This is a genomic window from Klebsiella sp. 141198, assembly GCF_050600785.1.
Taxonomy (GTDB): Bacteria; Pseudomonadota; Gammaproteobacteria; order Enterobacterales; family Enterobacteriaceae; genus Klebsiella; species Klebsiella aerogenes.
Genome location: NZ_JAQIRM010000003.1, coordinates 113,087 through 169,778, shown reverse-complemented (window position 1 = coordinate 169,778; position 56,692 = coordinate 113,087). Strand labels below are relative to the sequence as shown.

Annotated in this window: 56 protein-coding genes, 1 other RNA gene and 1 pseudogene (1 of these 58 only partly in view); 37 read left to right on the top strand and 21 right to left on the bottom strand. The window is 56.3% G+C overall.

What is annotated here, in order from left to right; all coding sequences use genetic code 11:
* Positions 1–995, top strand: partial view of an alpha-glucosidase gene (ygjK, locus tag PGR10_RS10750; RefSeq protein ID WP_430923453.1) — the 3' end only. 1,357 nt of this gene lie to the left of the window's left edge; 995 of the gene's 2,352 nt are visible here — the last part of the coding sequence; the start codon falls outside the window, past its left edge; the stop codon is at positions 993–995.
* A gap of 40 nt (positions 996–1,035) precedes the next feature.
* On the opposite strand, the gene lsrG is transcribed toward ygjK, so the two are convergent.
* From lsrG to lsrA, 6 genes are read right to left on the bottom strand one after another with little or no spacing between them, the layout of a single operon-like run.
* The gene (gene lsrG / locus PGR10_RS10745; protein ID WP_015369591.1) at positions 1,036–1,332 is read right to left on the bottom strand and encodes a (4S)-4-hydroxy-5-phosphonooxypentane-2,3-dione isomerase; all 297 of its coding nucleotides are present in this window, start codon (positions 1,330–1,332) and stop codon (positions 1,036–1,038) included.
* On the bottom strand, positions 1,329–2,216 hold the full coding sequence (gene lsrF / locus PGR10_RS10740; RefSeq protein WP_002917724.1) for a 3-hydroxy-5-phosphonooxypentane-2,4-dione thiolase: 888 nt from the start codon (positions 2,214–2,216) through the stop codon (positions 1,329–1,331). The genes lsrG and lsrF overlap by 4 nt, the downstream gene beginning before the upstream one ends.
* Before the next feature lie 11 nt (positions 2,217–2,227).
* Positions 2,228–3,229 carry an autoinducer 2 ABC transporter substrate-binding protein LsrB gene (lsrB, locus tag PGR10_RS10735; RefSeq protein WP_113373114.1) on the bottom strand — a complete coding sequence of 334 codons (1,002 nt, stop codon included), beginning with the start codon at positions 3,227–3,229 and terminating at the stop codon, positions 2,228–2,230.
* A gap of 1 nt (position 3,230) precedes the next feature.
* Positions 3,231–4,229 (bottom strand): autoinducer 2 ABC transporter permease LsrD, encoded by a 999-nt coding sequence (lsrD, locus tag PGR10_RS10730; RefSeq protein ID WP_430923452.1) that lies wholly within the window; start codon positions 4,227–4,229, stop codon positions 3,231–3,233.
* Positions 4,230–5,264 (bottom strand): autoinducer 2 ABC transporter permease LsrC, encoded by a 1,035-nt coding sequence (lsrC, locus tag PGR10_RS10725; protein WP_430923450.1) that lies wholly within the window; start codon positions 5,262–5,264, stop codon positions 4,230–4,232.
* On the bottom strand, positions 5,261–6,748 hold the full coding sequence (lsrA, locus tag PGR10_RS10720) for an autoinducer 2 ABC transporter ATP-binding protein LsrA (protein ID WP_348854083.1): 1,488 nt from the start codon (positions 6,746–6,748) through the stop codon (positions 5,261–5,263). Before lsrA ends, lsrC begins: the two co-directional genes overlap by 4 nt.
* Positions 6,749–6,966: 218 nt before the next feature.
* On the opposite strand from lsrA, the gene lsrR reads away from it, so the two are divergent.
* The 3 genes from lsrR (at position 6,967) to PGR10_RS10705 (ending at position 11,777) form a co-directional block, all read left to right on the top strand.
* Positions 6,967–7,938, top strand: coding sequence for a transcriptional regulator LsrR (lsrR, locus tag PGR10_RS10715; RefSeq protein ID WP_100680615.1), 972 nt, complete (start codon positions 6,967–6,969; stop codon positions 7,936–7,938).
* A gap of 37 nt (positions 7,939–7,975) precedes the next feature.
* Positions 7,976–9,574: an autoinducer-2 kinase gene (gene lsrK, locus PGR10_RS10710; protein WP_213316656.1), complete on the top strand. Its 1,599-nt coding sequence runs from the start codon at positions 7,976–7,978 to the stop codon at positions 9,572–9,574.
* Positions 9,575–9,755: 181 nt separating this feature from the next.
* On the top strand, positions 9,756–11,777 hold the full coding sequence (locus PGR10_RS10705; protein ID WP_430923449.1) for an FAD-dependent oxidoreductase: 2,022 nt from the start codon (positions 9,756–9,758) through the stop codon (positions 11,775–11,777).
* Between the two features lie 108 nt (positions 11,778–11,885).
* Here PGR10_RS10705 and rlmG read toward each other — a convergent pair whose 3' ends face one another.
* Positions 11,886–13,016: a 23S rRNA (guanine(1835)-N(2))-methyltransferase RlmG gene (gene rlmG, locus PGR10_RS10700; protein ID WP_430923448.1), complete on the bottom strand. Its 1,131-nt coding sequence runs from the start codon at positions 13,014–13,016 to the stop codon at positions 11,886–11,888.
* Between the two features lie 70 nt (positions 13,017–13,086).
* Between rlmG and PGR10_RS10695 the strand changes: the two genes are divergently transcribed.
* The 5 genes from PGR10_RS10695 (at position 13,087) to sstT (ending at position 18,361) form a co-directional block, all read left to right on the top strand.
* Positions 13,087–13,578 carry a M48 family metallopeptidase gene (locus PGR10_RS10695; RefSeq protein WP_087859885.1) on the top strand — a complete coding sequence of 164 codons (492 nt, stop codon included), beginning with the start codon at positions 13,087–13,089 and terminating at the stop codon, positions 13,576–13,578.
* Positions 13,579–13,687: 109 nt separating this feature from the next.
* Positions 13,688–14,401 carry a SanA/YdcF family protein gene (locus tag PGR10_RS10690; protein WP_375372111.1) on the top strand — a complete coding sequence of 238 codons (714 nt, stop codon included), beginning with the start codon at positions 13,688–13,690 and terminating at the stop codon, positions 14,399–14,401.
* A 93-nt stretch (positions 14,402–14,494) separates the two neighbouring features.
* On the top strand, positions 14,495–15,484 hold the full coding sequence (locus PGR10_RS10685; RefSeq protein ID WP_047064859.1) for a Gfo/Idh/MocA family protein: 990 nt from the start codon (positions 14,495–14,497) through the stop codon (positions 15,482–15,484).
* Between the two features lie 393 nt (positions 15,485–15,877).
* Positions 15,878–16,846: a TerC family protein gene (locus tag PGR10_RS10680; RefSeq protein ID WP_430923447.1), complete on the top strand. Its 969-nt coding sequence runs from the start codon at positions 15,878–15,880 to the stop codon at positions 16,844–16,846.
* Between the two features lie 267 nt (positions 16,847–17,113).
* Entirely contained in the window at positions 17,114–18,361 is a 1,248-nt protein-coding gene (gene sstT / locus PGR10_RS10675) for a serine/threonine transporter SstT (RefSeq protein WP_087859887.1), read from the top strand.
* A gap of 153 nt (positions 18,362–18,514) precedes the next feature.
* Here sstT and PGR10_RS10670 read toward each other — a convergent pair whose 3' ends face one another.
* The gene (locus PGR10_RS10670) at positions 18,515–20,002 is read right to left on the bottom strand and encodes a UxaA family hydrolase (protein ID WP_087859888.1); all 1,488 of its coding nucleotides are present in this window, start codon (positions 20,000–20,002) and stop codon (positions 18,515–18,517) included.
* Positions 20,003–20,020: 18 nt separating this feature from the next.
* Positions 20,021–21,433 (bottom strand): glucuronate isomerase, encoded by a 1,413-nt coding sequence (gene uxaC, locus PGR10_RS10665; protein ID WP_430923446.1) that lies wholly within the window; start codon positions 21,431–21,433, stop codon positions 20,021–20,023.
* Between the two features lie 468 nt (positions 21,434–21,901).
* On the opposite strand from uxaC, the gene PGR10_RS10660 reads away from it, so the two are divergent.
* The 8 genes from PGR10_RS10660 to PGR10_RS10625 all read left to right on the top strand — a co-directional run bounded on the left by PGR10_RS10660 (position 21,902) and on the right by PGR10_RS10625 (position 27,025).
* A complete protein-coding gene (locus tag PGR10_RS10660) occupies positions 21,902–23,203 on the top strand; it encodes an MFS transporter (RefSeq protein ID WP_015369578.1) in 1,302 nt (433 codons plus the stop codon).
* Positions 23,204–23,331: 128 nt separating this feature from the next.
* The gene (gene exuR / locus PGR10_RS10655; RefSeq protein ID WP_015369577.1) at positions 23,332–24,108 is read left to right on the top strand and encodes a transcriptional regulator ExuR; all 777 of its coding nucleotides are present in this window, start codon (positions 23,332–23,334) and stop codon (positions 24,106–24,108) included.
* A 326-nt stretch (positions 24,109–24,434) separates the two neighbouring features.
* Positions 24,435–25,097, top strand: coding sequence for a DedA family general envelope maintenance protein YqjA (gene yqjA, locus PGR10_RS10650; protein WP_015369576.1), 663 nt, complete (start codon positions 24,435–24,437; stop codon positions 25,095–25,097).
* 8 nt (positions 25,098–25,105) lie between these two features.
* Positions 25,106–25,483, top strand: a complete 378-nt coding sequence (gene mzrA / locus PGR10_RS10645) for an EnvZ/OmpR regulon moderator MzrA (protein WP_162750128.1) — start codon at positions 25,106–25,108, stop codon at positions 25,481–25,483.
* Between the two features lie 148 nt (positions 25,484–25,631).
* The gene (locus PGR10_RS10640) at positions 25,632–26,000 is read left to right on the top strand and encodes a DUF1090 domain-containing protein (RefSeq protein WP_047044796.1); all 369 of its coding nucleotides are present in this window, start codon (positions 25,632–25,634) and stop codon (positions 25,998–26,000) included.
* Positions 26,001–26,025: 25 nt separating this feature from the next.
* A complete protein-coding gene (locus PGR10_RS10635; protein ID WP_015369573.1) occupies positions 26,026–26,331 on the top strand; it encodes a DUF883 family protein in 306 nt (101 codons plus the stop codon).
* A 2-nt stretch (positions 26,332–26,333) separates the two neighbouring features.
* Positions 26,334–26,732: a phage holin family protein gene (locus tag PGR10_RS10630; RefSeq protein ID WP_015369572.1), complete on the top strand. Its 399-nt coding sequence runs from the start codon at positions 26,334–26,336 to the stop codon at positions 26,730–26,732.
* Positions 26,729–27,025 (top strand): YqjK-like family protein, encoded by a 297-nt coding sequence (locus tag PGR10_RS10625; RefSeq protein WP_015703570.1) that lies wholly within the window; start codon positions 26,729–26,731, stop codon positions 27,023–27,025. The genes PGR10_RS10630 and PGR10_RS10625 overlap by 4 nt, the downstream gene beginning before the upstream one ends.
* A gap of 8 nt (positions 27,026–27,033) precedes the next feature.
* On the opposite strand, the gene PGR10_RS10620 is transcribed toward PGR10_RS10625, so the two are convergent.
* A complete protein-coding gene (locus tag PGR10_RS10620; RefSeq protein WP_430923445.1) occupies positions 27,034–27,981 on the bottom strand; it encodes an Rpn family recombination-promoting nuclease/putative transposase in 948 nt (315 codons plus the stop codon).
* 276 nt (positions 27,982–28,257) lie between these two features.
* On the opposite strand from PGR10_RS10620, the gene PGR10_RS10615 reads away from it, so the two are divergent.
* The 3 genes from PGR10_RS10615 (at position 28,258) to PGR10_RS10605 (ending at position 30,205) form a co-directional block, all read left to right on the top strand.
* Positions 28,258–28,650 carry a DoxX family protein gene (locus tag PGR10_RS10615; protein WP_015703571.1) on the top strand — a complete coding sequence of 131 codons (393 nt, stop codon included), beginning with the start codon at positions 28,258–28,260 and terminating at the stop codon, positions 28,648–28,650.
* A gap of 74 nt (positions 28,651–28,724) precedes the next feature.
* Positions 28,725–29,711 carry a glutathione S-transferase family protein gene (locus PGR10_RS10610; RefSeq protein WP_087859894.1) on the top strand — a complete coding sequence of 329 codons (987 nt, stop codon included), beginning with the start codon at positions 28,725–28,727 and terminating at the stop codon, positions 29,709–29,711.
* A gap of 125 nt (positions 29,712–29,836) precedes the next feature.
* On the top strand, positions 29,837–30,205 hold the full coding sequence (locus PGR10_RS10605) for a DUF805 domain-containing protein (RefSeq protein WP_087859895.1): 369 nt from the start codon (positions 29,837–29,839) through the stop codon (positions 30,203–30,205).
* A 38-nt stretch (positions 30,206–30,243) separates the two neighbouring features.
* On the opposite strand, the gene PGR10_RS10600 is transcribed toward PGR10_RS10605, so the two are convergent.
* Positions 30,244–31,140: a LysR family transcriptional regulator gene (locus tag PGR10_RS10600; protein ID WP_045377888.1), complete on the bottom strand. Its 897-nt coding sequence runs from the start codon at positions 31,138–31,140 to the stop codon at positions 30,244–30,246.
* 104 nt (positions 31,141–31,244) lie between these two features.
* Between PGR10_RS10600 and PGR10_RS10595 the strand changes: the two genes are divergently transcribed.
* Positions 31,245–31,946 carry a pirin family protein gene (locus tag PGR10_RS10595; protein ID WP_430915044.1) on the top strand — a complete coding sequence of 234 codons (702 nt, stop codon included), beginning with the start codon at positions 31,245–31,247 and terminating at the stop codon, positions 31,944–31,946.
* 22 nt (positions 31,947–31,968) lie between these two features.
* Complete coding sequence (locus PGR10_RS10590) at positions 31,969–32,130, top strand: hypothetical protein (RefSeq protein ID WP_087859897.1); 162 nt, start codon at positions 31,969–31,971, stop codon at positions 32,128–32,130.
* Between the two features lie 32 nt (positions 32,131–32,162).
* Here the strand turns inward: PGR10_RS10590 and PGR10_RS10585 are convergent, their stop codons facing one another.
* The 5 genes and pseudogenes from PGR10_RS10585 to garL all read right to left on the bottom strand — a co-directional run bounded on the left by PGR10_RS10585 (position 32,163) and on the right by garL (position 36,218).
* Positions 32,163–32,573: a Spy/CpxP family protein refolding chaperone gene (locus PGR10_RS10585; RefSeq protein ID WP_087859898.1), complete on the bottom strand. Its 411-nt coding sequence runs from the start codon at positions 32,571–32,573 to the stop codon at positions 32,163–32,165.
* 149 nt (positions 32,574–32,722) lie between these two features.
* Entirely contained in the window at positions 32,723–33,583 is an 861-nt protein-coding gene (locus PGR10_RS10580) for a mechanosensitive ion channel domain-containing protein (RefSeq protein ID WP_087859948.1), read from the bottom strand.
* Positions 33,584–33,940: 357 nt separating this feature from the next.
* Positions 33,941–34,321: RNase P RNA component class A (gene rnpB / locus PGR10_RS10575), an RNA gene on the bottom strand.
* 211 nt (positions 34,322–34,532) lie between these two features.
* Positions 34,533–35,423: a 2-hydroxy-3-oxopropionate reductase gene (gene garR, locus PGR10_RS10570; RefSeq protein ID WP_045394913.1), complete on the bottom strand. Its 891-nt coding sequence runs from the start codon at positions 35,421–35,423 to the stop codon at positions 34,533–34,535.
* A pseudogene (garL, locus tag PGR10_RS10565) lies at positions 35,323–36,218 on the bottom strand (2-dehydro-3-deoxyglucarate aldolase). The gene garR and the pseudogene garL overlap by 101 nt, the downstream one beginning before the upstream one ends.
* Before the next feature lie 503 nt (positions 36,219–36,721).
* Between garL and garD the strand changes: the two are divergent.
* The gene (gene garD, locus PGR10_RS10560; protein WP_113373125.1) at positions 36,722–38,293 is read left to right on the top strand and encodes a galactarate dehydratase; all 1,572 of its coding nucleotides are present in this window, start codon (positions 36,722–36,724) and stop codon (positions 38,291–38,293) included.
* 50 nt (positions 38,294–38,343) lie between these two features.
* Here garD and PGR10_RS10555 read toward each other — a convergent pair whose 3' ends face one another.
* Positions 38,344–39,294: a sugar kinase gene (locus tag PGR10_RS10555; protein WP_087859903.1), complete on the bottom strand. Its 951-nt coding sequence runs from the start codon at positions 39,292–39,294 to the stop codon at positions 38,344–38,346.
* Positions 39,294–40,097, bottom strand: a complete 804-nt coding sequence (locus PGR10_RS10550; protein WP_162750129.1) for a DeoR/GlpR family DNA-binding transcription regulator — start codon at positions 40,095–40,097, stop codon at positions 39,294–39,296. The genes PGR10_RS10555 and PGR10_RS10550 overlap by 1 nt, the downstream gene beginning before the upstream one ends.
* 350 nt (positions 40,098–40,447) lie before the next feature.
* Between PGR10_RS10550 and PGR10_RS10545 the strand changes: the two genes are divergently transcribed.
* The 10 genes from PGR10_RS10545 to PGR10_RS10500 all read left to right on the top strand — a co-directional run bounded on the left by PGR10_RS10545 (position 40,448) and on the right by PGR10_RS10500 (position 50,091).
* Positions 40,448–41,302, top strand: a complete 855-nt coding sequence (locus PGR10_RS10545) for a tagatose bisphosphate family class II aldolase (protein ID WP_430923444.1) — start codon at positions 40,448–40,450, stop codon at positions 41,300–41,302.
* A gap of 24 nt (positions 41,303–41,326) precedes the next feature.
* Positions 41,327–42,241 (top strand): 1-phosphofructokinase, encoded by a 915-nt coding sequence (gene pfkB, locus PGR10_RS10540; protein ID WP_316424671.1) that lies wholly within the window; start codon positions 41,327–41,329, stop codon positions 42,239–42,241.
* A 10-nt stretch (positions 42,242–42,251) separates the two neighbouring features.
* Entirely contained in the window at positions 42,252–43,664 is a 1,413-nt protein-coding gene (locus tag PGR10_RS10535; RefSeq protein ID WP_087859907.1) for a PTS fructose transporter subunit IIC, read from the top strand.
* Positions 43,665–43,674: 10 nt separating this feature from the next.
* Entirely contained in the window at positions 43,675–44,490 is an 816-nt protein-coding gene (locus PGR10_RS10530) for an HPr family phosphocarrier protein (protein ID WP_430923443.1), read from the top strand.
* A 176-nt stretch (positions 44,491–44,666) separates the two neighbouring features.
* Entirely contained in the window at positions 44,667–45,938 is a 1,272-nt protein-coding gene (gatZ, locus tag PGR10_RS10525; protein ID WP_213316667.1) for a tagatose-bisphosphate aldolase subunit GatZ, read from the top strand.
* A gap of 14 nt (positions 45,939–45,952) precedes the next feature.
* Positions 45,953–46,420 carry a PTS galactitol transporter subunit IIA gene (gene gatA / locus PGR10_RS10520; protein ID WP_087859910.1) on the top strand — a complete coding sequence of 156 codons (468 nt, stop codon included), beginning with the start codon at positions 45,953–45,955 and terminating at the stop codon, positions 46,418–46,420.
* 26 nt (positions 46,421–46,446) lie between these two features.
* Entirely contained in the window at positions 46,447–46,731 is a 285-nt protein-coding gene (gene gatB, locus PGR10_RS10515) for a PTS galactitol transporter subunit IIB (protein WP_020077852.1), read from the top strand.
* Positions 46,732–46,736: 5 nt separating this feature from the next.
* Positions 46,737–48,119, top strand: coding sequence for a galactitol-specific PTS transporter subunit IIC (locus PGR10_RS10510; protein ID WP_087859911.1), 1,383 nt, complete (start codon positions 46,737–46,739; stop codon positions 48,117–48,119).
* 44 nt (positions 48,120–48,163) lie between these two features.
* Positions 48,164–49,207 (top strand): galactitol-1-phosphate 5-dehydrogenase, encoded by a 1,044-nt coding sequence (gene gatD / locus PGR10_RS10505; protein ID WP_213793676.1) that lies wholly within the window; start codon positions 48,164–48,166, stop codon positions 49,205–49,207.
* A gap of 110 nt (positions 49,208–49,317) precedes the next feature.
* Positions 49,318–50,091 carry a DeoR/GlpR family DNA-binding transcription regulator gene (locus tag PGR10_RS10500; protein ID WP_087859913.1) on the top strand — a complete coding sequence of 258 codons (774 nt, stop codon included), beginning with the start codon at positions 49,318–49,320 and terminating at the stop codon, positions 50,089–50,091.
* A gap of 127 nt (positions 50,092–50,218) precedes the next feature.
* On the opposite strand, the gene rsmI is transcribed toward PGR10_RS10500, so the two are convergent.
* The gene (gene rsmI, locus PGR10_RS10495; RefSeq protein ID WP_047044743.1) at positions 50,219–51,082 is read right to left on the bottom strand and encodes a 16S rRNA (cytidine(1402)-2'-O)-methyltransferase; all 864 of its coding nucleotides are present in this window, start codon (positions 51,080–51,082) and stop codon (positions 50,219–50,221) included.
* A 63-nt stretch (positions 51,083–51,145) separates the two neighbouring features.
* Between rsmI and PGR10_RS10490 the strand changes: the two genes are divergently transcribed.
* From PGR10_RS10490 to dolP, 4 genes are read left to right on the top strand one after another with little or no spacing between them, the layout of a single operon-like run.
* Positions 51,146–53,251, top strand: coding sequence for a penicillin-binding protein activator (locus PGR10_RS10490; RefSeq protein WP_430923442.1), 2,106 nt, complete (start codon positions 51,146–51,148; stop codon positions 53,249–53,251).
* Complete coding sequence (locus PGR10_RS10485; RefSeq protein ID WP_430923441.1) at positions 53,209–53,595, top strand: YraN family protein; 387 nt, start codon at positions 53,209–53,211, stop codon at positions 53,593–53,595. Before PGR10_RS10490 ends, PGR10_RS10485 begins: the two co-directional genes overlap by 43 nt.
* A gap of 25 nt (positions 53,596–53,620) precedes the next feature.
* A complete protein-coding gene (diaA, locus tag PGR10_RS10480) occupies positions 53,621–54,211 on the top strand; it encodes a DnaA initiator-associating protein DiaA (RefSeq protein ID WP_015369544.1) in 591 nt (196 codons plus the stop codon).
* A gap of 9 nt (positions 54,212–54,220) precedes the next feature.
* Complete coding sequence (gene dolP / locus PGR10_RS10475; RefSeq protein ID WP_045394929.1) at positions 54,221–54,796, top strand: division/outer membrane stress-associated lipid-binding lipoprotein; 576 nt, start codon at positions 54,221–54,223, stop codon at positions 54,794–54,796.
* A gap of 129 nt (positions 54,797–54,925) precedes the next feature.
* Here the strand turns inward: dolP and PGR10_RS10470 are convergent, their stop codons facing one another.
* Both PGR10_RS10470 and PGR10_RS10465 read right to left on the bottom strand, forming a co-directional pair.
* Positions 54,926–55,969, bottom strand: coding sequence for a permease (locus tag PGR10_RS10470; RefSeq protein ID WP_113373131.1), 1,044 nt, complete (start codon positions 55,967–55,969; stop codon positions 54,926–54,928).
* A gap of 72 nt (positions 55,970–56,041) precedes the next feature.
* On the bottom strand, positions 56,042–56,689 hold the full coding sequence (locus PGR10_RS10465; protein WP_411325561.1) for an NAD(P)H-binding protein: 648 nt from the start codon (positions 56,687–56,689) through the stop codon (positions 56,042–56,044).
* Positions 56,690–56,692: the final 3 nt, after the last annotated feature.

The window sequence follows — 56,692 nt, the reverse complement described above, 5'->3', positions numbered from 1 at the left end:
GCGACCATAACGGTAACGGCGTGCCGGAATATGGCGCGACCCGCGATAAGGCGCACAACACCGCCGACGGCGCCATGCTGTTCACGGTGAAAAAAGGGCAAACCGAGCAGACGCTTTCCGGCCTTAGCGCCTACGAACAGGTGACGGCCAAAGGCGATTACGACAGCCTCGAAATTCCGGCGCAGGTAGCGGCGTCGTGGGAGTCCGGGCGTGACGATGCGGCGGTATTTGGTTTTATCGATAAAGAACAGCTGGATAAATACGTCGCCAACGGCGGCAAACGCAGCGACTGGACGGTGAAATTCGCCGAAAACCGCGACCGCGACGGCAACCTGCTGGGGTATTCGCTGCTTCAGGAGTCGGTCGATCAGGCCAGCTATATGTACAGCGATAACCACTATCTGGCGCAGATGGCGACCATTCTTGGCAAAGCGGAAGAGGCAAAGCGCTATCAGGCGCTGGCGGCGAAGCTGGCGGATTATATCAATACCTGCATGTTCGACCCGCAGACTCGTTTCTATTACGACATTCGTATCGAAGAACAACCGCTGGCCAACGGCTGCGCCGGTAAACCGATCGTCGAGCGCGGCAAAGGGCCGGAAGGCTGGTCGCCGCTGTTTAACGGCGCGGCGACGCAGCAACATGCTGACGATGTGGTTTCGGTGATGCTCGACCCGAAAGAGTTCAACACCTTTGTGCCGCTGGGTACCGCCGCGCTGACCAACCCGGCCTTTGGCGCCGATATTTACTGGCGCGGACGGGTGTGGGTGGATCAGTTCTGGTTCGGCCTGAAGGGAATGGAGCGCTACGGTCATCGCGATGAGGCGCTGAAGCTGGCGGACGCCTTCTTCCAGCACGCCAAAGGCTTAACCGCCGATGGCCCGATTCAGGAGAACTACAATCCGCTGACCGGCGCCCAGCAGGGGGCGCCTAACTTCTCATGGAGCGCGGCGCATTTATATATGTTGTATAACGAGTTTTTCCGTAAGCAGTAATTCCCCTCACCCTAACCCTCTCCCACAGGGAGAGGGAACCTCACATCTGCGGTAACAGGCCGATAAAGCTGCGCTTCTGCCGCGGCTGCGACATCATCTCCTCCAGCTTTTCGACGCAGGCTAAATAGTGCGGCGTCTTCTTATGCGCCAGCACCGCCTCATCGTCTTTATAGGCTTCGTAGATAAAAAAGCGAGTTTTCACCTCTGGATCCTGCAGGACATCAAAGCGCAGGTTGCCCGGTTCCCGCAGCGCGCCTTCGTGGTTGGCGCGAAACACCTCGAGAAATTCATCCACCCGCTCGGGTTTAATATTGATCTCCACCAGCGTCACGTTCATTTCAGCTCTCCCTGTTTCTCTTCCTGCCAGAACTGATACGCTTCGCGGGCGTTCAGATTCTCATGCACCACCTTTTTCACCGCCTTCAGCATCGCGCGCGGGGCGCTGGACTGGAAGATATTGCGCCCCATATCCACCCCGGACGCCCCCTGGTCGATCGCCCGCCAGCACATCTCCAGCGCTTCATGCTCCGGCAGTTTTTTACCGCCGGCGATAACGATCGGCACCGGACAGCTGGCGGTCACTTTTTCAAAGCCTTCCTCAACGAAATAGGTCTTCACAAACTGCGCCCCCATTTCGGCGGCAATCCGGCTGGCCAGCGAGAAGTAGCGCGCGTCGCGGGTCATCTCTTTGCCGACGCCGGTAACCGCCAGAACCGGCATACCGTAGCGATTACCGGCATCCACCAGTTTGATGATGTTATTGATCGACTGATGTTCGTATTCGCTGCCGATATAGACCTGCGCCGCCACCGCGCAAACGTTGAGACGCAGCGCGTCTTCCATCGCCACCGCCACGCATTCGTTGGAGAGTTCGCTCAAAATCGAATTACCGCCGGAGGCGCGCAGCACCACCGGCTTATTGGTGGCCGCCGGTACCTGGCTGCGCAATACGCCGCGGGTGCACATCAGCACGTCGGTGTCGGCAAACAGCGGCGCAATCGACAGGTCGATACGCTCAAGCCCGGTCGTTGGCCCCTGGAAGTAGCCGTGATCGAAGGCCAGCATCACCGTGCGATTGCTGTGCGGATTAAAGATGCGCGCCAGCCGCGACTGCATGCCCCAATCTAGCGAGCCGCAGCCTTTCAGGGTATACAGCGTGTTCTGCTGCGGGCGGTCGATACCGAAGTCCTTACCCTCTTTGATGTCGTCTAAATCAGCCATCTCATCCTCCGTCAGAAGTCGTAATTGTTGATGTTCTCTTTGCTGAACACCACGCGTTCCGGCAGCAGCACGATACCGTTGCCCTTCGCCTCATACTGGTAACCCTGTACGCTGTTCGGCTCGACCTTAAGCGGGCCGATATCTTTCACCTCAACGCTGTCGCCTACGTTAAGATCGCCCTTTTTCAGCAATCGATCGGCGACGTTAACCGCAATTTTGCCCTGCTGAACCACATCCCACAGGCCGAACGCTTTCACCGTGCCGCGCTCAACGTACGGGCGCATCACGTTCGGTGTACTAAAGCCGACGATCGCCACGCCCTGACGCTTGAGGTTCTCCGCCGCCTGCGCCGCCGCCGGCAGCGCATTGGCATCCGGCGCGATAATGGCGTCGAGATCCGGATAGGCTTTTAAGATCCCCTCGGCGGTTTGCAGCGATTTGGTGGCATCGTTATAGCCGAACTGGGTGGTGACGATTTGCCACTGCGGATGCTCTTTTTCGATTTTGGCTTTGGCTTCCTTCACCCACTGGTTCTGGTCGGTCACCGTCGGGCTGGAGTAGAAAAACGCGACTTTGGCGGCAGGTTTGCTGACCTGCTTTTCCGCCATCTCGACCAGCAGGCCGCCGAGCTGCTGCGGCGTGCCCTGATTGATATAGATGCTGCGGCACTCGGGTTTGGTATCGGAATCCCAGGTCAGGACCTTGACCCCGCGCTGCATCGCCCGCTTCAACGCCGGGCAAAGACCGTCCGGCGAGACGGCGGAAACGATAATGGCGTTGTAGCCCTGGTTGACGAAGTTGTTGATTAGCTGCACCTGGCCGGAGACGCTGGGTTCGGTCGGGCCGTCATAGGTGACATCCACGCCCAGCGCTTTCCCCGCCTCTTTCGCACCGTTGCCGCCGCTGGTAAAGAAGCCAACGCCGACCAGCTTAGGAATAAAGGCGATGCGGTCCGCCGCCTGGGCGGTGACTACGCTCATCGCCAACGCCAGCACGATCAGTTTTAATTTCATTTTATGCTCCGATTGTTTTATGCGAGAAAAGACGCCGCCAGGTCGCGCGCACCCATTCACGGTGCAGGCTCAGCGAGCGCCCCATCACCACCACAACCAACAGCGCCCCTGACAGCGCGCTCGACACCTGGTTGGGGATGCCGACCATCTGTAAACCCTGTTGCAGATACCCCACCAGCAACGCCGCCAGCGCGGTACCCAGTATCGATCCCGAACCGCCGTATATATTGGCCCCGCCGAGCACCGCCGCGGTCAGCGCCGGCATCAGCAGGTCGCGACCTAAATCCGAACGCGCCGAACCGAAATAGGAAACCATCACCAGCGCCGCGACCGCCGAGGCGACGCCAACCAGGCCATACAGCACGTACGGGATCCCGTTCACCGACAGCGCGGCATAGCGCGCGGCGCGCGAATTTTGCCCGAGTAAAAAGAGATGGCGGCCAAAGCGACCGCGATGGGCCAGCAGCCAGAAGAAAAAGGTGATAATCGCGAACAGCACCAGCGGCAGCGGCAGTCCGGCGAGGGTTAAATTGGCGAAGGCGGTGAAGCTATCGGGAAAACCGCCAATCCCCTCGTAACCGGTCGCGCCGGCCATGCCGGAAAGCAGCAGCGCGCCGCCGCCGTACAGATACAGCGTCCCGAGGGTGATCACCAGCGGGCTGATGCCGGTGTAGTGAATCAGCGCGGCGTTGAATAACCCGCACAGCAGCCCCAATAGCAACGTCAGCGATACCGCCAGCCACAGCGGCCAGCCCGCCTGGGTCATCACCCCGAGGGCGATGGCGCACAGGCCGATGGTCGAGCCCAGCGAAATATCGATCCCGCCGCTGATGATCACCAGCGTCAGCGGCAGCGCGACGATGCCGATGCAGATAAAGTCGCTGGTGCTAAAGAGCAGCATATTGAGATCCAGCATGCGCGGATTCAACGCGCCGAATAGCAGGATTTCCGCGATCAGTAACGCCAGCAGCGCGCTTTCCCAGTTAAGCTTCAGCTTCATTTAAGCCACCTCTTTGCTTTTGCGTTCGGGAAAGCGGGCAATCTGTTTGCCCCCTTTGTTACCGGGCTGGAAACGGCTGTACTTTAGCGCCCGTTGATGGCGGGCCAGCGCCTGGCGCAGGCGGCCATCAAGCACCAGCACGCCGAGCAGCACCAGGCCGGCGATAAAGTCATTCCACCAGGCGGGAAGGCGGAACAGCACCAGCACGGTGTCGATTTGGGTGAGGAAAAAGGCGCCGAGAAACGCGCCAATCAACGTACCGGTGCCGCCGAGCAGCGAGATCCCGCCCAGTACGCAGGCGGCGATGGCTTTCATCTCCAGCCCGCTGCCGGTCTGATTAGGCACAAAACCAATTTGCGCGGCGAAGACGATCCCAGCGCAGGCCGCCAGCATGCCGTTGAGGGTAAAGGCCAGCATCCGCGTACGGTTGACCGCCACGCCCAGCTGACGCGCGGCGGCGAGATTATCGCCAACGGCGTAAAAATCACGACCAAAGGCGGTGCGCGACAGCAGCCAGCCGCCCGCCAGCAGCAGCGCCAGCACCAGCCAGCCCAGCGGCGACACGCCAATAAACGCGGGCTCCGAGAGCGATTTCAGGCTGTCGGGCAAGCCCTCGATCCATTTCCCGCCGGTCCACAGCAACATCACTCCGCGATACAACCCCAGCGTACCGAGCGTCGCGACGATCGCCGGAATGCGCAGCCCCACGACCAGCAGGCCGTTAAAAGCCCCGGCCAGCGCGCCAATCGTCAGCGCGAAGGCGATAGCCGTCGCCAGCCCGTAACCGTTGTTCAGCGCCACGCCGACGGCGATGGCGCACAGCCCAACGGTCGAACCTACCGACACGTCAATATTGCGTGTCAGCATCACCAGCGTCGCGCCCAATGCCAGCAAGCAAAGGATCTGCGAGCTGGCGAAAATCATCGCCAGGGTCTGCAGGCTGAAATAGGCTGGATTGAGCGCCACCAGCACGATAAAAAGCGCCACGATGGCAAAGAAGGCGCTCAGTTCGCGATTCTTCAGTAACGTTTTCATGCCTGCCCTCCGAAGGCCAGGGTCATCATGCGATCGACGGTCACCGCCTGCCGCGCCAGCTCGCCGCTGTAGCGGCCCTGATGCATCACCAGCACCCGGTCGGCAAGGCCGACGAACTCATCCAGATCGGAGGAGATCATCAGCACCGCCACGTTTTGCGCGGCAACGCTTTTTAGCAGTTGATAGATATCGGCGCGGGCTGAGACATCCACGCCGCGCGTCGGCTCATCGACAATCAGCAGCAACGGATTAGCTTCCAGACAGCGAGCCAGCAGTACCTTCTGCTGGTTGCCGCCAGAGAGCGTGCGCACCGGCTGATCGTCATCGGCCAGCTTGATCCCCAGCGCCCGGTGATAGCGCTCAACCACCGCCGCCTCCCGTTTCCCCTGCTGCCACCATGACGGCTGATTGAACATCACTGTGTTCCAGCGCACCGGCGCATCAAGAAACAGCCCCGAGACCTGACGGTCTTCCGGCAGATAAACCAGCCCGCTGGCCAACCTGGCGCGGGTGCTGTCGCGGCTAATCTCGCGGTTCTCCAGCCAGATCCGCCCGGCGCGCGGTGGGCGCAGGCCGTATAGGGTTTCGGCAAATTCGGTGCGCCCGGATCCCACCAGCCCGGCCAGACCGACGATCTCTCCGGCGCGGATCTCCAGATTGAGATCGATAAAACCTTCTCCGGTGAGATCTTCCACCCGCAGCACGGGAAAGTCCTGCGGTTGCGTACGGCGGTTACCCGGTAGCGACAGCCACAGCTTTTGCGTGTCGCTCAGCGTATGGTCGCGGCTGACCGGCGTCATCGCGTTAATCAGTTGCTCGTCGCGGTATGCCGCGGTCTCGCCGCTCAGCACCACCGCGCCGTCGCGCATCACCGAAATATGGCTGGCAAGCTGGCGGATTTCGGGCAATTTGTGTGAGATAAAGACGATCCCAACGTCCAGCGCCTGTAACGCGCGGATCTGGCTAAACAGTCTCTCGGTTTCACCCGGCGTTAAAGAGGCGGTGGGTTCATCCAGGATCAAGATCCTGGCTTCGCGCATCAGCCCGCGCAGGATCTCGACCATCTGTTGATCGGCCACCTCGAGCGTGCTGGCGCTGGCATCGAGGTTGATCTGGCAGTTCAGCTGCTGCAGTTTGTCCTGCAACCGCGCGGCGGTATCCGCCCGCTTCGGCAGGCGGAAGAGAATGTTCTCGCGCACGCTGAGGTTGGGAAACAGCATCGGCTCCTGCGGCACCAGATAGATGCCAAGCTGGTGCGCCAGCGCCGGGCTGAGGCGCGCAAACGCGCGGTCGCCGATCGTCAGTTCACCGCTGTCCGGCGTTTCAACACCGGCGATGATCTTCATCAGCGTCGATTTACCCGCGCCGTTCCCCCCCATCAGCGCATGCACCTGGCCCGCGCCTAGCGTGAAATCGATGCCTTTCAGCACCGCAACGCCGGAGAACTGTTTGCAAATCTGGCGAGCTTCAAGCAGTGGCTTCATCGTCGCGCCTCGATTGAACAAATGATTTTTAGATTTAATAATGTTCAAAAGCGTAGACCGTGAACTATATTTACAACCGTGCGAAGATCACAGTTTGGCGCTTTAGATCGTCAGGAAAAAAGGCGCCAGCGATGAAAGATCCGTTTTGCCAGTCGGCTCACACTTTCCGACCGCGCAATAGCGAACATATGATCTAAATTTTTATAAGAGTTCAATTTATGAGCGAAAAACGCATTACGGAAGAGAACCGCTACGCCGGGCTGGCGTTAGCCGAGGAAGAGCTGGTGGCGCGGGTGGCGTGGTGCTACTACCACGACGGCCTGACGCAAAATGACATCGGCGAGCGTTTGGGGCTGCCGCGGCTGAAGATTTCTCGCCTGCTGGAGAAAGGCCGCCAGTCCGGGGTGATCCGCGTGCAGATCAACTCGCGCTATGAGGGCTGTCTGGCGCTGGAAAGTGAACTCCAGCAGCGTTTTGGCCTCAAGATTGCCCGCGTTCTGCCGGCGCTCAACACCCCGCCGATGAATACCCGGCTGGGTATCGGCGCGGCGCAGTCTCTGATGGGCATTCTGCAACCGGGGCAATTATTGGCAGTCGGCTTCGGCGAAGCCACCATGAGCTGTCTGCAGCACCTCAGCGGCTTTATTGGCTCGCAGCAGGTGCGGCTGGTGACCCTCTCCGGCGGCGTCGGCCCTTATATGACCGGCATCGGCCAGCTTGATGCCGCCTGTAGCGTCAGCATTATCCCGGCGCCGCTGCGGGTCTCTTCGGCGGATGTCGCCGAGATCCTGCGCCGCGAGTCGAGCGTGCGCGACGTGATGCTGGCGGCAACGGCGGCGGACGCGGCGGTGGTTGGCATTGGCGCCATCGATCAGCGGCGCGACGCCACCATTTTACGCTCCGGCTATATCAGCGAGGGTGAACAGCTGATGTACGCGCGCAAAGGCGCGGTCGGCGACATTTTAGGTTATTTCCTGCAGGCCGACGGCCGGCCGGTAGAAGGACTGGAGATCCATCGGGAACTCCTCGGCGTAACCCTCGATGAACTGGCGCAGCTGCCGACCATCGTTGGCGTCGCCGGGGGCGAACAAAAAGCGCAGGCGATTCATGCCGCTCTGATTGGCAAGCGCATTAATGGCCTGGTAACGGAAGAGACAACAGCACGCGCGGTGCTCGCACTGGCCTCCTGACGGCCTGGCGCCGCGCGACAACAGCGAGGCGCATGTCATGAGTTACCTGTTAGCGTTAGATGCCGGGACCGGCAGCATTCGGGCGGTCATTTTCGATCTTAATGGCCGCCAGCTGGCGGTAGGCCAGGCCGAATGGAAACACCTGAGCGTTGATAACGTCCCCGGCTCGATGGAGTTCGACCTTACCACCAACTGGCAGCTGGCCTGCCAGTGCATTCGCCAGGCGCTCGACGCCGCCCGGCTCTCCGCCGCCGACATTCAATCCATCGCCTGCTGTTCGATGCGCGAAGGGATCGTCCTCTATGACCGCAACGGCGAGGCCATCTGGGCCTGCGCCAACGTCGATGCCCGCGCCAGCCGCGAAGTGGCGGAGCTTAAGGAGATCCACGACTATCGTTTTGAATCCGAGGTGTACGAGGTCTCGGGACAAACCCTGGCGCTAAGCGCCATGCCGCGCCTGCTGTGGCTGGCGCACCACCGCCCCGATATCTACCGCAAAGCGGCAACCATCACCATGATCAGCGACTGGCTGGCGGCGAAGCTTTCCGGCGAGCTGGCGGTCGACCCGTCAAACGCCGGCACCACCGGCATGCTCGACCTGTTCAGCCGCGACTGGCGTCCGGCGCTGCTGGATATGGCCGGACTGCGCGCCGATATGCTGTCGCCGGTCAAAGAGACCGGTACCCTGCTGGGCGCCGTCACCGAAGCGGCGGCGCAGCAGAGCGGCCTGCGCGCCGGGACACCGGTGGTGATGGGCGGCGGCGACGTCCAGCTCGGCTGCTTGGGCCTTGGGGTGGTGCGCGCCGGGCAAACCGCGGTACTCGGCGGCACTTTCTGGCAGCAGGTGGTCAACCTGCCGCAGGTGCGTACCGATCCGCAGATGAATATTCGCGTTAATCCTCATGTCATTCCCGGCATGGCGCAGGCGGAATCGATCAGCTTCTTTACCGGGCTGACCATGCGCTGGTTCCGCGACGCCTTCTGCGCTGAAGAAAAACTGATTGCCGAGCGGCTCGGCGTTGATGCCTATTCGCTGCTGGAGGAGATGGCCAGCCGCGTGCCCGCCGGTTCCCACGGCGTGATGCCTATTTTTTCCGACGCCATGCACTTTAAGCAGTGGTACCACGCCGCGCCGTCGTTTATTAACCTCTCCATCGATCCGGAAAAGTGCAACAAAGCGACCCTGTTCCGCGCGCTGGAGGAGAACGCGGCGATTGTCTCCGCCTGCAACCTGGCGCAGATTTCACAGTTCTCCGGCGTGACATTCGAGAGCCTGGTGTTTGCCGGCGGCGGCTCTAAAGGCGCGCTGTGGAGCCAGATCCTCAGCGACGTCACCGGCCTGCCGGTGCGGGTGCCGGTCGTCCGCGAAGCCACCGCTCTGGGCTGCGCCATCGCCGCCGGAACCGGCGCCGGACTGTATGACGATATGGCCAGTACAGGAGAACGGTTAGTGAGCTGGCACCGCGAGTTCACCCCAAATCCGCAGCATCGCGAGCTGTATCAGGAGATGATGAGCAAGTGGCAGACGGTGTACGCCGATCAGCTTGGCCTTGTCGATAGCGGCCTGACAACATCGATGTGGCAAGCACCGGGCCTGGAGCGCCGCCAGCGCGTAGCGTCTTCCCCGTCACCCTAACCACCGGTACCGATCCGCCTTTCCCCCTCTCCCTTTGGGAGAGGGCCGGGGTGAGGGACAACGTGTTCCGTTCTTTGAATCCCATCACAATCACCGCACTCCCCTTTTCCCTTTTTCTCCGCGACGGCTAAATTAGTAACTCATCCGACCACATAACAATAATTTTACATTGGAAGCCACTATGAGCCGCTATCCGTCGCTTTTCGCCCCGCTTGAGCTGGGCTTCACAACGCTCAAAAACCGCGTGTTGATGGGCTCAATGCACACCGGCCTGGAAGAGTTACCGGACGGCGCGCAGCGGCTGGCGGCCTTTTACGCCGAACGCGCCCGTCACGGCGTGGCGCTGATCGTCACCGGCGGCATCGCTCCGGCGCCTTCCGGGGTGACCATGGCCGGCGGCGCGGTACTCAACGATGCCAGCCATCTGGCGCACCATCGCCATATTACCGACACGGTCCATCAGGAAGGCGGCAAAATCGCCCTGCAGATCCTGCATACCGGGCGCTACAGCTACCAGCCAGCGCTAGTGGCCCCCTCGGCGCTACAGGCGCCGATTAACCGTTTTACGCCCCATGAACTGAGCCACGATGAGATCCTGACGCTGATTGATGATTTTGCCCACTGCGCCCAGCTGGCGCGCGAAGCGGGCTATGACGGCGTTGAAGTGATGGGCTCTGAGGGCTATCTGATTAACGAATTTCTCGCCACGCGCACCAACCAGCGCGACGACCACTGGGGCGGCGATTATGCCAGGCGCATGCGTTTCGCCGTAGAGGTGGTTAAGGCGGTGCGCCAGCGCGCCGGCCACGATTTCATTATCATCTACCGCCTGTCGATGCTCGATCTGGTCAACGGCGGCAGCACGCTGGCGGAAGTCATCACGCTGGCCAAAGCGATTGAAGCGGCGGGAGCGACAATTATCAACACCGGGATTGGCTGGCACGAAGCGCGCATTCCGACCATCGCCACGCCGGTACCGCGCGGAGCTTTCAGTTGGGTCACCCGCAAGCTGAAAGGCGCGGTATCGATCCCGTTGATCACCACCAACCGCATCAACGATCCGCAGGTCGCGGAGGATATTCTCGCCCGCGGCGATGCCGATATGGTATCGATGGCCCGCCCGTTCCTCGCCGACGCCGAATTTATGTCGAAAGCGCAGCGCGATCGCGCCGGGGAGATCAATACCTGCATCGGTTGCAACCAGGCGTGTCTCGATCGGATCTTCGCCGGCAAAGTCACCTCCTGTCTGGTCAACCCGCGCGCCTGTCATGAAACCCTGATGCCGGTGCAGCCCGCCAACGCGCCTAAACGGTTGGCGGTCGTCGGCGCCGGGCCTGCCGGTCTGGCCTTCGCCGTTAACGCCGCCGCCCGTGGTCATCACGTCACGTTGTTCGATGCGCTCTCTGAGATCGGCGGCCAGTTTAATATCGCCAAACAGATCCCCGGCAAAGAGGAGTTTCACGAGACGTTGCGTTACTACCGCACCATGCTCGATCTTCATGGTGTCGATCTACGTCTGAACACCCGCGTCACGGCAGACGATCTGCTGGCGTTCGATGAGACGATCCTCGCCACCGGTATCGCCCCGCGCCTGCCGGCGATCGACGGGATCGAACATCCCAAAGTGCTGAGCTACCTGGATGTCTTGCGCGATAAAGCGCCGGTTGGCGCGAAGGTGGCGATTATCGGCTGCGGCGGCATCGGCTTCGACACCGCGATGTATTTAAGCCAGTCGGGCGTGGCCACCAGTCAGGATATCGGCGAGTTCTGCCGCGAATGGGGTATCGATACCAGCCTGCAAACGGCGGGAGGGCTGAGTGCTGAAGGCCCACAGTTGAGTAAAAGCCCGCGACAGATTGTGATGCTACAGCGCAAAGCCAGCAAACCGGGCGAAGGGCTCGGCAAAACCACCGGTTGGATCCACCGCGCGACGCTGCTGGCGCGCGGCGTGAAAATGATCCCGGCGGTCAGCTATGAAAAGATCGATGATGAAGGATTACACGTCACTATCGGCGGCGAGCGCCAACTGTTGGCGGTCGATCAGGTAATTATCTGCGCCGGTCAGGAACCGCGCCGCGAGCTGGCGGAACCGCTGCGCGCGGCGGGGAAAAAGGTGCATTTAATCGGCGGTTGCGACGTGGCGGCGGAGCTGGATGCGCGCCGGGCGATTGCCCAGGGCACAAAACTGGCGCTGGCGATTTAGCCGTGTCCCGGGGGCGGCGCGATGCGCCTTCCCCAGGTTACCACGATAATCCCGGACGGTAGCCCGGCTAAGGCGACAGCCGCAAGCCGGGGGAAGCAGCGACATGCATCAGCGCTGCTTACGCACCTTCGTTGCTTTCAAAATGACAAACTTATTGTTCGTCGCAATGGTCGTGCAATTACCAAAAGCGCGCTTCAGCTTACGGAAGTAATCAAGGTGGCGGTTGCCGACGACGTACAGCTCGCCGCCGTATTTCAGGCTGCGGCGGGCATCGTTAAACATCTGCCAGGCAATATGGTCGGTAATGGCGTGCTGCTGATGGAACGGCGGATTACACAGAATCGCCGTAAAGCGGTCGGGCTCAATGCCGGAAAGCGAATTGTTGACCATGAATTCACAGCGTTCGATATCGTCCGGCAGATTGCGCTCGACGTTCAAACGGCTGGAAGCCACCGCCATGTGCGACTCATCGGTGAACATCACGCTGGCGTTTGGATTTTGCGCCAGCGCCTGCAGGCCAATCACCCCGTTGCCGCAGCCGAGATCGGCGATCTCGCCTTCTAAATCAGACGGTAAATGCTGCAGGAAGAAACGCGCGCCGATATCCAGGCCACTGCGGGCAAAAACGTTGGCATGGTTATGGATGGTCCACGGCGTGCCGTCCAGCTTCCAGTTGTAGGTTTGCGGCGCTTCGGCAAGCTTAGGGTCGGTGAAAACGCAGTGGATCAGACGCGCTTTTTTCCACGCCAGCGAAGTGGTGGTGGTACCGAGGATTTTTTCAAACAGCGCCAGCGTCGAGTTGTGCACATCTCGGGCTTTCGCCGCGGCGATAATGCGGGTTTCCGGCGTCACCACTTCGCGCAGCGCGCGCAGCTGCTGTTCCAGAAGCGCCAGCTGTTTTGGCACCTTAATCAGCACCAGCGCCGGCGAGGCCGGCAGCGGGCTCAGGCTATCCTGAAAGCGCACGCTCTCTTCATCGATACCGTTCATCCGCAGGTTGTGGCGGGTCGCCAGCTCGGAAATAAAGGAATCGTTGATGCTGACCGGGTTGCGCTCCGCCAGCGCGCAGGAGAGCGCGCCGAAGCCGTCGTTGAAGATGAGCGTCAGGCCGTCGACGTCATTCACCTGTTGCAGCAGATATTCATCCGCCGCTTCCCATGCCTGAAGCGCTTCTTCTTCAGCGTTAGGTGGGAACCGCTCTAATGTGAATAACTCACCGTTTAACTCTACCTGGCTCATCGCCCCTCCGAAATGCTAAAATTCGCGCGTGTTATCGCTCAATTCTCCGGAGAAGTAAACTTTTTTCACCATGAACACGCTACCTTACCTTCAGGGTTACCCCGAATCGCTGCTGTCGCAGGTGACGACCTTAATCGAGCAAGGTCGCCTCGGCGAGGTGCTGCAAAAGCGCTATCCGCAGGGGCACGATGTCAACAGCGATAAGGCGTTATATCAATACACCCAGGATCTGAAGGCCCGCTATCTGCGCGGGGCGCCGCCGATCAATAAGGTGATGTACGACAGTAAGATCCACGTACTGAAGAACGCGCTTGGCCTGCATACCGCCATTTCCCGCGTTCAGGGCGGCAAACTAAAAGCTAAAGCGGAAATTCGCGTAGCGACGGTATTTCGCGATGCGCCGGAAGCGTTTCTGCGCATGATCGTGGTTCATGAACTGGCGCATTTAAAAGAGAAGGATCACAACAAAGCCTTCTATCAGCTGTGCTGTCATATGGAGCCGCAGTACCACCAGCTAGAGTTTGATACCCGCCTGTGGCTGACGCATCTTGCTTTACCCTGATTCTGAAAAATTTTTGTCCCGATAGTTTTTTTATACGCTTAAATTTAGAATCAATTAGTTAAAGGAGTTTTCGTTTAATTTCAGCACAGGGAATGTGTCAATGAACTGGATGTTCATAACAGAGTTATATAACAAAATAAGCGGTACTTTTACTATCAGGACGGTCCAACTTATCCGTCGATTTATTTTCGCCGCTTGCATGTTGCTTACCGCCTGCGTGACATTAATCTTTTACGCCGACACGCTCATTATCAAAACAACACAACATCTTATCTGGAACGATATCAACACGCTTCCCTACAATAATGTTGGATTAGTTCTCGGCGCTAAGCCTGGCAATAAATTCTTTGTTCGCCGTATTAATACCGCAGCCGCGCTGTACCATGCCGGAAAAGTAAAGTGGCTACTGGTCAGCGGCGACAATAGCAAAAAAAATTATGACGAACCCTCGGCGATGCAGCAGGCGCTCATCCATCAAGGTGTGCCTGAAGAAGCGATTTTCTGCGATTACGCAGGTTTCTCGACGCTAGACTCGGTAGTGCGCGCGCAAAAAGTTTTTGGCATAACCGATATGACTATTATTTCCCAGGGCTTCCATAACCCGCGGGCGCTGTGGCTGGCCAGAGAATATGGTATTCGCGCTATTGCCGTTAATGCTCCCGATATCCCCCAAAAAGCGCGAATATTCACGCATTTTAGAGAAAAACTAGCCCGAGTTAGCGCAGTTATTGATGCAAAGATATTACATCGACAACCTAAATATCTGGGTTCAGTAGTTAGCATAGGTCAAGAGGTTCAGCGAGGATGCCCCACCAAGAACTAGCAATTTACCAGAGTGCGTATTTGCGCACTCGTTTTGTCATCATGGCGTGCTAGAGTGACGAAAGGTCCCCTTTAACGGAGTTCGTCAACGTTTATGATACGTTTCGCAGTTGTTGGCACAAACTGGATTACTAAGCAGTTTGTCGATGCCGCCCATGAAACCGGTAAATTTAAACTCACCGCGATTTATTCCCGCAGCCTTGAACAGGCGCAAGCTTTCGCTAATGACTACCCGGTCGAGCATCTGTTTACTTCGCTCGATGAACTGGCGCAGAGTCCTGACGTTGACGCGGTCTATATTGCCAGTCCGAACTCGCTGCACTTCCCGCAAACTCGCCTGTTCCTGAGCCATAAAAAGCACGTGATTTGCGAAAAGCCGCTGGCATCAAACCTCCAGGAAGTCGAAGCGGCGATTGCCGTGGCTAAAGAAAACAACGTGGTGCTGTTTGAAGCCTTCAAAACCGCCAGCCTGCCCAACTTCCTGCTGCTGCGCGAAGCGCTCGATAAAGTGGGCAAATTACGTAAAGCCTTCATCAACTACTGTCAGTACTCTTCGCGTTACCAGCGCTATCTCGACGGCGAAAATCCAAATACCTTCAACCCGGCCTTTTCCAATGGCTCGATTATGGATATCGGTTTTTACTGCCTCGCCTCGGCGGTCGCGCTGTGGGGCGAACCGCAAGCGGTCCATGCCAGCGCCAGCCTGCTGGCGAGCGGCGTTGATGGCCAGGGTACGGTGGTGCTGAGCTACGGCGATTTCGATGTCACCTTGCACCACTCGAAGGTCAGCGACTCCACTATCCCTAGCGAAATCCAGGGTGAAGAAGGCGCGCTGGTGATTGAGAAAATCTCCGAATGCCAGAAGGTGGCCTTTATTCCACGCGGCGGAAAAGCGCAGGATCTCACCCAGCCTCAGCACATCAATACTATGCTGTATGAAGCGGAAGCGTTCGCGCGGCTGGTGGAAACCAACGACGTCGATCATCCCGGGCTTGAGGTCAGCCGCATTACGGCAAAACTGCTAAGCGAAATCCGTCGCCAGACCGGCGTGGTCTTCCCGGCGGATACTCAACCTATACCCTAAATAATTCAAGTTGCAGGAAGGCGGCAAGTGCGCGAATCCCCAGGAGCATAGATAACTATGTGACTGGGGTGAACGCACGCAGCCAACGCACCTGCAGCTTGAAGTATGACGGGTATATCGCGTAAAGCAGTGTAAATGGGCCCTCGACCTCCATTGACGCCCTTTATAACTTGTAATACTTTGTTACGTGCAAAGGGGAGTAACTTCCTGGCCGGTCGATCGTCATTACGATGCGTGCAAAACCGCATCCGGTCGCCGGGCAACAAGACCAAGGGTCCAGTTCCCGTCTTGTTGTAAGTGAGACCTTGCCGGAAGGCGAGGTCTATGCATAAAAGCGCAGCGGCTGCCGTCTTCCGACGACAGCCGTTTTGTTTTTATGTAAGGAATAACGCAATGAATAGTGTCGGCACGCCGTTGTTATGGGGCGGATTCGCTGTAGTCGTGGTCATCATGCTGGCGATCGATTTACTGCTTCAGGGAAGGCGCGGTGCGCATACCATGACCATGAAACAGGCCGCCGGTTGGTCCATCCTGTGGGTCACCCTCTCCCTGCTGTTTAACGCCGCTTTCTGGTGGTATTTGGTGCAAACGCAGGGCCGCGCCGTCGCCGATCCGCAGGCGTTAGCCTTCCTCACCGGTTATCTGATTGAAAAATCACTGGCGGTCGATAACGTCTTCGTCTGGTTAATGCTCTTTAGCTACTTTGCCGTGCCGCCTGCGCTACAGCGCCGGGTACTGGTGTATGGCGTCCTCGGGGCGATTGTCCTGCGTACCATTATGATCTTCACCGGCAGCTGGCTGATTTCGCAGTTCGAATGGCTACTGTACGTGTTCGGCGCGTTCCTGCTGTTTACCGGGGTGAAAATGGCGCTGGCGAAAGAAGATGATTCCGGGATCGGCGATAAGCCGCTGGTGCGTTGGATCCGCAGCCATCTGCGTATGACGGATAAAATCGAGAGCGAGCGCTTCTTCACCCGTAAAAACGGCGTACTGTTCGCCACGCCGCTGCTGCTGGTGCTGATTCTGGTTGAGCTGAGCGACGTGATTTTCGCCGTTGATAGCATCCCGGCGATTTTCGCGGTGACCACCGACCCGTTTATCGTGCTGACCTCTAACCTGTTTGCGATTCTCGGTCTGCGTGCGATGTATTTCCTGCTGGCGGGTGTGGCCGAACGCTTCTCGATGCTGAAGTATGGCCTGTCGGTGATCCTGGTGTTTATCGGTATCAAGATGCTGATCGTCGATTTCTACCACATTCCGATCGCCGTTTCCCTCAGCGTGGTGGGCGGCATTCTGGCGGCGACGCTGCTGATTAACGCCTGGGTGAACAAACAGAACGATAAGAAGAAACAGCTGCAATAACTCCCTGCTCCCGGTCAGATATCGCATATCTGGCCGGGATACGCATCACTGCTTCAGGCTTCCCGCGCATAATCTTTATCTATGTCACAAAAACGTTAATACATAGTTAAAAAACAAGATCGGCGCGTAAGAAACAGTAGATTACGCTTCCTCCCTCGCGTTCTTTCCGTATACTCGACCATGCAAACATTCATTTACATCCGGACATAAACGTAACAAATAATACGTCGCCGGGATGGACTGCTACATCACTGGAAGGAATGATTTATGACAACACAAACCCGCCCGTCGGGGCTGCTGCAGCGCCTGGCGCATGGCAGTCTGGTGAAACAAATCCTGTTGGGACTGGTACTTGGCGTGATACTGGCGCTGGTCTCGAAACCGGCCGCTATCGCGGTCGGGCTGCTGGGAACGCTGTTCGTCGGCGCGCTAAAAGCCGTCGCGCCGGTACTGGTATTAATGCTGGTGATGGCGTCGATCGCTAACCATCAGCACGGACAAAAAACCAGTATCCGCCCGATTCTGTTTCTCTATCTGCTGGGCACCTTCAGCGCGGCGCTCACCGCGGTGCTGTTTAGCTTTGTTTTCCCTTCTACGCTGCATCTTACCAGCGCGGCGGACAGCATCACCCCGCCATCGGGGATTGTAGAGGTGCTGCGCGGACTGCTGATGAGTATGGTGGCTAATCCTATCGACGCGCTGCTGAACGCCAACTACATCGGTATTCTGGTGTGGGCGGTGGGCCTGGGCTTCGCGCTGCGCCACGGTAACGACAGCACTAAAAACCTGATTAACGACGTCTCGCACGCCGTGACTTTTATCGTCAAGATGGTCATCCGTTTTGCGCCGCTGGGTATTTTTGGCCTGGTCGCCTCGACGCTGGCGACGACCGGTTTCGACACATTGTGGGGCTACGCCCAGCTGCTGCTGGTGCTGGTCGGCTGCATGCTGCTGGTGGCGCTGGTGATTAACCCGCTGCTGGTATTCTGGAAAATCCGCCGTAACCCCTATCCGCTGGTGCTGACCTGCCTGCGTGAAAGCGGTGTCTACGCCTTCTTTACCCGCAGCTCCGCCGCCAACATTCCGGTGAATATGGCGCTGTGCGAGAAGCTGAATCTGGATCGCGATACCTATTCGGTATCTATTCCGCTGGGGGCGACCATCAATATGGCGGGTGCGGCGATTACTATCACCGTGCTAACGCTGGCGGCGGTGCATACGTTGAATATTCCGGTGGACCTGCCGACAGCGCTGCTGCTGAGCGTTGTGGCTTCACTGTGCGCCTGCGGCGCTTCCGGAGTGGCGGGCGGTTCACTGCTGCTGATCCCGCTGGCCTGTAACATGTTCGGTATTCCGAACGATGTCGCCATGCAGGTCGTCGCCGTCGGCTTTATTATCGGCGTGCTGCAGGACTCCTGCGAAACGGCGCTCAATTCATCGACCGATGCGCTGTTTACCGCTGCGGCCTGTATGGCCGAAGACGAACAGCTGGCGAAAAACGCCCTGCGTAGTTAGCGTATTGTCGGATGGCGCTACGCTTATCCGACAATACGGTCCGGTATTCGGCTGTTAGCCCCGGTAAGCGTAAGCGCAACCGGGGAGTGTTCAATATTGTCGGATGGCGTTGCGCTTATCCGACCTACGGTCCTGACCTTGCAAACACCGTCGTTACAGCGTGACGCCGCTTTTAAAGATAGCCAGTTCGCGGAAATCATTGCGTTCGTTGCAGGTTTGCTTGCCGTTGGCGATATCAACGATCAGATCGACAAACTCCTCCAGCACCTGCGGCATCGCTTTCCCGTGAATCAACTGCCCGGCATCGAAATCAATCCAGTGCTTTTTCTTCGCCGCCAGCTCGCTGTTGGTAGCGATTTTTACCGTCGGTACGAAACCACCATAAGGGGTGCCGCGACCGGTACTAAACAGCACCATATGACAGCCGGCGCCCGCCAGCGCGCTGGTCGCCACCGCGTCGTTACCCGGAGCGCTCAACAGATTCAACCCGTGGACTTTCAACCGTTCGCCGTAGCGCAGAACGTCAACCACCTGGCTGGAACCGGCTTTCTGCGTGCAGCCAAGCGACTTATCTTCCAGCGTCGTGATACCGCCCGCTTTGTTACCCGGCGACGGGTTCTCGTAGATAGGCTGGTCGTGGGCGATAAAATACTGTTTAAAATCATTGACCATGGTGACCAGTTTGCCGAAGGTCTCTTCGTCGCGACAGTGGCTCATTAGCAGCTGCTCGGCGCCGAACATTTCCGGCACTTCGGTCAACACCGTGGTGCCGCCGTTCGCAATCAGATAGTCAGAAAAACGCCCCAGCATTGGGTTAGCGGTAATGCCGGACAGGCCGTCCGAGCCGCCACACTCAAGGCCAAACTTCAGTTCGCTCAGTTTACCCGCTTCGCGTTTATCATGGCGCATCACTTCATAGAGCTGATGAAGATGCTCAATTCCCGCTTCCACTTCATCTTCCTGATGTTGGCAAATCATGAAGTGCACGCGTTCCGGGTCAAAATCCCCCAGCGTTTCACGGAAGGCATCAACCTGGTTGTTCTCACAGCCAAGACCAATCACCAACACCGCCCCGGCATTCGGGTGGCGGACCATGTTTTGCAGCATGGTACGGGTGTTGATGTGGTCGTCTCCCAACTGCGAGCAGCCATAGGTGTGGCTGAAAAGGAAGACACCGTCGGTGCCTTCCGCGTCGTTGGTCTCTTTCAGGAAACGGTTCTGGATCTGCCGGGCGATGCCGTTAACACAGCCCACGGTCGGCAGGATCCATAACTCGTTACGCACGCCAACTTCACCGCTGGCGCGACGATAAATCTCAACGTCGCGATCCGCAGGCTGCGCCGGTTGTTCAACCCGGTCAGGTTGATAGCGATACGCGTCGAGATCGCTCAGATTGGTACGCGTATTGTGCGCATGAACATGCTCGCCCGGCGCGATATCCGCCAGCGCATGACCAATCGGCAACCCGTACTTAATGACGTTTTCACCTTTCGCAATGGCCCGCAGCGCGAACTTATGACCGCGGACAACATCCTGGCGGAGGGTGACGGTATCGTTATCAATCGTCACCACGGTTCCTGACGCCATATCCGCCAGCGCCACCGCGACGTTATCCTGCGAATGGATTTTAATGTATTGCATATCAACCGACCTCAGGCCTTAGTTCAATTCAATGGCGAAGTAATCACGCGCATTGTTAAAGCAGATGTTTTTCACCATCTCGCCCAGCAGCGCGATATCCGCAGGCGCTTCGCCAGCAGCCACCCAGCGGCCGATCATCTGGCACAGAATACGGCGGAAGTATTCGTGACGGGTGTAGGAGAGGAAGCTGCGGCTGTCGGTCAGCATACCGACAAAGCGGCTCAGCAGACCAAGCTGCGCCAGCTGGGTCATCTGACGTTCCATGCCGTCTTTCTGATCGTTGAACCACCAGCCGGAACCGAACTGCATCTTGCCCGGCATGCCTTCGCCCTGGAAGTTACCGACCATGGTGCCCAGCACTTCGTTATCGCGTGGGTTCAGGCAGTACAGAATGGTTTTCGGCAGCAGGTTTTCTTCGTTCTGTTTACTCAGCAGCTTTGACAGTTCTTCGGCCATCGGACGGTCGTTGATGGAATCGAACCCCACATCCGGCCCTAACAGTTTGAACTGACGCAGGTTGTTATTACGCAGCGCGCCGATGTGGTACTGCTGTACCCAGCCGCGGCGCGCGTATTCCGCACCGAGGAACACCAGCACCGCCGTTTTGAACTGCGCGACTTCATGCTCGCTGAGCGTTTCGCCCGCCAGACGGCGCACCAGAATGCTATCCAGTTCGCTATCAGTGGCTTCAGCGAACAGCACAACGTCCAGCGCGTGGTCGGAAACTTTACAGCCGTGAGCGGCAAAGTGATCCAGACGCTTAGTCAGCGCGCTTTGCAGATCGGCAAAACGGCGAATCTCGGTATCGGAGACTTCGCCAAGCTTGTTCATGTAATCGTTAAAAGTGGCCTGCTCGATATTGAACGCTTTATCCGGGCGCCAGCTCGGCAGTACCTTGATATCAAAGGTGCTATCTTTAGCGACCGCCGCGTGATGCTCCAGCGAATCAATCGGATCGTCGGTCGTCCCCACCATCTTCACATTCATCTGCTTCATGATTCCACGGGCAGAAAACGACTCCTGAGCCAGTAACTCATTACACCGATCCCAGATTTCATCCGCCGTGGCTGGCGACAGTAACTTACCTGTAATACCAAAAGGACGGCGCAGCTCTAAATGCGTCCAGTGGTATAGCGGGTTACCGATGGTATGAGGAACGGTCGCCGCCCAGGCGTCAAATTTCTCGCGATCGGAAGCATCGCCGGTACACAGGCGCTCCGCCACGCCGTTGGTACGCATCGCGCGCCATTTGTAATGGTCGCCTTTCAGCCAGATGTCATACAAGTTTTTAAAACGGTAATTTTCGGCAACCTGCTGCGGCGGAAGGTGGCAGTGGTAGTCGAAAATCGGCTGATCTTTGGCGTAATCGTGGTACAGACGGCGGGCAAACTCGGTATCAAGCAGAAAATCTTCGGTCATAAACGGTGTCATTGTCGTGTCCTCTTCGCCCCATCAAGGAGCCCATCAGATGATTGACTCTAATGCTGACAAAGTTATCACACCAATTTCTACAGTCCGAAGTATTTTTCGTGAGTTAGATCAATAAACGTCGACAAAAAAAGCACCACCAAAGGAGTAAACATCGCTGCAAGCCGCGCCAGAACTGGCTTTGATTGCCGCGAATAATGTCCCTACAAACTTTCCCACTTTTGTGACAGTACTCAACTTTTAAAGTTGTATGACAAGTTATCTTTCTGCCGTCGCAACATATAAACCGACGGAATGTATTACCGGTGTGAATGACATCGGCTTAAACGGTAGGGATGCCGGTTTCACTTTAACCACTGATGGCAAGGTTCAGTTCACGTCCTGAACCCTCCGTTTCCCCATCCTGCTCCTCTTAACGAGGGGAAAGATGGCCTCAGACGCTGCGGAGAGACAACAACGATGAGGTTTTACATGCGTAAAATTAAAGGGTTACGTTGGTATATGATCGCACTGGTGACGCTGGGCACCGTGCTGGGTTACCTGACTCGTAACACCGTAGCGGCGGCTGCGCCGACGCTGATGGAAGAGTTGCACATTTCAACCCAACAATATTCTTATATCATCGCCGCCTACTCCGCTGCATATACCGTTATGCAGCCGGTTGCCGGCTATGTGCTGGATGTGCTTGGCACCAAAATTGGCTACGCCTTCTTTGCTATCGCCTGGGCGGTATTCTGCGGTTCAACGGCGCTGGCAGGGAGCTGGGGCGGCCTGGCGCTGGCCCGCGGCGCGGTCGGCGCAGCGGAAGCGGCGATGATCCCAGCCGGTCTGAAAGCCAGCTCCGAATGGTTCCCGGCGAAAGAGCGTTCCATCGCTGTCGGCTACTTCAACGTCGGCTCTTCCATCGGCGCGATGATTGCTCCGCCGCTGGTGGTATGGGCGATTGTCATGCATAGCTGGCAGATGGCATTTATTATTTCCGGGGTTCTGAGCTTCGCCTGGGCGATGGCCTGGCTGATTTTCTACAAACACCCGCGCGATCAGAAAAAACTCACCGATGAAGAACGTGACTACATCATCGGCGGCCAGGAATCTCAGCATCAGACCAATAACGCGAAGAAAATGTCGCCGTGGCAGATCCTGCGTAACCGTCAGTTCTGGGGTATTGCGCTGCCGCGCTTCCTCGCAGAACCGGCCTGGGGTACCTTCAACGCCTGGATCCCGCTGTTCATGTTTAAGGTTTACGGCTTTAACCTGAAAGAGATCGCCATGTTCGCCTGGATGCCGATGCTGTTCGCCGACCTCGGCTGCATCGTCGGCGGCTATTTGCCTCCGCTGTTCCAGCGCTGGTTTGGCGTGAATCTTATCGTCTCACGTAAAATGGTCGTAACGATGGGCGCCCTGCTGATGATTGGTCCTGGCATGATTGGCCTGTTCACCAGCCCGTATGTGGCGATTGCGCTGCTGTGCGTCGGCGGTTTTGCTCATCAGGCCTTGTCCGGTGCGCTGATCACCCTCTCTTCCGACGTCTTTGGTCGTAACGAAGTGGCGACCGCCAACGGCCTGACCGGGATGGCCGCATGGCTGGCCAGCACCATGTTCGCGCTGGTCGTCGGCGCGCTGGCGGATACCATCGGCTTCAGCCCGCTGTTTGCGGTGCTGGCGGTCTTCGACTTACTCGGCGCGCTGGTTATCTGGACGGTACTGAAAAACAAATCGGCCGACGATGACTCGACGCCGCTCAATACCAGTAAACCGGTGACGCAAAGCTAGACCGCAAGATGATTGTGCACTGACTAAGCCGCCTTTTTGAGGCGGCTTTTTTTATGCCTTCCAGTGGTGGAAAGCGCGTAAAAGTGGTATAACAAATCGAATATTGTCGCCATCTTCCGGGAGCGAATATGGAAATCAGTGAACCGCGCCGTCTCTATCAGCAGCTTGCCGCTGAGCTAAAGACGCGTATCGAACAAGGCGTCTACCTTGTAGGGGATAAGCTGCCCGCAGAGCGCTTCATCGCCGATGAAAAAAGCGTCAGCCGCACCGTGGTTCGCGAAGCCATCATCATGCTGGAAGTCGAAGGCTATGTTGAAGTCCGCAAAGGCTCCGGCATCCACGTTATTTCCAACCACCCGAAATACCAACAGGTGGTGGATGAATCGCTGGAATTCGCCAACTATGGCCCATTTGAATTACTCCAGGCCCGTCAGTTAATTGAGAGCAATATCGCTGAATTCGCCGCGACTCAGGTGACCAAACAGGACATCATGAAGCTAATGGAAATTCAGGAGAAAGCCCGCAACGAGAAGTGTTTCCGTGATTCCGAATGGGACCTGCAGTTCCATGTCCAGGTCGCGCTGGCCACCCAGAATACCGCCCTTGCCGCCATCGTTGAGAAGATGTGGACCCAGCGTGTGCATAACCCATACTGGAAAAAACTACACGATCACATCGATCTGCGCACCGTCGATAACTGGTGCGACGATCATGACCAAATCCTCAAAGCGCTAATTCGTAAAGACCCTCATGCGGCGAAGCTGGCGATGTGGCAACATCTGGAGAATACCAAGCTGATGCTGTTTAACGAAACCAGCGATGACTTTGAATTCAATGCCGATCGCTATCTGTTTGCCGAAAATCCGGTGGTTCATCTCGATACCGCGGCGAACGGAGCAAAATAACGTATTATCCCCTCCACGGGCAGAACCTCTTTTTCTGCCCGCAAACCCGACAGGGTAAGCAAAGCATATATAGTGTCAGCCTGTGTAAATCCTCTCGCTACTCGTCCACGCAACCCGCAAAATCAATCAGCAACAAACTGCAATTTCTCTGACGGAAAGTCAGCTAGTTTGTTACAATTAGATGCATTTTGCCGTTCTGTAGGTAAGTGTTTACTTACTGTTTAATCAAGGATCCGATCAGAACGTCTCAACAGCGGCCATACTCTAAAAATAATCTAGTCGCTATGTATAAGACGTACCGTTAACCGATGTACCAGGAATCGTGAATGGAACTACTAACCCAATTACTGAATGCCTTATGGGCCCAGGATTACGAAACGCTCGCTAATCCCTCCATGATTGGCATGCTCTATTTTGTCTTATTTATGATTTTGTTCCTTGAGAACGGTTTGCTGCCGGCGGCGTTTTTACCGGGCGATAGCCTGCTGGTGCTGGTCGGCGTTTTGATCGCCAAAGGGGCGATGGGCTTCCCGGAAACCTTACTGCTTCTGACGGCGGCGGCGAGCCTCGGCTGCTGGGTGAGCTACATTCAGGGACGCTGGCTGGGCAATACGCGGATCGTGCAAAACTGGCTCTCGCATTTACCCTCGCATTATCACCAGCGAGCGCATCACCTGTTCCACAAACACGGGTTGTCGGCGCTGCTGATTGGCCGCTTTATCGCCTTCGTGCGTACGCTTCTGCCAACGATCGCCGGTATCTCTGGTCTGAATAACGCGCGTTTTCAGTTCTTTAACTGGATGAGCGGCCTGCTGTGGGTGCTGATTCTTACCTCTCTCGGCTATCTGCTGGGTAAAACACCGGTGTTCCTGAAGTATGAAGATCAGCTGATGTCATGTCTGATGCTGCTACCGGTTGCGCTGCTGGTCTTTGGTCTGATCGGCTCCCTGGTTGTACTGTGGAAGAAAAAACACAGCAGTCGGAGCTGAGCATGGTCATCAAACGTCCTTCCTGGCGCCAGCTGCGGTGGCTGCTGGGCGGCTCACTGCTGCTTTGCGCCATCGTCTGGCTGTGGTTGACCGTCAGTCAGCATGAGTCCACCCTGGCCATCCGTCCCGTCAGCCAGGGCGTCGCTATGCCGGACGGTTTTTCCGTCTGGCATCATCTTGACGCCAACGGCATCCGTTTTAAGAGCATCACGCCGCAAAAAGACGGCCTGCTGATCAAATTCGACTCCAATGCTCAGGGCGCCGCGGCAAAAGAAGTATTGGGCCGAGCTCTGCCTCACGGTTATATTATTGCTCTGGTGGATGAAGAAAATTCGGCCACCGCCTGGTTATCCCGCCTGCGCGATGCTCCGCGCCGTTTGGGATAACGCGTCAAAAATTCCGAATCTTTTCGCACGGTTTGGTGAAGTCTCGCTTTCGTGTCTATTATTAACACTGCGGGAACCGCCTGGCTTGTAATGTTGACTGGATTGGGTATATCACCGATATCCCCTCACACAATGGAAGGTAGAATCCATGAATTACCGCATCGCACTATTACTGGCTCTGACCTCACTTAGCGCCAGCGCCTTCGCAGCCTCTCCTTGTCAGGAAAAAGAACAAAGCATCCAACGGGAGATCAGCTATGCCGAAAAACACCATAATCAGCATCGCATAGACGGCCTGAACAAAGCGCTGCAGGAAGTTCGCGCTAACTGCAGCGACAGCAAAGTCAGGGCTGAACATCAGCAGAAAATCGCTAAACAGAAGGCCGAAGTTGCCGAACGTCAGCGCGATCTGAGCGAGGCGAAGCAGAAAGGCGATGCAGACAAAATTAGCAAACGGGAACGCAAACTGGATGAAGCGCAGCAGGAACTGAAAGCGCTTGAGTCACGCGATTATTAATTGGTAAACGCTACAGGAGAACAAGATGGCTAAAGATAACGTTGCAGAAGATCTACGCGCTGAGCTGAAAAATCTGGCTGACACGCTGGAAGAAGTACTGAACTCCTCCACCGATAAATCGAAAGAAGAACTCGGCAAACTGCGTAGCAAAGCGGAAAGCGTACTGAAAGACAGCCGTGTGCGTCTCAGCGACACCAGCGATGCCATCGTCAAGCAGACGCGTGAAACCGCCGCTCGGGCCGATGAGTACGTCCGCGAAAATCCGTGGACCGGCGTGGGCATTGGCGCAGCCGTGGGGCTGGTTGTCGGCGTACTGCTGTCGCGCCGTTAATTATGGCAAACTCTCAACACACGCAGGGCCCGGGACAGAGCGTATTCGGCATCGGCCAGCGGATTATCACGCTGCTGGTCGAAATGGTGGAAACGCGCTTGCGCCTGGTCGTCGTGGAGCTGGAAGAGGAGAAAGCGAACCTCTTCCAGCTGTTGCTGATGCTCGGGCTAACGCTGTTATTCGCCGCTTTTGGGCTGATGAGCCTGCTGGTACTGATCATCTGGGCCGTCGATCCACAGTACCGCCTGCACGTGATGATCGCGACCACCAGCGTCCTGTTACTCGCCTCATTGATAGGGGGAATTTGGACCCTCAGGAAAGCTCGCCGCTCAACGTTTTTACGCCATACCCGCGACGAGCTGGCGAACGATCGCGCGCTGCTTGAGGACGATCGTCGATGAGCGGCCAACAGGAACGCGACCAGCGAAAAGCGCTGCTGCTGCGCCAAATCCAGCAACAGCGGCTGGATTTGGCCGCCAGCCATCGTCACTGGCTGGAAGCCACCTCGCCTATCGATCGCGGCTGGCAAACGCTGAAACACCTGCGTTCATGGGCGATGGTCGGCAGCGGGGTGATGGCTATCTGGTCAGTACGCCATCCGCGCTTTTTAATCCGCTGGGGCAAACGCGGCCTCGGCATCTGGAGCACCTGGCGGATGGTCAAAGGGATTCTGCGCCAGTCCGCATCGCGTTAATTGCTCGCTCAGTGCGCCAGCGCGCTGAGCTCTTGTTCGCTTAAACCGGTGGTTTTACTGACCAGCGCGCTATCAACGCCGTTACGAAGCATCGCAAGAGTTATTTTACGCGTCGCCTGACGTTCGCCTTCTTCTCTACCTTCTTCTCTACCTTCTTCACGCCCCTCTTCACGACCCTGTTTTCTTCCCTTTGTGCGCCCACGCTCTTCAAACCATTCTGCTAATGTCATCAGCTGCTCCTTATGTTCAGGCATTCCCTGCGCCAGTTGACGAAAAAATCTGCCAGGGCTGGTCAAATGGCCGGAACGGGCAATGTAGTTCATCAACACGTTAAATTGATGCTCGGTGGTATAACCCGGCAGCAGCAAGGCTACAAGTTGATCTACCAGGTCATTCAGATCGCGCTGGCGAATATTTTTCTGCAGGAACTCCAAAATTGCTATACGCCGATGCTGTTGGATTTCATCGTCCGTGAAGGATGTCACATCAATCAACGGAAAATTATCCCCATATATCTCCCGTGCTAACGCGGGTTGCGCAAAACTATCCAGCCAGCACATCGAAAAGGGATAAGGTGTAATCCGCCCATGATAAAACAACATCGGAATAACCAATGGCAGATGTTCATTACCGGCATCCAGATGACGAGCCATTATGGCAAATGCATAGCGCATTAGTCTAAAGGTCATATGTTTGTCTGGCGTGCTTTGGTGTTCAATCAGCGCGTACACATATCCGCTTCCGCTTTGCGTTTTAATTGACCACAACACATCCGAGTACAACGCACGCATATCGTCCTCAATAAAGCTGCCGGACTCTAACTGCAGGGTACTGAGATCGCATTGCATACGTAACGATTCCGGTAGATGGATCTGGAGAAAATCTCGCGCCGTTTCCGGATGAGTGAGAAATGTTTTAAACAACGCATCGTGAGGCGTAGAGCTGAATTGTTTCATGACATCCTGTCTATGCAAAAATAAGTTGGCGACAGATATCCTCTTTTATCCCCGCCACCACAACCGATAGCCACGCACGCTGCGAGGCGCCTCGGAAAATATTTTCACCGATCGCACCAATTGCTCAGAAACTTTGAAAAAGAACTACAGTTTTCCTTGCTAACAATCCCCTCACAAGCTCGCTAATATCCTCTCCATCGACAGCAAGCCCGCGTAACCACGCAGGATTGCACTAAAAAACGAAATCGCCGCCCTTTGGGTTTTCTGGAGTAAGAAATGAAAAAATTAGAAGATGTTGGTGTATTGGTAGCGCGTATTCTGATGCCGATTCTGTTCATTACCGCTGGTTGGGGAAAAATCACCGGGTATGCAGGTACGCAGCAGTATATGGAAGCAATGGGTGTTCCGGGAGCGCTGCTGCCGCTGACTATTCTGCTTGAGTTTGGCGGCGGTCTGGCGATTCTGTTCGGTTTCCTGACTCGCACTACCGCGCTGTTCACCGCAGGCTTCACCCTGCTGACCGCGTTCCTGTTCCACAGCAACTTTGCTGAAGGCGTGAACTCGCTGATGTTCATGAAAAACCTGACCATCGCTGGTGGTTATCTGCTGCTGGCCGTGACAGGTCCGGGCGCATTCAGCATCGACCGCGTGCTGAATAAAAAGTGGTAAGCGCACTATACTGAGTAAAAATCTAAAAAAGCGAGGGGCTATCTCCTCGCTTTTGCTATCTGAAGGAGGAAGTAATGGGACAATTAGTCGACGGCGTCTGGCAAGATACCTGGTATGACACCAAATCCACCGGAGGACGGTTCAAGCGTTCCGTTTCAGCCTTCCGCAACTGGCTCACCGCCGATGGCGCGCCGGGCCCTGCGGGCGAAGGTGGCTTCGCCGCAGAGAAAGACCGCTATCACCTGTATGTTTCACTGGCCTGCCCGTGGGCGCATCGCACCCTGATTCTGCGCAAGTTAAAAGGATTAGAACCCTTTATATCCGTCTCAGTGGTGAATCCCCTGATGCTGGAAAACGGCTGGACCTTCGCCGACGATTTCCCCGATGCGACCGGCGACCAGCTCTATCATCATCAGTTCCTCTATCAGCTTTATCTGCAGGCCGATCCGCATTACACCGGCCGGGTGACCGTTCCGGTGCTGTGGGATAAAAAACAACAGACCATCGTCAGCAATGAGTCGGCTGAAATCATCCGCATGTTCAATACCGCGTTTGATGGCCTGGGCGCGCGCGCGGGCGACTATTATCCGCCGGCGTTGCGAGAAAAGATCGACGATCTGAATAGCTGGATCTACGACAACGTTAACAACGGGGTGTATAAAGCCGGTTTCGCCACCAGCCAGCAGGCCTATGACGAAGCCGTAGACGCGCTGTTTACCTCGCTCGAACGCCTTGAGCAGATCCTCGGTCAGCACCGCTACCTGACCGGAAACCAGTTAACGGAAGCGGATATCCGCCTGTGGACAACGCTGGTTCGTTTCGACCCGGTATATGTCACCCACTTTAAATGCGATAAGCGCCGCATCAGCGACTATCTCAACCTGTACGGTTTCCTGCGCGATATCTACCAGATGCCGGGGATTGCGGAAACGGTGAATTTCCCGCATATCCGCAATCACTATTATCGCAGCCACAAAACCATCAACCCGACGGGGATCATCTCCGTGGGCCCGCTGCAGGATCTCAACGAACCGCACGGGCGGGATCGCTTTTCCCGCTGATCGATAAGGCGCCGAAAGGCGCCTTTTATTCAGATAACGGATATTTACCAGTTTGATATTCACGCCTATGATTATTTTGATCGCTTTAAAAACAAGTGATTAATGGTTAACTAAGGCGTGAGAAAATGGACTGGTATCTAAAAGTATTACGAAACTATATTGGCTTTGGCGGTCGCGCCCGGCGCAAAGAGTACTGGATGTTTATTCTGGTCAACATCATTCTCACCGCAGTGCTCAGCATCATTGATAAGATGCTCGGCTGGCAGCGTGCTGGGGGTGAAGGCATCCTGACGACCATTTACGGCGTGCTGGTTTTTTTACCCTGGTGGGCGGTGCAGTTTCGTCGCCTGCATGACACCGACCGCTCGGCGTGGTGGCTACTGCTGCTGCTGATCCCGGTCATCGGCTGGCTGGTGATTTTGATTTTCAATTGCCAGAACGGCACGCCCGGCGACAATCGCTTTGGGCCAAATCCAAAACCCTACTCCTACTGATTTACGCGCTCCTCGCGGCGGAGGAGCGCATCTTACCGTTATCTGCCGGCAAACAGTTTCGGGATCTCCCGTAGACACCACGATTTGGCTTCGCCCATGCTGTCACGGCGCCAGGCCATAATGATATCGATTTCGTTGGTATATTCAGGGCTTACGACCCGCAGACGCCCTTCGGCAATATCTTTCTCAACCAACGGGTAAGGCATGGTTGCAACCCCTAGCCCCGCCAGCAGCGCCTGGCGTTTATCTTCAATGGTACTGACGGTTAAACGCGGCTGTTTATCCAGCAGTTGCACCGTCAGCACCGGGCGCTCGCGCGCGGTATCCGCCACCGCGACGCCGCGATATTTCACCCGCGTCACCTCGGAAAGCGGTTCTGGCTCTTGATGAATCGGGTGATCCGGCGCGGCGACGTAAACGCTTAACACCGAATAGAGCTTACGTGAGTTAATTTCTGACGATGAACGAAAATGCATATCCGGCGCGACGACAATATCAGCACGCCCCTGCTCCAGCCGCTCCCAGGCGCCGGCCAGCACTTCGGTAATAATCGACAGCTGGGTATTGGATTTGGTCGCCAGCTTCTCAATCAGCGGAAACAGATCGGTGGTCGGAACCAAGGCTTCGGTAACGATGGTCAGGTGAGTTTCCCAGCCGCGCGACAGCGCTTCGGCGTCGGTGGTCAGCTTGTCCGCCGCTTCCAGCAGCACGCGCCCGCGTTCCAGCAGCATGCGGCCAACGTTCGTAAATTTTGTGCGATGGCCAGAACGGTCAAACAGCACCACATCCAGTTCTTCTTCCAGTTTTTGCATGGTGTAGCTTAGGGCCGAAGGCACGCGCCCCAGCTCGTCAGCCGCAGCGGCAAAGCTCCCGCGCCTGTCTATCGCATCCATTACGCGTAACGCTTCCAGCGTTAATGCTCTCTCTTTCGCCATTTCGCTCTCATTCAGGAATTTTGAACATACCGGGCAGAATATCTGGCTAACAATACAGCGTCCATACCTTTACCATTGATTTAGTGTAAAGAGAGGTCAAGAAAATGATTACAACCCGAACAGCCAAACAATGCGGTCAAGCAGACTTCGGCTGGCTGCAGGCCCGCTACACCTTTTCCTTTGGCCACTACTTCGACCCTAAATTGCTGGGTTACGCCTCGCTGCGCGTACTCAATCAAGAAGTGCTGGCGCCGGGCGCGTCATTTCAGCCGCGTACCTATCCAAAGGTCGATATCCTGAATCTGATTCTGGAAGGTGAAGCGGAATACCGCGATAGCGACGGCAACCACGTACAGGCAAAGGCTGGTGAAGCCTTGCTGCTCTCCACCCAACCGGGGGTCAGCTACAGTGAGCATAATCTCAGTAAAGAGCAGTCGTTGACGCGCATGCAGCTGTGGCTCGACGCCTGCCCGGAACGCGAAAATCCGCTGGTGCAGAAACTCGCGGTTAGCGACTCGTCAATCCAGTTACTGGCTTCACCGGATGGCAGCGGTGACAGTGTACAGCTGCGCCAACAGGTATGGATCCATCATCTGCAGCTGGCGAAGGGTGAAGAGATTAGCGTTCAACTGCACGGCCCGCGCGCCTATCTGCAGTCGATTCACGGTACGGTACATGTCGTGGCAAAAAAGGAAGAGAAACAGGCACTAACCTGCGGTGATGGCGCGTTTATTCGTGACGAAGCTAACATTACCCTCGTCGCCGATACGCCGCTGCGCGCTTTGCTGATAGATTTACCGGTGTAACAAGGAAGCCGGGAGTTTGTGAGTGAGCAAGAAAAAGAGCAAAAAGGCGCAACCGTTAGACCAGCCAGTCGCTGTGGAAACCATGAGCCCAATCGGCTTTGGCTATGAAGAGATGCTGAGTGAACTGGAAGCCATCGTGGAAGATGCGCAAACGCGGTTGCAGGACGAAGATAACGCCGCCTGATGAAAATCGGCCCCATAACGGGGCCGACTTTATTACTCGCTCAATGCCTGAGAGAGATCTTTTTTCACCTGAGTACGCTGTTCCGGCGTCAGAACCTGATTTACACCGAAATAGTACTTCACGCGATAATAGCGCACCTGCTGTTCAACCTTGCCAAAGGCCGCCAGCTGATCTTTCACCGCTTTCTCATTCCACTTACCGGAATCGATCACGTCAAATAAAACGCCATCTTTAATATCTTTCTGCGAAACCTGCTGGACGTTCTTTTCCATTTCCTGATGCAGGCTCTTAATTTTAGCGACCTGATCCTGGCTCAATTTTAAATGCTGAACGATAGGATCCTGAGCCGGCGCCGGAGCGGCGTTAACCTCAGCAGCCTGTGCCGCCATGGAGAATCCCGCGGCTGCAGCCGTCATTAATACCATCCGAGAAAGTTTGTTCATCTTGTTATCCTGAATAAGTACGTAGTGATAAGACGCTCTATTATTCCCTGAACAATAATGACGATGTGTAAAAAAGCATGTTCACCAGTGTAAATATTCAGATAATACATTCACCAAATGAATTATATGAAATATAAAATTCTTCTTGCTTATTGAATACGCACTAAATCCGGCGACGTTAAATTAATATCCATGCGCGGCGCAGCCAGCATGATTTTATTTTCATCGAGCGCATTTTTGATATTTTCCAGAAAATCAAAATAGGTATCCCAATACTCCGCATTTTTTACCCATACGCGAATGGTAAAATTAAGCGAACCAGGAGCCAACTCGATCAGGCGAACCGTGGTACCGCGAGAACGATCGATGCGCTTTTCATTATCGATAAGCGTCTGGATCACCTGTTTAACGTGTGATATTTGGCTATGACATGCCACCCCAAGCGTGAGATCGATGCGGCGATAGGGATGGCGGGAATAGTTAACGATGCTATCGGCAATAATTTTACCATTCGGGATAATGACTTCTTTATTATCCACAGTCAGCAGTGTGGTGGAAAAAACATGTACCGATTGTACCAGACCGGATACCGCCCCCACCTGCACAAAGTTACCCGCGCGGAAGGGGCGTAACGTCACCAGCAATACGCCTGCGGCAAAATTTGACAGCGAGCCCTGCAGCGCCAGGCCAATGGCCAGACCTGCCGCGCCAAGGACGGCGATAATGGATGAGGTTTCAATCCCTACCCGGCCTAACGCGGCGATAATCGCAAAAGCCATGGTGATATAGCGCACCAGCGCGGCGAAGAAGTGGACGATTGTCGCATCTACGTTGCGTCGCAGCAGAATTTTCTCGAGAGTTTTGCCGAGTAGTTTCGAAATCAGCTTACCAACAAACAAAATGATTAGCGCCGCCGCGATATTCCACGCAAACTGCATAATTGTATCGCCATGGCCGACAAGCCAGGCGAGCGCCGCTTTGATTTGGGGGAATAACACTACATTTTTCACGTCCACCGCCCTGTCTGGATAATACCTAAAACCTGCTATCCATTAAGCTGAATGATGACCGCTGCAAATGAGGGATTGAGATTAATGAATAGAAGATACATTTTCAAAGCGTGACAGTATCAATGAGAGCGGCCTGCAATGCAGCCAGAAAGCTGTTTAAAAGTGGATATCCAGTAATACAGGTTTGTAATGGGCTGAAATCAAAAAAACGTAATGGGATTGAGTTCCAGATAGTAAAAAGGTGAAACTGACCGATAAGCCGCTTTCTTTCTGGTATAGCGTCGTGGACAGTCATTCATCTTTGTTCCACCCTCCGGATAGCAAAAACCCCGCCGGAGCGGGGTTTTTACATTAAATAGGTGAAACTGACCGATAAGCCGGGTTCTGTCGTGGACAGTCATTCATCTAGGCCAGCAATCGCTCACTGGCTCAAGCAGCCTACCCGGGTTCAGTACGGGCCGTACCTTATGAACCCCTATTTGGCCTTGCTCCGGGTGGAGTTTACCGTGCCGCGGACTGTTACCAGCCGCGCGGTGCGCTCTTACCGCACCCTTTCACCCTTACCTGATCCCGCTTGCGCGGGCCATCGGCGGTTTGCTCTCTGTTGCACTGGTCGTGGGCTGTGACACCCCCCAGGCGTTACCTGGCACCTTGCCCTATGGAGCCCGGACTTTCCTCCCCTCCGCCCGTCTCCCCCTAAGAGGACGACGACGAAGCGGCGACTGTCTGGTCAGCTTCGGCGCGAAGTATAGAGGGTTCGCGCGCCTTTGTCACCCCGCACAGCGCATTCCGCTCGCCAGCCTCGCGGCAATCATGGCTTTTACCCTTCCCTCGCCGGCAGAAAGGCTTTGTTTATAAGAGTCTGGGACGAAGAAAATGTTCGTGGTGATGTAGCCTGACGGCGCTGCGAAAAGTAAGCATAACAGGGCGCAGGCACGCGCCCATCTTGTTAGCGAGTGACTTCCACTTTCGCCAGTTTTTCGTAGTAACACGCCAGAGCGCTATGGTCAGCGGTGCCCAGGCCATCCGCCCGCAGCGCCTGCATCATCTCCATCACCGCCGCCGTCAGCGGTAGCTGGGCGCCGACGCCGTGAGAAGTATCCAGCGCATTGGCCAGATCTTTAATATGCAGATCGATGCGGAATCCCGGCTTGAAGTTGCGATCCATCACCATCGGCGCTTTAGCGTCGAGTACTGTGCTGCCCGCCAGGCCGCCGCGAATCGCCTGATACACCAGGTCCGGGTTAACGCCGGCTTTGGTGGCCAGGGTTAACGCTTCCGACATTGCCGCGATGTTCAGCGCCACAATCACCTGGTTGGCCAACTTGGTGACGTTGCCTGCGCCAATATCGCCGGTATGCACCACGGATCCCGCCATCGCTTTCATCAGGTCGTAGTATTTATCGAAAATCGCCTTGTCACCGCCAACCATCACCGACAGGGTGCCGTCGATCGCTTTGGGTTCGCCGCCGCTTACCGGCGCGTCCAGCATATCGATGCCTTTGGCCTTCAGCGCTTCACTGATTTCGCGGCTCGCCAGCGGCGCGATGGAGCTCATATCGATCACCACGGTGCCTGGTTTCGCGCCTTCGATAATGCCGTTTTCACCCAGCGCAACGTCTTTCACGTGCGGAGAGTTTGGCAGCATGGTAATAATGACATCGCACTGCTCAGCAATGGCCTTCGCCGTGCTCGCGGTCTCTGCGCCCGCAGCAATCACGTCAGCAATAGCTTCAGGGTTACGGTCGGATACCACCAGCGAATAACCCGCCTTCAGCAAATTTTTGCTCATCGGCTTGCCCATGATGCCAAGGCCAATAAAACCCACTTTGATTGTCATAATATTCTCTCTTAATCCTGGTGATTATTTTTTAAAAGAATCAGCAAGTTTCTGGGTTGCTGAACGGAAGACGCCTAAATCGCTACCGACGGCGACGAAGGTCGCGCCCCACTCCAGATAGCGACGCGCATCGGCTTCTACCGGTGCAAGAATGCCGCTCGGCTTACCGTGTTTCTTCGCGCTGGAGAAAATATGCTGGATAGCACGCTGAACCTCAGGATGGGCGGCGTTACCCAGATGGCCCAACGCCGCAGCAAGATCGCTCGGACCGACGAACAGGCCATCAACGCCATCGGTCGCAGCGATAGCATCAACGTTATCCACCCCGGTCTGGCTCTCAATCTGCACCAGAATGGAGATATTCTTGTTGGACTGAGCGAAGTAGTCTGGCACGGTGCCGAACATATTGCCGCGATGAGAAACCGAAACACCGCGGATCCCTTCCGGCGGATAGCGGGTTGATGCCACCGCCTGCGCCGCCTGTTCAGCGGTTTCGACAAACGGCACCAGGAAGTTATAGAAACCGATGTCCAGCATGCGCTTGATGATAATCGGTTCATTGGTCGGCACGCGCACAACCGGCGCGCTGTGGCTGCCCTTCAACGCCATCAGTTGCGGGATAAGCGTGGTCACATCATTCGGTGCATGCTCCGCGTCAAGCACCAGCCAGTCGAAACCAGCAAGTCCTAATACCTCGGTGCTAATCGGATTCGCCAGGGCGCACCAGCAGCCAATTTGTACCTGGTGAGCCGCCAACGCGGCTTTGAACTTGTTCGGGAAAATTGCGTTATCCATGATTTTTACCTTGGGTTAATCGTTGCTTACTTCTGCTGCTCTATACGTTTCATCTCGCCAATCACCAATATAATTAGCAGAGTTAAATAGCGGGCTGGTACTCCTTTTCTGTGGCCCAATGCAGAATCATTTAAATATTCATCTGACACAGAACACCTTTTATTATTTTCAGCGAGCTATTTATTTTAAGCTATCTATTCACATATCAGATTCCTCAAAAACATGGCTCAGTATAATCAGCCCTCCGCCACCAGACACTATGCATAATCACAATATAAATGCCTAAATAATCATTTTAGTTATGCAAATGCCATAGGCCATGGGCGCTAATCCACAGTTCTCAGGATTACCCATCTATGTGTCATGGCCGGCGCGGCAAGGAGTGACGTAGATCACATCCTAACGCGATAACTCCTGACATTCTTTATTTCATCATTCTGCTAAGCAGAAATTTAATTAGCGTTTTATTTTATTATTAGCACCGGTTTGGAGAGCACTGGACAATGGCTGACATTGAAATTCGACAACAGTCGCCGACGGCGTTTTATATAAAAGTACACCCTACTGATAATGTGGCAATTATTGTTAACGATCGCGGTTTAACCGCCGGAACGCGTTTTCCGGATGGCCTGACCCTCGTTGAACATATCCCGCAAGGCCATAAAGTCGCTCTTGTCGATATTCCTGCCCATGGTGAAATCATCCGCTATGGCGAAGTGATTGGCTTCGCCGTTCGCGATATACCAAAGGGAAGCTGGATTGATGAGTCGTTGGTCGAACTGCCGACCGCCCCACCGCTGAACACCCTACCGCTGGCGACTAAAGTCCCCGAGCCGCTGCCGCCGCTGGAAGGATACACCTTTGAAGGGTATCGCAATGCCGATGGCAGCGTGGGAACCAAGAATTTGCTGGGGATCAGCACCAGCGTGCACTGCGTCGCCGGCGTGGTGGATTATGTGGTCAAGATCATTGAACGCGACCTGCTGCCGAAATACCCCAATGTCGATGGCGTGGTGGGATTAAACCACCTCTACGGCTGCGGCGTGGCGATTAACGCCCCGGCGGCCATCGTGCCGATTCGCACCATCCACAATATCGCGCTGAACCCCAACTTTGGCGGCGAGGTAATGGTGGTTGGTCTTGGCTGTGAAAAGCTGCAGCCGGAACGTCTGCTACAGGGAACCGAAGACGTGCAGCCGATCGCCGTCGATAGCGCAAGCGTAGTGCGCTTGCAGGATGAACAGCATGTCGGTTTTAAATCGATGGTCGATGATATCCTGCAGGTTGCCGAGCGCCACCTGGCGAAGCTGAACGCCCGCCAGCGTGAAACCTGCCCGGCTTCGGAATTAGTCGTCGGTATGCAGTGCGGCGGCAGCGACGCCTTCTCCGGCGTGACCGCCAACCCGGCAGTGGGCTATGCCTCCGACCTGCTGGTGCGCTGCGGCGCGACGGTGATGTTCTCGGAAGTGACCGAGGTACGCGATGCTATTCATCTGTTAACCCCGCGAGCCATCAACGAAGAAGTTGGCAAGCGCCTGCTGGAAGAGATGGCCTGGTATGATAACTATCTGGAGCTGGGGAAAACCGACCGCAGCGCCAACCCGTCACCGGGCAATAAGAAAGGCGGTCTGGCGAACGTAGTGGAAAAAGCATTGGGTTCGATTGCCAAATCAGGCAAAAGCGCCATCGTCGAAGTCCTTTCGCCGGGTCAGCGCCCGACGAAACGCGGGCTTATCTATGCGGCGACGCCGGCCAGCGATTTTGTCTGCGGCACTCAACAGGTGGCTTCCGGCATTACCGTTCAGGTGTTCACCACCGGGCGCGGCACCCCTTACGGGCTGATGGCGGTCCCGGTGATTAAAATGGCGACCCGTACCGAGCTTGCCAACCGCTGGTATGACTTAATGGACATCAATGCCGGTACCATCGCAACCGGCGAAGAGACGATTGAGGATGTCGGGCTGAAACTGTTCGAGTTCATTCTCGACGTCGCCAGCGGACGTAAGAAAACCTTCTCCGATCAATGGGGTCTGCATAACCAGCTGGCGGTGTTTAACCCGGCGCCGGTGACGTGATATGCCCCCGTCCAACTATAATAATAAGCCCGGAAAATCCGGGCTTATTATTAGTTGTGTTGCGCTGCCAAAAAGTTTTTGATTTGCGCCTGCGTCGAAGTGCCTTCCATGGGGCCACGCTGACCGATCGCCAGTGAACCGCTGGCGTTTGCCCATTTCAGCGCTTCCTGCGGCGAGGCGCCGCTGAGGAACAGGCTAACGAAGGTCGCGCCGAAACAGTCGCCTGCGCCAGTCGGATCGACAACCGGCACGTTAAAGCCGGCGACGTGGTGTGTTTCAGCGGCGCTAAAGTAGCTCGCGCCACGCGGGCCGCGTTTAATTACCACGTGTTTAACACCGCGTTTCAGCAGCTTATCAACCAGCACCTGCTCATTTCGCCCCGGATTCAGGCCAAAGTAGTCCAGTTCACCGTCGCTTGGTAGAAAGATATCGGTGTAATCGAGAATGTATTCAAACGCCTGCGACATCTCGGGAATATTCAGCATCTCTTTGCGAATATTAGGATCGAACGACACCGTGCCGTTGCGTGCTTTAATGTTTTCAATCGCTTTACGCATCGCATCGATAATGCGAAATGAGAACAGCGATGACCCCATAATGTGGAAGTGCTGGCACTGGTTAAGCAGCCCCTCGTCGATGTGGTCCGCAGTCAGCAGACCACAAGCACTGTTAGGCATATTAAAAATAAAATCGCGCTGCGCCTGGCTACGATAGCTGACGAACGCGCTGCCGGTTGTCGCTTTATGCAGCATGGCAATGCCGTTAACGTTAACGCCATCTTTCTCCAGCCGCGCAATATTCATTTCGCCAAATGCGTCGCTACCGACACAGCTAAACAGCACGGAGCCAAAACCCAGTTTCGCCACCTGATCGGCGAAAATTGCCGGCGCGCCGCTGGGATAGGGACCCCAAAATTCACCGGGGCGGGAAAATCCCTGATTTTCTTCCTTGGCGAGAAATTCCACCAGCAGCTCGCCGATGGTGCAAATGGTTACGTTCATCACCGCTCCTGGTTTGTCTTCTGCAAAGCCGTGTTGAGCCATGTCAGGCATTCATTGTTGGTGTAGCTGTTAGTTAAACCCGCGGCGAGGAAACGGGCATGATATTCCGCGGCGACAACCTGCGGCGTCACCACGCTACTCATTTGCTGAAGTTCGCCGATGGCATAGCGTTTTTCACCATAGACCGGACGGGAAGCAACAACCGCGATAACCCGCTCGCTCTGCGCCACGGCTTCGCTCAGCAGGCGAGCGCTAGTTTCGTTGCGTACGCTCAGGGTGCCGTCTTCAGCGACGTGATCAACCGCAATCAGCGCGCGTGATGGCCGATAATGGCCTAACGCTTTCAGCGCCAAATCACCTTCGACTATCCGCCCGTTGCCGCCAAGCACGCCGCCGAGCAGCACCGTTTCCCCATTCAGGAACTCCTGCGCCAGCGCAACGTGGGCCAGATCGTTAAGCAGCAGGCAAAGTTCCTCACTGTTAGCCAGAAACGGGATCACTTTACGCAAAATGGAACCCTGGCCTAAAAATAGCGTTTCGCTATCTTCAATTTGCACCGCCACCTGACGCGCCATTTCCGTTTCCAGCGCTTTGTCCGTCACCTGTGGAGCGTCGCGAACCGTAGCGACCGGCGTGCCGGCCTGAGCCGTGTAAATCGCCCCGCCGAATGAACGCTTCAGATACCCCTGCTGCTCCAGATAGTTAAGATCGTTACGAATTGTCACTCCGGAAACGGCCAGCATTTCAGCCAGATCGTCGACTTTAATCTCGCCGTTCTTACGAACGATCTCCGCGATGTCCAAGCGCCTTTTCAGCAGGCTGGTTGACGGTTTTGCCACGGGTTATGCCTTTTTATTTTCTCCTGGAATAACTTTCATTTTTAAATTTCCCCATCGTAATGTCAAACCACGCCAGTTATCCCCGTGAATAAAAATCAATAAAGACAATAAAATTCAAATAGATAACAACACCCTATTGCTTCATTTATATTTTAAAAAAGAAACATAAAAAAGATTATTAACTTTCATTTTAAAAATCAATTCCCCATTGTGTGCGATGGATCACACCTAAACGCGGAAACGATCGTTACATTACTTTCAAATTGAAGGTTTGATTGAGCTAATTACTTACAAATTGAAAATAGAGGGTTAGAATGTACATCATTTCCAGTAAAAACATGTTGTTAAAGGCCCAGCGTCATGGTTACGCGGTCCCCGCTTTCAATATTCATAACCTTGAAACCATGCAGGTGGTGGTGGAAACGGCAGCCGAGCTCCGCTCGCCGCTGATCCTCGCCGGCACGCCGGGAACCTACAGCTATGCCGGCACCGGCAATGTGGTGGCGATCGCCCGCGATCTGGCGAAAATATGGGATCTCCCGCTCGCCCTGCACCTCGATCATCACGAGGATCTGGTCGACATCACGCACAAAGTTCAGGCGGGCATTCGCTCAGTCATGATCGATGGATCTCATTCACCGTTCGAAGAAAACGTAGTGCTGGTGAAAAGCGTGGTGGAATTAAGTCATCGCTACGATGCCAGCGTGGAAGCCGAGCTGGGCCGACTGGGGGGCGTGGAAGACGATCTGGTGGTTGATGCCAAAGATGCGCTCTATACCAACCCGGAACAGGCCCGTGAATTCGTCGCCCGTACCGGTATTGATTCGCTGGCCGTCGCCATCGGCACCGCGCACGGGCTCTACACCGCCGAACCGAAACTTGATTTTGACCGCCTGGCCGCCATCCGCGACTGCGTTGACGTTCCGCTGGTACTGCACGGCGCTTCTGGCCTCCCGGATAGCGATATTCGCCGCGCCATTTCTCTGGGCGTCTGCAAAGTCAACGTCGCCACCGAACTGAAAATCGCCTTCTCTGATGCGTTGAAAACCTACTTCCTGGAAAATCCGGGCGCCAACGATCCGCGTCACTATATGACGCCGGCGAAAGCGGCAATGAAAGAGGTTGTCCGCAAAGTGATTCACGTTTGTGGCTGCGAAGGGCAACTATAATCCGCGGATCGAAGGAGCAATGTCGTGATCCATACCCTGACACTGAATACCGCGATCGATATGAATATCTTTTGCGATCCGCTTCGGCCTGCGGCCGTCAACCGCACCCGGCAGACGGAATATTGCCCAAATGGCAAAGGGGTGAACGTTTCGCTGGTATTAGATCATTACCTACAGCCCACCCACGTCATGGGTATATTTGGCGGTTTTACTGGCCGCTATATAGTCGAAGAGCTGCGCAGACAGCATATTAAAGTGACTCCGGCATGGGTCGCCGAACCCACCCGTATTAATGTTTTTATTAATGACGGACATGAAGAATATAAGTTAGTAAATCCCGGCTCTCGTATTAATGATGAAGGCAAAGAGCAAATTATTCATCATTTACAGTGCGTCGAACCCGGTGATTATTTGGTAATCAGCGGCAGTTTGCCGCCGGGAATTGAAAGCCGGTTCTATAGCGAAATAATGGCCTTGTGTCAGCAAAAAGGTTGTGAAGTTATTTTAGATATCAGCCACCCGGCGCTGCGGCAGTTGCTCGAGCTACGCCCGCTATTGATTAAACCCAATGACGACGAACTCAAAGAGATCTTCGATCTCGACGTCGGCAGCCCGCAGCAGGTACATGACGCAATGCGCACGCTCCATCAGCTCGGGGCCCGAAACGTGCTGCTCACCCTGGGCGCGCAGGGGCTCTACTTTTCAAACGGCGAGCAACTGTGGTTCTGCTCGGCGCCGAAAATCAAACTGGTTAGCTCGGCCTGCGCCGGCGATGCCGCGCTGGGAGCATTCCTGAGTAAATGGCTTAACGAAGATGATGTCGTTCCCGCTCTGGCGCTGGCCAGCGCCACCGGCGCCGATGTTGCCGCCTCCGCCGGGCTTGGCAAATTAAACCGTACACAAGAATTATTACAACAACTTCAGATCGTCCAATTATAAAGGTCCGATTATGAAAAAGATTATTGCCGTTACCGGCTGCCCTACAGGTATTGCCCATACATTTATGGCTGAAGAAGCCTTAAAGACCGCAGCAAAAAAATTAAACGTTGAGATCAAAGTTGAAACCAACGGCGCTTCCGGGGTAGAGAATGTCATTACACCGGAAGATCTGAAAGATATTTATGGTGTTATTATCGCTGCCGATAAAGATGTTAATGCCGAACGTTTTAATGGTTTGCCGGTCATCGAAGTGCCGGTTAAAGAGGCCATTCATCATCCGGCAGAATTAATTAATAAAGTCGTCAGCGGTCAGGCGCAACGCCGTCAGGGGATTTCCGCCACAGCGGATCCTGCGGAGAAATATGAGCAGGAATCATTCGGCCGGCAGATTTATAAACATCTGATGAGCGGTGTTTCCAATATGCTGCCCTTCGTGGTGGCCGGCGGGATCTTAATCGCCATTTCTTTCCTGTGGGGTATCTACTCCGCCGATCCAAATTCAGCGCAGTACAACGTGATTGCCGCCACCCTGATGAAAGTCGGCCAGCAGGCGTTCTCGATCATGGTACCGGTGTTCACGGCCTACATTGCCTGGTCCATTTCCGGCCGTCCGGGGATGGTCGCCGGGTTTGTCGGCGGCCTGCTGGCAAACGCCACCGGCGCCGGGTTCCTCGGCGGGATCATCGCCGGTTTCGCCGCCGGTTACTTTATGCTGCTTATCCGCCGCCTGCTCGACGGCCTGCCGCGTCAGTACGAAGGACTAAAGTCGATCTTTATTATGCCGCTGATTGGCGTACTGGTGATTGGCGTGATGATGGTGCTACTTGGCCAACCGGTGGCGGCGATCAACAACGGCATGATGAACTGGCTTAGCTCTCTGCAAGAAGCCAATCCCATTCTGCTGGGGATTGTGGTCGGGGCAATGTGTTCATTCGACTTCGGCGGCCCGGTCAATAAAGCGGCCTATGTCACCGGAACGCTCTTGCTAGGACAGGGCAACTATTTCTTTATGGCCGGCGTCTCCGCTGCCTGCATTACCCCGCCGCTGGTGATTGCGCTGGCAACCACGTTCTTCCCTAAAGGCTTTAGCGAAGAAGAGCGCGCCGCCGGGATGGTGAACTATATCCTCGGCTGCACGCACATCACCGAAGGCGCGATTCCCTTTGCCGCTAAGGATCCGCTACGGGTGATCCCGATGATGATGATCGCCTCTTCAATCTCGGCCGTCCTCAGCTACAGCCTACATATTCAGGTCCCGGCGCCGCACGGCGGCTTCTTGATCCTACCGCTGGTCAGCAAACCGCTGGTGTGGGTGCTGTGCATTCTTACCGGCTCCGCCTGCGGCGCGCTCATGCTGGGATGCTGGCGGTTGTGGCAAAAACGCACTCAGGAAGCGACGGCGCTTGCCGGCGCCATTAAATAAGGAGCGAACTATGCAGCTGACTTCCGCAGACATTCATTTCGACCATCAGGTCAAAACGAAAGATGAAGCGCTACAGCGCGTCGTCGGTTCCCTGACCGCAGCCGGGCATACACAGATGGCCTATCTGGAGGGAATGCGCGAACGCGAGGGGCAAATCAGTACCTATCTGGGCAACGGCATCGCCATTCCTCACGGCACGCCGCAAAGCCGCGATGCGGTGCTAAGAACCGGTGTGAAGGTGCTAGCCTGTCCGCAGGGGGTGGACTGGGGCGAAGGGCAAACCGCCTATTTGATTGTTGGTATCGCCGCACAGGACAACGAACATCTCGATATCTTACGCCAGCTCACTCATGCGCTAGGCGACGATCGGGTGCCCGCCGCGCTGTCGCGGGCCGATACTCCGCAGGCGGTGCTGGAGATACTTGCCGGCGATATCGCGCCGGCGCAAGGCGAAGAACCGGAACCGCCGCCGCGCTTTGATGAAGAGGCAATCTTTACGCTGCGCAATCCGCACGGCCTGCATGCCCGGCCCAGCGCGGTACTGGTGAAAGCCGTCAAGCAGTGGCAGTCGCAAATCCAGGTCGAAAACCTGGATACTCGATCGTCAATTGTCGATGCCAAAAATCTGATACGCGTCGTATCGCTTGGCGCCAAACAGGGTCATCGTCTGCACTTTATGGCCAGCGGCAGCGATGCGCATCAGGCGCTGAAAGCAATTGGCGACGCCTTTAACGCCGGGCTCGGCGAGATCGCCGCCCAACCGCAGCAGGTCTCTCAGGCGGCAGAAAAAAGCAAACGCAGCTGGCTGTCCCGGTTATTCAGTTAATTTTCAATTAATTAAAAACGCTCTGCCGTGTTGGTCAGGGCGTTTTTTTTGCCAGTAAGACACCCTGTTCAACGCTTGCACAGCAATTTATCGATACAGATCACAATTCAAAACAAAGACATTTGCGACCAAAACAAAACATAACGAATATATTCGAAAGAAAACGGAGGTTGTAAATGAAAGATATTATCTCTCGCCATAAATCCGGCGAACACATCGGCATCTGCTCAGTTTGTTCAGCCCATCCGCTGGTTATCGAAGCGGCGTTACGTTTCGATCTGCCGACCAACAACAAAGTGCTGATTGAAGCAACATCAAACCAGGTCAACCAGTTTGGCGGCTATACCGGTATGCAGCCGGCCGATTTCCGCGACTTCGTCTACAACATCGCCCACACCGTCGGTTTCCCGGCAGAACGCATTATTCTTGGCGGCGATCATCTGGGCCCAAACTGCTGGCAAGACGAACCGGCTGCCGACGCGATGAAAAAATCCATCGACCTTATCAAAGCCTATGTCGCCGCAGGCTTTAGTAAGATCCACCTGGATGCATCAATGTCCTGCGCCGACGACCCGATACCGTTGAACCCAAGCGTGGTGGCAGAGCGCGCCGCCCGCCTCTGTCAGGCTGCTGAAGAGACCGCCAGCGATGAACAAAAGCGCCAGTTGACCTACGTTATCGGAACAGAAGTACCGGTTCCCGGCGGCGAAGCCAGCACCATCGGCAGCGTACATGTCACCCGGGCGCAGGATGCCGCCGCCACCCTCGAAACCCATGAAGCGGCGTTCCGCAAGCTGGGGCTCGACGCCGCGCTGAAGCGCGTCATCGCCATCGTCGTGCAGCCGGGCGTGGAGTTCGACCACACGCAAATCATTCATTACCAACCGCAGGAAGCGAAAGCGCTGTCCGCGTGGATCGAAAATACCCCGATGGTGTACGAAGCCCACTCCACCGACTACCAATCCCGCCAGGCCTACCGCGCGCTGGTCCGCGACCACTTCGCCATTCTGAAAGTCGGCCCGGCGCTCACCTTTGCCCTGCGCGAAGCCATTTTCGCTCTCGCACAGATGGAAAATGAGCTCATCGCGCCCGAGTCCCGTAGCCGGGTGATGGAAGTGATCGACGAAGTGATGCTCAACGAACCGGGCTACTGGAAAAAATACTATCGCCCGACCTGGAGTCAGGCGATGGTCGATATCCACTTTAGCCTTTCCGACCGTATCCGTTACTACTGGCCGCATCCGCGTATTCGGCAGAGCGTTGAGAAACTTATCGCGAACCTGACCGACGCTAAGCTGCCGCTGGGGCTTATCAGCCAATATATGCCGGTGCAGTTTGAACGACTGTCGCTGAATGAACTGAACGCCGTGCCGCACGAGCTCATCCTCGACAAAATCCAGGATGTTCTGCGCGCCTACCGCTACGGCTGTTCTTCTGAAACCGCGTGAAATAAAGAGGATCTATGAGTCAATTGTTTGTTCGTACCGGCATTCATTTCAGCTCCAGCCAGCAGGCGCTGGAGCATATTGGCGCGGAGATGCTGGCGCGAGGTGTTGTGCATGATAGCTATCCGGCAGCCCTGCTCGAACGCGAAGCAACTTTTCCGACCGGCATCGCGCTGGAGCAACACGCCGTGGCCATTCCCCATTGCGAAGCCATGCACGCGAAGTCACCGGCGATTTACCTGATTCGCCCGGACGCGCCGGTCCCTTTTCAGCGCGCTGATGACGATGGCGATATCGACGTTTCGCTTATCATCGCGCTGATTGTTGAAAACCCGGCGGCACAGCTGAAGCTGCTGCGCCGGTTATTTAGTGAGCTACAAAATCCAAACACGCTGGAGGTTCTGCTCTCCGCTTCCGACGAGCAGTTACCGGTGCTGTTCCAGCAATTTATCCTTGAGCCCGAGCTTAGCGCCCAGGCTTCATAACATACTGATAATAAAAGGGGTACCCTATGAAACGCAAAGTAATCGTCGCCTGCGGCGGCGCCGTCGCCACCTCCACGATGGCCGCAGAAGAGATTAAAGAGCTGTGCGCAGACCACAACATTGAGTTGGATCTGGTGCAGTGCCGGGTCAATGAAATCGAAACCTACATGGACGGCGCGGACCTTATCTGCACCACCGCCCGCGTGGACCGCGCCTTCGGCGATATTCCAGTGGTTCACGGCATGCCGTTTGTCTCCGGCGTCGGCATTGAAGCCTTACAGCAGAAAATCCTCGGCATCCTCGCGGAGTAAACGCCATGTTCAGCGAAATCATGCGTTATATCCTCGATCTTGGTCCGACGGTGATGCTGCCGATCGTGATCATTATCTTCTCCAAACTGCTGGGGATGAAGCTCGGGGACTGTTTCAAATCCGGTCTGCACATCGGGATCGGTTTTGTCGGCATTGGCCTGGTTATTGGCCTGATGCTCGACTCCATCGGCCCGGCGGCAAAGGCGATGGCGGAGCATTTCCAGATTAACCTTCACGTGATTGATATCGGCTGGCCGGGGTCATCGCCGATGACCTGGGCGTCGCAAATCGCGCTGGTAGCCATTCCGGTCGCCATCGTGGTCAATATCGTCATGCTGGTCACCCGCATGACCCGCGTGGTGAACGTCGATATCTGGAACATCTGGCATATGACCTTTACCGGCGCGATGCTGCATATCGCGACCGGTTCCTACTGGATAGGGATTCTCGGCGTCGTGGTTCATGCCGCCTTCGTTTACAAACTGGGTGACTGGTTTGCCAGGGATACCCGCGATTTCTTCGGCCTTGATGGCATCGCGATACCGCACGGCAGTTCGGCGTACTTAGGGCCGATTGCGGTGCTCGTCGATACCATCATCGACAAAATCCCCGGCCTTAACCGCATTCACTTTAGCGCCGATGATATCCAGAAACGCTTCGGCCCCTTCGGCGAACCGGTCACCGTCGGTTTCGTCATGGGGTTGGTGATTGGCGCGCTGGCGGGTTATGACCTGAAAGGCATTCTGCAGTTGGCGGTGAAAACCGCGGCGGTGATGCTGCTGATGCCGCGGGTGATCAAACCCATTATGGATGGCCTCAACCCGATAGCCAAACAGGCGCGTAAACGTCTGCAGGCTAAATTCGGCGGCCAGGAGTTCCTGATTGGTCTCGACCCGGCGCTGCTGCTTGGCCATACCTCGGTGGTGTCCGCCAGCCTGATTTTCATCCCGCTGAGCATTCTGATCGCCGTCGTGGTTCCAGGCAACCAGGTCCTGCCGTTCGGCGACCTGGCGACCATTGGTTTCTTCGTGGCGATGGCGGTAGCGGTGCATCAGGGCAACCTGTTCCGCACCCTGATTTCCGGGGTCATCATTATGGGTATCACCCTATGGATCGCAACCCAGACCATCGGCTTACACACGCAGCTGGCGGCAAACGCCGGGGCGTTAAAAGCGGGCGGTATGGTGGCTTCGATGGACCAGGGCGGCTCGCCGATTACCTGGCTGCTAATCCAGCTCTTCACCTGGCAGAACGTGGTCGGCTTCGCAATTATCGGCATCATCTATCTGGCTGGCGTCCTGCTGACCTGGCGTCGCGCCCGCCGCTTCATGGCGGTAGAGAAAGCAGAGAAAAGCGCCGCCGCGCAACAGCATCCAACCGCATCTTAAGCATTAGGGGAGCGCCGCTCCCCTGAATATTTCTGGAGAATGGTATGAAATCAGTGGTAATCCATGCTGAGGGGAACGTCTGCGTTGAAGAACGCCCCATCCCCACGCTGCAAACGGAAGACGATGTCCTGGTCAAAGTGGTCAGCTCCGGGCTGTGCGGCTCCGATATCCCGCGCATTTTCGCCAAAGGCGCGCACTACTACCCTATTACGCTTGGGCATGAATTCAGCGGCTATGTCGAGTCCTACGGCGCGGCGGTGACCGATCTACAGCCCGGCGACGCTGTTGCCTGCGTGCCGCTGCTGCCCTGCTTCCAGTGTCCGCAGTGCCAGCGCGAATATTTTTCTTTATGTAAGCAGTATCAGTTCGTCGGCTCCCGCAGCGAGGGCGGCAACGCCGAATACGTGGTGGTGAAGCGCGCCAACCTGTTCCGCCTGCCGGATCAGATGCCCATTGATGATGGCGCGTTTATCGAGCCGATAACCGTTGGCCTGCACGCTTTTCATCTGGCGCAGGGCTGCGAGGGTAAAAACGTCATTATTATCGGCGCCGGCACCATCGGCCTGCTGGCGCTGCAGTGCGCCCGCGAGCTGGGAGCCAATAGCGTCACGGCTATCGACATTAATCCACAGAAGCTGGAGCTGGCCAAAACCCTTGGCGCGAGCCGGGTGTTCAACAGCCGCGAGATGAGCAGCCAGGCGATTCAACAGGCGCTGGAGGAAATCCAGTTCGATCAGCTCGTCCTCGAGACCGCCGGTACGCCGCAGACCGTCGCATTAGCAATTGAAGCCGCCGGGCCGCGGGCGCAGCTGGCGCTGGTCGGTACCCTGCATCACGACCTAACGCTGCCTGCCGTCACCTTCGGGCAAATTCTGCGTAAAGAGCTGAATATCGTCGGCAGTTGGATGAACTACTCAGGCCCGTGGCCGGGAGAAGAGTGGCAAACAGCAACCCGCCTGCTGACGGAAAAACGCCTGCAGTTGGCGCCGTTGATAGCTCATCGCGGCGATGCCGAGAGTTTTGCTCGCGAAGTTCAGGCGCTAAACGGCGCGCCGATGCAGGGTAAAATCCTACTTAAACTTTCCTGATCGCTTGAGCCAGCAATCTGCGCTGGCTCACATTACCTTTCGAAAATTATCGTTCAACTTTCGTTATCCTTCGATTAAACTAAGTTGAGTTAATTATCAGGCAAATCAAGATGAACTCATTTGAACGAAGGAACAAAATCGTCGATATGGTGAATACGCAGGGCAGCGTATTGGTTTTAGACCTTTCGAATCTCTTTGGCATCTCTGAAGTCACCATTCGCGCCGACCTCCGTATGCTGGAAGAGAAAGGCCTGGTGACCCGTTTTCACGGCGGCGCCGCCCGCCCGGGTAGCGATCTGACCGAGAGTGATAACCTGGAAGTGGTACTGGAAGATCGTTACCAGCTCGCCAGCGATCCGAAAAAGCGCATCGCTCAGGCCGCCGCGGCAATGATCCATGAAGGCATGACGGTGATCCTCGATAGCGGCAGCACCACGCTGCTGATAGCCGAGGCGCTGGTACGAATGACCAATATCACCGTCATCACCAACAGCCTGCCCGCCGCGTTTACGCTGTCGGAAAATAAAGATATTACGCTGGTGGTATGCGGCGGTACGGTTCGGCACAAAACGCATTCAATGCACGGAACCATCGCTGAACGTTCGCTGCAGGGGATTTGCGCCGACCTGATGTTCGTTGGCGCCGATGGTATCGATGCGACCAACGGCATCACCACCTTTAATGAAGGCTATTCGATCAGCAGCGTGATGGCCGCCGCCGCGCATCAGGTTATCGCCGTGCTCGATGCCAGCAAATTCAATCGCCGGGGCTTTAACCAGGTCCTGCCGATGGACAAAATTGACTGCGTGATTACCGACGACGGCATCAGTGACGCCGACCGCGCGGCGTTAAATAGCAAAAAGGTGGAATTGAAGATCGTGTAATTGCGCGCGAATCGGCGGTTTTATTCCGACATTTATTCCGACATTTATTCCGACATGTAGGATGAAATCCAAGGTGCCCTTCAACATCAGAAGGGCACCTTGCTGTCCTCAGCTACGCCTGACAGGCTTACTCCCCCTGCTGCTCCAGCGCGTATTTATACAGCGCGTTCTTCTTCACGCCGTGGATTTCCGCGGCCAGCGCGGCGGCTTTCTTCAACGGCAGTTCCGCCTGTAGCAGCGCCAGAGTCCGCAGCGCGGCTGCCGGTAGCGCCTCTTCCTGGGCCTTAAAACCTTCGACGATCAGCACCATCTCGCCTTTGCGGCGATTTTCGTCTTCCTTCACCCAGGCCACCAGCTCGCCAATCGGCGCGCCGTGGATAGACTCCCAGGTTTTGGTCAGCTCGCGCGCCAACACTACGTAACGGGATTCGCCCAGAACCGCGCAGATATCTTCCAGGCTCTCCACCAGGCGGTGCGTTGACTCATAGAAGATAATGGTGCGCGGTTCTTCTTCCAGCGCCTTCAGGGTATCGCGGCGGCCTTTCGATTTCGCCGGCAGGAAACCTTCATAGCAGAAACGATCGGACGGCAAACCGGCGGCGCTCAGAGCGGCAATCGCTGCACAAGGGCCCGGCAGCGGCACCACGCGGATATTGGCTTCACGGCAGGTGCGCACCAGATGGTAGCCGGGATCGTTAATCAGCGGCGTGCCGGCATCGGACACCAGCGCGATGTTTTGTCCCTCTTTTAATTTCGCTAAAAGTGTTTCGGCCTTTTGCTGCTCGTTATGGTCGTGAAGGGCAAATAAACGGGCGTTAATCGCAAAATGCTGCAGTAGCAAACCGGTGTGGCGGGTATCCTCAGCAGCAATTAAATCAACAGCTTGCAACACTTCCAGTGCGCGCTGCGTGATATCAGACAGATTCCCTATCGGAGTGGGCACAATATACAGTTGCCCCTGAGAATTATCCGCTGATTCGTGTTGTTTCATTGTCTCGTCCGTATTGCCGATTTAATATTGAGCATTGAGCCAAAAAAATATCACTGGATACATATGGTACCGTCAACATTTCTTCGTTCTAAGCCCGCGCGCTGTCTGCCCGTATTGCTGGCTACTCTTCTTTTTGCTGGCTGCGGCACCCACACGCAGGATCAAAGCACGGCGTTTATGCAGGGTACGTCGCAGGCCAACTCCAGTTTCTACCTACAGCAGATGCAGCAAAGCACGAATGATAGCAAGACCAACTGGCAATTACTCGCCATTCGTGCACTGCTGCAGGAAGGTAAGAAGCAGCAGGCTATCGACCTGTACAACCAACTGCCGTCGAACCTGAACAGCACGCAGGCCCGCGAACAGTCGCTGCTGGCGGTGGAAGTCAAACTGGCGCAAGGCGATTACCAGGGCGCGAAGGCATTACTGAGCAAACTCGACCCTCTCAGTTTTGAGAAAAATCAGCAGCCGCGCTACTGGCAGGCGCAAATTGACGCCAGCCAGGGGCAGCCCTCTCTGGCGCTGCTGCGCGCGCTGATTGCCCAGCAGCCCCTGCTAAGCCAGGCGAAACAAAAACAACAAAACATCGACGCCACGTGGAAAGCGCTGACGGCGATGACCCCACAGCAGGCCAACGCGCTGGTGATCAATGCCGACGAAAACGTGCTGCAGGGCTGGCTGGATCTGCAGCGGATGTGGTTCGATAACCGCAACGATCCGGCGATGCTGAAAGCGGGCGTCAAAGACTGGCAAATCCGTTATCCGCAGAACCCGGGGGCGCAGATGCTGCCCACCGCGCTGGTGAACATGCAAAACTATAAACCGGCCTCGACCAATAAAATCGCCCTGCTGCTGCCTCTGAACGGCCAGGCGGCGATTTTTGGCCGCACTATCCAGCAGGGTTTTGAAGCGGCGAAGAATGGCGCCCCAGCGGTCCAGGGCAACGCAGTGCCGGCGCAGGTCGCCCAGGCGGCGAATGTTGCCGGCAATAATGATGTGGTGAGCCCTTCGCAGGCGGAAGTCGGCGATCTCACCGCCACCGGCAGCCAGGCCGCACCGGTGCAGGCGCCAGCGGAAACGCAGGCCGCGCCTGCCGCAAAACCAGCAGCCGCTCCGCTACCCGCCCCGGTTGCCGCAACGCCGGCAGCACAGCCAGTAGCACAACCGGTGAGCGCGCCAGCCGCGCAGCCGCAGCCCGCGGTGGCGGCAACCGCCAATCCTGCCGCTGAGCTGAAAATTTACGACACCACCAGCCAGCCGATGAGCCAGCTTCTGGCGCAGGTACAGCAGGACGGCGCGACCATCGTTGTCGGCCCGCTATTGAAAGAAAACGTCGAAGAGGTGATGAAAAGCAACACCTCGCTGAACGTGCTGGCCCTTAACCAGCCGGGGAAAGTCGAGAACCGCCCGAACCTGTGCTACTTCGCGCTCTCCCCGGAAGATGAAGCCCGCGACGCGGCGCGTCATATTCACGATCAGGGCAAACAAACGCCGTTACTGCTGGTGCCGCGCGGCGCGCTTGGCGACCGCGTGGTCAGCGCTTTCGCCGACGAGTGGCTGAAGCTGGGCGGCGGTACGGTGCTGCAGCAGCGTCTGGGATCGACGGCGGAGCTGAAATCCGGCGTCAACGGCGGCGGGATCTCACTGACCGGCAGCCCGGTATCGACGCTGCCGTCATCTGTAGATAGCTCGCTCGGCAGCCCAAGCGACGTTCCGGTCAGCAGCGGCGGCAGCATCGATGCCGCCTATATCGTCGCCACCCCGGAACAAATTGGCTATATCAAGCCGCTGATCGCGATGCGCAACGGCAGCCAGAGCAACGTCACCCTTTACGCCAGCTCCCGTAGCGCGCAAGGCACTTCTGGCCCGGATTTCCGTCTGGAGATGGAAGGCCTGCAATATAGCGAAATCCCGATGCTGGCTGGCAGTAACCCGGCGCTGATGCAGCAGGCGCTCTCCGCCGTGCGTAACGACTACTCGCTGGCGCGGCTGTATGCAATGGGCGCCGATGCCTGGTCGCTGGCGAATCATTTCGCGCAAATGCGCCAGAGCCCAGGTTACGAGCTGAACGGCAATACGGGCGATCTGACGGCCACGCCGGACTGCGTGATCAACAGGAAGTTATCATGGCTCAAGTACCAACAGGGACAAATCGTCGCAGCCAACTAAGCAAACAGACCGGCGACGCCTGGGAAAGCCAGGCGCGTCGGTGGTTAGAACGGCATGGACTGCGTTTTATCGCCGCCAACGCCCGCGAGCGCGGCGGCGAGATCGATCTTATTATGCGCGACGGCGCGGTTATCGTGTTCGTCGAAGTGCGCTACCGGCACAGCGCCAGCTACGGCGATGCCGCCGCCAGCGTCACGCCGCAAAAGCAACAACGTCTTCTCAAGGCCGCTCGTCTGTGGCTCTCCCGGCAGAATGGGAGTTTTGATACTGTGGATTGCCGTTTCGATGTGGTAGCCTTCACCGGCAACGACATCCAATGGCTGAAAAACGCCTTTGGCGAATAGCGTATTATCAGATTTAAGGGATCCCGTGCTCGACAGAATTAAAGCCTGCTTTACCGAAAGCATTCAAACCCAAATCGCCGCCGCGGAAGCGCTCCCGGACGCCATCTCGCGCGCGGCTATGACGCTCGTTCAGTCGCTGCTTAACGGCAACAAAATCCTCTGTTGTGGTAATGGCACCTCCGCCGCCAACGCACAGCATTTTGCTGCCAGCATGATCAATCGTTTCGAAACAGAGCGCCCTGGTTTACCCGCCATTGCACTAAATACCGATAATGTGGTCTTAACCGCAATCGCCAACGATCGCCTGCATGATGAAATCTACGCTAAACAGGTGCGCGCGCTGGGACACGCCGGCGACGTACTGTTGGCGATTTCTACGCGCGGCAATAGCCGGGATATCGTGAAAGCCGTGGAAGCGGCGGTCACCCGCGATATGACTATCGTGGCGTTAACCGGTTACGACGGCGGCGAGCTGGCTGGCCTGTTAGGTCAGCAGGACGTTGAAATCCGCATTCCTTCACACCGCAGCGCGCGGATCCAGGAAATGCACATGCTCACCGTCAATTGTCTGTGCGATTTGATTGATAACACGCTTTTTCCACACCAGGACGAATAAGGAGAACACATGAAGGCTCTCTCGCCCCTCGCCATCCTGCTTTCTGCGCTACTGCTACAGGGCTGCGTCGCCGCAGCGGTAGTCGGTACGGCAGCCGTCGGCACCAAAGCGGCAACGGACCCGCGTACGGTGGGTACGCAGGTTGATGACAGCACCCTGGAGCTGCGCGTTAACAGCGCCTTAGGGAAAGATGAACAGATTAAGAAAGAAGCGCGTATTAACGTCACCGCGTATCAGGGCAAGGTCCTGCTGACCGGCCAGTCGCCGACCGCCGATCTCTCCTCTCGCGCCAAACAAATCGCGATGGGAGTTGAAGGGACTACCGAAGTCTTCAATGAAGTGCGTCAAGGCCAGCCGATTGGCTTAGGCACCGCGTCGTCGGATACCTGGATCACCACCAAAGTTCGTTCCCAACTGCTGGGCAGCGATCAGGTGAAGTCTTCGAATGTGAAAGTGACGACCGAAAATAGCGAAGTGTTCCTGATGGGCCTGGTCACCGACCGTGAAGGCCGCGCAGCGGCGGATATCGCCAGCCGGGTAAGCGGCGTGAGCCGCGTCACCACCGCCTTTACCTATCTTAAATAAACGTTATCTAACCCGGCTGGCGCTTCGCTAAGCCGGGCTACCCAATAGCACTACGCTGTAGGCCGGGTAAGGCGTAGCCGCCACCCGGCACAAAATCCGGCGCCGGGGCTACAGCCCCGCCCCGGAAAATTACACTAGCGCCAGCGCGCCAACGATCGCCCCGCACAACGCCACCAGCCCGCCGGTTAGCCACAGCGCTTTAGCCGGGAACGCCTTACGCAACATAATCAGCGACGGCACGCTCACCGCCGGCAAAGTAATCAGCAGCGCCAGCGCCGGCGCGGTGCCCATTCCGGCCAGCATCATCGTCTGCACAATCGGGATTTCCGCCGCCGTCGGGATAACGAACAGGCAACCGGCTATCGCCATTGCGATCACCCAGAACAGCGTGTTATCGACCGCGCCCTCAGCGTGCGGGAACAGCCAGACCCGCGCCGCGCCCAGTACCAGCACCGCGAGGATATAAACCGGGATCGTACTCCAGAACAGCGACCACAGCGCGCGTAGCCAACGGCTGATAAAACTGCCCTCATCGCGCTGCAGTTGGCTAATGTCTTCTGTCGCCACCGGCTGCGTCGCCGCCTCTTTTACCCATTTTTGCACGAGCGTCGCCACCACTAGCACCGTCGCCAGCCCGGCCACTAGTCTGATCAGAGCAAACTGCCAACCTAGCACGAAGCCCATGAAGACCAGCGTTGCCGGGTTCAGCAGCGGGTTGCCCATCCAGAACGCCAGCGCTCCGCCCATCGACACCTGCTGTTTACGCATACCGGCGGCGACCGGCGCGGCGCAGCAGGTACACATCATCCCCGGTAGCGAAAAAATCGCTCCCAGCAGCGTGCCCTGAAAACGAGATTGCCCAAGCGTGCGCAGCAGCCAGTCGCGGGGGATCAGCACCTGAATAAGCGACCCGAGCAGCACGCCGAGCACCGCCGCTTTCCAGACCGCGAGGAAGTAAACCATCGCGTAATCCCATGCCGCCTGCAGCGGGTTTACATCAGACTGCGCGAGAATAGATTTACCGATACTGTGGGTTTCCGCGGCCGTAAAGGCTTTACCGTAATACGGCTGCCATTTGACGTACCACAGACCAACGATAACGACGAGAAAGAACAGCGCGGGTTTCCACCATTGAAATGGTGATGCCGCCTGAGATGAAGACTGACCAGCCATAGCATTCCCCAGGGAGAAGTGATAACAAATAAGGAGGTGAATACTACGCCTGCCGTCCAAATTTGAAAATGGTTAATCCTCCTGCCGGACAGCGCGCTCCCGTAGCTGAGACGAGGTCAGGATCTGGACGCCTTCATGGCTCGGCGCCAGCGCCTCCGCGAGCAGGGCAGTCGCTACATCGCGAGCCTGAATAGCTTTCCAGTCTCCAGGCAGAAAACGAAATAGCGGTGCAAAGAGCGTTTCATTGGCGCGTTTGTGCTCCCGATCCCCCAGCAACATTGAAGGACGGGCAATGGTCAGCCGCGGCCACTCCTGCGCCATCAGCGCCTCTTCCATTTCCCCTTTCACGCGGTTATAGAAGAAGGGCGAATGCGCATTGGCGCCCATCGCGCTGACCACCAGCATATGTTGCGCCCCAAGGCGCTTCCCGACCAGTGCCGTATCCACCACCAGCGTATAGTCAGCATGCACAAACGCTTCTTTACTCCCCGCTTCCCGTCGCGTGGTGCCCAGGCAGCAGAAAACGATATCGACAGGATCAACCACCTGCGCCAGTGCATCGGTCAACTGCGGATCGTAAGGATTAAAGACCCCTTCCGCGGGCGGGAGTGGGCGGCGAGTCGGCGCAGTAATCGCGCTAATGCCCGGCTCACTCTGCAGCAAACGAAGTAAGTGCCCACCAACCAAACCAGTCGCGCCGGTTAATAATACCTGACTCATCGA

Excerpts from the sequence above, each read along its gene's own strand:
- exuR (WP_015369577.1), top strand. The coding sequence starts at position 23,332 with ATGGAAATCAGTGAACCGCGCCGTCTCTATCAGCAGCTTGCCGCTGAG.
- gatA (WP_087859910.1), top strand. The coding sequence starts at position 45,953 with ATGAGTCAATTGTTTGTTCGTACCGGCATTCATTTCAGCTCCAGCCAG.
- PGR10_RS10470 (WP_113373131.1), bottom strand. The coding sequence starts at position 55,969 with ATGGCTGGTCAGTCTTCATCTCAGGCGGCATCACCATTTCAATGGTGG.
- lsrR (WP_100680615.1), top strand. The coding sequence starts at position 6,967 with ATGAGCGAAAAACGCATTACGGAAGAGAACCGCTACGCCGGGCTGGCG.
- PGR10_RS10485 (WP_430923441.1), top strand. The coding sequence starts at position 53,209 with ATGGCTCAAGTACCAACAGGGACAAATCGTCGCAGCCAACTAAGCAAA.
- PGR10_RS10535 (WP_087859907.1), top strand. The coding sequence starts at position 42,252 with ATGAAAAAGATTATTGCCGTTACCGGCTGCCCTACAGGTATTGCCCAT.
- PGR10_RS10630 (WP_015369572.1), top strand. The coding sequence starts at position 26,334 with ATGGCAAACTCTCAACACACGCAGGGCCCGGGACAGAGCGTATTCGGC.
- PGR10_RS10620 (WP_430923445.1), bottom strand. The coding sequence starts at position 27,981 with ATGAAACAATTCAGCTCTACGCCTCACGATGCGTTGTTTAAAACATTT.
- sstT (WP_087859887.1), top strand. The coding sequence starts at position 17,114 with ATGACAACACAAACCCGCCCGTCGGGGCTGCTGCAGCGCCTGGCGCAT.
- PGR10_RS10500 (WP_087859913.1), top strand. The coding sequence starts at position 49,318 with ATGAACTCATTTGAACGAAGGAACAAAATCGTCGATATGGTGAATACG.
- lsrK (WP_213316656.1), top strand. The coding sequence starts at position 7,976 with ATGAGTTACCTGTTAGCGTTAGATGCCGGGACCGGCAGCATTCGGGCG.
- PGR10_RS10660 (WP_015369578.1), top strand. The coding sequence starts at position 21,902 with ATGCGTAAAATTAAAGGGTTACGTTGGTATATGATCGCACTGGTGACG.
- PGR10_RS10625 (WP_015703570.1), top strand. The coding sequence starts at position 26,729 with ATGAGCGGCCAACAGGAACGCGACCAGCGAAAAGCGCTGCTGCTGCGC.
- yqjA (WP_015369576.1), top strand. The coding sequence starts at position 24,435 with ATGGAACTACTAACCCAATTACTGAATGCCTTATGGGCCCAGGATTAC.
- lsrD (WP_430923452.1), bottom strand. The coding sequence starts at position 4,229 with ATGAAGCTGAAGCTTAACTGGGAAAGCGCGCTGCTGGCGTTACTGATC.
- garR (WP_045394913.1), bottom strand. The coding sequence starts at position 35,423 with ATGACAATCAAAGTGGGTTTTATTGGCCTTGGCATCATGGGCAAGCCG.
- PGR10_RS10705 (WP_430923449.1), top strand. The coding sequence starts at position 9,756 with ATGAGCCGCTATCCGTCGCTTTTCGCCCCGCTTGAGCTGGGCTTCACA.
- PGR10_RS10695 (WP_087859885.1), top strand. The coding sequence starts at position 13,087 with ATGAACACGCTACCTTACCTTCAGGGTTACCCCGAATCGCTGCTGTCG.
- lsrB (WP_113373114.1), bottom strand. The coding sequence starts at position 3,229 with ATGAAATTAAAACTGATCGTGCTGGCGTTGGCGATGAGCGTAGTCACC.
- PGR10_RS10585 (WP_087859898.1), bottom strand. The coding sequence starts at position 32,573 with ATGAACAAACTTTCTCGGATGGTATTAATGACGGCTGCAGCCGCGGGA.
- PGR10_RS10635 (WP_015369573.1), top strand. The coding sequence starts at position 26,026 with ATGGCTAAAGATAACGTTGCAGAAGATCTACGCGCTGAGCTGAAAAAT.
- gatZ (WP_213316667.1), top strand. The coding sequence starts at position 44,667 with ATGAAAGATATTATCTCTCGCCATAAATCCGGCGAACACATCGGCATC.
- PGR10_RS10530 (WP_430923443.1), top strand. The coding sequence starts at position 43,675 with ATGCAGCTGACTTCCGCAGACATTCATTTCGACCATCAGGTCAAAACG.
- PGR10_RS10610 (WP_087859894.1), top strand. The coding sequence starts at position 28,725 with ATGGGACAATTAGTCGACGGCGTCTGGCAAGATACCTGGTATGACACC.
- uxaC (WP_430923446.1), bottom strand. The coding sequence starts at position 21,433 with ATGACACCGTTTATGACCGAAGATTTTCTGCTTGATACCGAGTTTGCC.
- PGR10_RS10600 (WP_045377888.1), bottom strand. The coding sequence starts at position 31,140 with ATGGCGAAAGAGAGAGCATTAACGCTGGAAGCGTTACGCGTAATGGAT.
- lsrC (WP_430923450.1), bottom strand. The coding sequence starts at position 5,264 with ATGAAAACGTTACTGAAGAATCGCGAACTGAGCGCCTTCTTTGCCATC.
- lsrG (WP_015369591.1), bottom strand. The coding sequence starts at position 1,332 with ATGAACGTGACGCTGGTGGAGATCAATATTAAACCCGAGCGGGTGGAT.
- PGR10_RS10680 (WP_430923447.1), top strand. The coding sequence starts at position 15,878 with ATGAATAGTGTCGGCACGCCGTTGTTATGGGGCGGATTCGCTGTAGTC.
- PGR10_RS10615 (WP_015703571.1), top strand. The coding sequence starts at position 28,258 with ATGAAAAAATTAGAAGATGTTGGTGTATTGGTAGCGCGTATTCTGATG.
- lsrA (WP_348854083.1), bottom strand. The coding sequence starts at position 6,748 with ATGAAGCCACTGCTTGAAGCTCGCCAGATTTGCAAACAGTTCTCCGGC.
- PGR10_RS10465 (WP_411325561.1), bottom strand. The coding sequence starts at position 56,689 with ATGAGTCAGGTATTATTAACCGGCGCGACTGGTTTGGTTGGTGGGCAC.
- PGR10_RS10595 (WP_430915044.1), top strand. The coding sequence starts at position 31,245 with ATGATTACAACCCGAACAGCCAAACAATGCGGTCAAGCAGACTTCGGC.
- PGR10_RS10670 (WP_087859888.1), bottom strand. The coding sequence starts at position 20,002 with ATGCAATACATTAAAATCCATTCGCAGGATAACGTCGCGGTGGCGCTG.
- PGR10_RS10555 (WP_087859903.1), bottom strand. The coding sequence starts at position 39,294 with ATGAACGTAACCATTTGCACCATCGGCGAGCTGCTGGTGGAATTTCTC.
- rsmI (WP_047044743.1), bottom strand. The coding sequence starts at position 51,082 with ATGAAACAACACGAATCAGCGGATAATTCTCAGGGGCAACTGTATATT.
- gatB (WP_020077852.1), top strand. The coding sequence starts at position 46,447 with ATGAAACGCAAAGTAATCGTCGCCTGCGGCGGCGCCGTCGCCACCTCC.
- garD (WP_113373125.1), top strand. The coding sequence starts at position 36,722 with ATGGCTGACATTGAAATTCGACAACAGTCGCCGACGGCGTTTTATATA.
- PGR10_RS10510 (WP_087859911.1), top strand. The coding sequence starts at position 46,737 with ATGTTCAGCGAAATCATGCGTTATATCCTCGATCTTGGTCCGACGGTG.
- gatD (WP_213793676.1), top strand. The coding sequence starts at position 48,164 with ATGAAATCAGTGGTAATCCATGCTGAGGGGAACGTCTGCGTTGAAGAA.
- PGR10_RS10490 (WP_430923442.1), top strand. The coding sequence starts at position 51,146 with ATGGTACCGTCAACATTTCTTCGTTCTAAGCCCGCGCGCTGTCTGCCC.
- lsrF (WP_002917724.1), bottom strand. The coding sequence starts at position 2,216 with ATGGCTGATTTAGACGACATCAAAGAGGGTAAGGACTTCGGTATCGAC.
- PGR10_RS10605 (WP_087859895.1), top strand. The coding sequence starts at position 29,837 with ATGGACTGGTATCTAAAAGTATTACGAAACTATATTGGCTTTGGCGGT.
- dolP (WP_045394929.1), top strand. The coding sequence starts at position 54,221 with ATGAAGGCTCTCTCGCCCCTCGCCATCCTGCTTTCTGCGCTACTGCTA.
- PGR10_RS10690 (WP_375372111.1), top strand. The coding sequence starts at position 13,688 with ATGTTCATAACAGAGTTATATAACAAAATAAGCGGTACTTTTACTATC.
- PGR10_RS10685 (WP_047064859.1), top strand. The coding sequence starts at position 14,495 with ATGATACGTTTCGCAGTTGTTGGCACAAACTGGATTACTAAGCAGTTT.
- PGR10_RS10545 (WP_430923444.1), top strand. The coding sequence starts at position 40,448 with ATGTACATCATTTCCAGTAAAAACATGTTGTTAAAGGCCCAGCGTCAT.
- rlmG (WP_430923448.1), bottom strand. The coding sequence starts at position 13,016 with ATGAGCCAGGTAGAGTTAAACGGTGAGTTATTCACATTAGAGCGGTTC.
- PGR10_RS10640 (WP_047044796.1), top strand. The coding sequence starts at position 25,632 with ATGAATTACCGCATCGCACTATTACTGGCTCTGACCTCACTTAGCGCC.